We start from the raw sequence: 41910 nt of genomic DNA on the forward strand, positions 1-41910 counted from the left end.
GACGATGGCCCAGCGGATGCCGGTGAGCAGCATGGGCGAGACCTCGCCCACCGCAAGGCGCCCGGCAATCGCGTTGCCGCCCCACATGAGCGTAGTGAGGATCAGGAGCAGATAGGCCTGCCCCCATAATCCCTTCCAGAGCGATTGCAGGATTTTCATGGAAGGTGAGACCTCATGCTACTTGCCGCTACGCGCGGTTTCGATAAACCAGCGTCAACGAAGCGGGTGACGATGATGGGCTTACGGTTTCTGGTAGTCGAGGGCAATACGCGCAGCGCAAGGGAGGCCCACAGGGCAGCCTATGGACAAATGCTCTCCGAGTCGTATGCGGGGGTGATTCACGACATCGAGCGAGATGCCGTCTGCGACATCGCCTTCCCGACGGATGAGGGCGCGAACCTGCCTGATCGGGCCGGGCTCGAATCCTATGACGGCATCGTTCTCACCGGCTCGCATCTCAACATCTATGACCGTAGCCCCGAGATCACGCGCCAGATCGACCTGATGCGCGCGATCTATGCCTCGCGTACTCCGTCCTTCGGCTCCTGCTGGGGCCTGCAGGTGGCGGCGGTCGCGGCCGAGGGCGATGTGCAGAAGAACCCGCTCGGCCGCGAGGTGGGCTTTGCCCGCCGCCTGCGCCGCACGGAGGCGGGGAGAGGCCATCCCATGCTGGAGGGCCGCCCCGAGGTCTACGACGCGCCCGCGATCCATCTCGACATGGTGACAACGCTTCCCAAAGACGCGACGATCATCGCCACCAATCCGGTCTCGGAAGTTCAGGCCGCGGAAATCCGCCAGGATGGCGGCACTTTCTGGGGCGTGCAGTACCACCCGGAATTCTCGCTGGGCGAACTCGCCGTCATCATCCGCATGCGTACGGAGCTGATGATCCGCGAAGGCTTCTGCCGTACGGCGGAAGAGGTTCATTCTTACGCGGACGATCTCACGATTCTCGACAAGGAGCCCTCGCGCTTCGACCTCGCCTGGCGTCACGGCATCGATGCGGAAGTGCTCGATGTTAACTGCCGCACGCGGGAAATCCGCAACTTCATCGAGCATCGGGTGAAGGTGGAGAAGAGTGCGAGGGGGCGGGGGTAAGTCTCTTCCCGTCACGGTTCGGACACGCGTCATCCCGGGGCTGCGCAGCAGAGCCCGGGATCGCAAGACGAGAATGGAGCGGAACCATCCCCTCTCCCGGGTGGGAGAGGGGCAGGGGTGAGGGAATGCCATACCCTGAGAGGTCATGCCCTCACCCGGAGCTGCGCTCCGACCTCTCCCGCACGGGAGAGGTATTCCAGCGCCTCATCCGGCTCACGATCCCGGCTCGGCTCACGCCGTCCGGGATGACAGCCTGTGGGGTGTGTTCTTCTTTTGTTCTTGACAAAAGTCCTCTCCCATGGCTAAGGTTGCCCGGTCCGCTCCTCCCGAGGGACGCGCCCGAGGCGTCGGTCGTGGAGGCGGAGGCGGTTCTGATGCGCTGGCGGTCTCGCACCCGTCGGTCGTCAGGGTTCCGAGCGGGGAGGAAGAGGCGCTGAGCTTGATATCGGGCAGGCTGCGTCAACGCTCCCTCAGCCTCGCCAGCACTGGAGTCAACTCCAGGGCTGCGTGCCAAGCCACGCCGTGAAGCGTCTCTGAGGGTTCGTCCCTGATGGCGCCGGAGCGATGAGGCCGGGATCGAGAAAAGCCGCGCGCGGGAGGCTTTGCGCTTTCCGAGCCCGGGCGGGTTCTCCCGTCCCGACCCCCTTTCGCGCGCTCCGTCCGAGTTCGCGAAGCCAATCGCCTCCCGCGCTTCCCTCATGAAGGCGACGGACCAGGCCACCGCTAGCCGACAGCCACCTGCCGAACGGCGGGGCCGTAAAGACGCGTCCGCGAGAGCAATCACACTTGCCTTCATTCCGTCCCTTGAGCGCGCGAGATTGGGATGCATCCAGCAGCATTCGTCCGGAACACGATTTATGGGACAAGACGCATTCCTCCTTGACCTGAGGCGCGCGATCCACGAAGAGGGTTTGCAAGGTTTTTACCCAACCAAACCCTGGCCTTGCGCCGGGGTTTTTTCATGTGAGGCTTGAGCGATGGCGAACGTGGTTGTCGTGGGCGCCCAGTGGGGCGACGAAGGCAAGGGCAAGATCGTCGATTGGCTGTCCGAACAGGCGGACGTGGTCGTGCGGTTCCAGGGCGGGCACAATGCCGGCCATACCCTCGTGATCGGCGACAAGGTCTACAAGCTGTCGCTGCTGCCCTCCGGTGTCGTGCGTCCCAACAAGCTCTCGGTCATCGGCAACGGCGTGGTGCTCGACCCGCATGCGCTTGCGGCGGAAGTGGAGCGTCTCACGGAGCAGGGCGTCGCGATCTCCCGCGAGAACCTGCGCGTCGCCGAGAACGCAACTCTCATCCTCTCCATCCATCGCGAGCTTGATGCGCTGCGCGAAAGCGGCAGCGCCGGCACGAAGATCGGCACGACGAAGCGCGGCATCGGCCCCGCTTACGAGGACAAAGCCGGACGCCGCGCCATCCGCCTCATGGATCTCGCCGATCTCCCGTCGCTGCGCGACAAGATCGACCGTCTCCTCACGCACCACAACGCGCTGCGTCGCGGCTTCGGTCTCACCGAGTTCAAGCCCGAGGAAATCTACGAAGAGCTGTCCTCGGTCGCTCCGAAGGTGCTGCCTTACATGGATGCCGTGTGGCGTCTGCTCGACGAAGAACGCCGCGCCGGCAAGCGCATCCTGTTCGAAGGCGCGCAAGGCGCGCTGCTCGATGTGGATCACGGCACCTATCCCTTCGTCACCTCGTCCAACACGGTGGCGGGACAGGCTGCGACCGGTTCGGGCATGGGCCCGGGCGCCGTGGGCTACGTGCTCGGCATCGCCAAGGCCTATACCACCCGCGTGGGCGAGGGGCCGTTCCCGACCGAACTGTTCGACGAGACCGGCGAGCTGATCGGCCAGAAGGGCAAGGAATTCGGCGTGGTCACGGGCCGCAAGCGCCGTTGTGGATGGTTCGATGCGACCCTCGTGCGCCAGACCGTGCGCACCTCCGGCATCGATGGCATCGCGCTCACCAAGCTCGACATCCTCGACGGCTTCGAGACCATCAAGATCGGCGTCGGCTACAAGCTCGATGGCCAGACCATCGACTACTTCCCGGCAAGCCAGGGCGCTCAGGCGCGCGTCGAGCCGATCTACGAGGAGTTCGAGGGTTGGAGCGGATCGACCGCGGGCGCGCGCTCTTGGGCCGACCTGCCGGCTCAGGCCGTGAAGTATGTCCGCCGTATCGAGGAGTTGATCGGCGCGCCGGTCGCGGTGCTCTCCACCTCGCCGGAGCGTGACGACACAATCCTCATGAAGAACCCCTTTGAGGGTTGACGCCGGAGCTTCCACGGGTCATTCCCAAGGAAATGGCAGATTATTACCCTCTCATTGCACGGGCCGTTGAAGGCCTGACAGAGCAGAATCCCGTTGCGCGGCGCGCCGTTTACGAGCGCGCCCGGACGGCTCTGGTCGCTCAATTGCGCTCTCTCAATCCGCCGCTACCCGACGAGGCCATCCAGCAGGAATGCGCCTCCCTCGATCAGGCGATCACGCGGGTCGAGGCCGATTACGCGCCGCCTCCGGCGGGCTTCGATCCCAATGCCTTCGCCGAAATGCTGGCCGAGGATCAGCGTCACGAGACGCCTTATGAGACCCCCGCCGAGCGCCTGCGCAACGTGGTCTCCTCGGGCCAGGCCCTCAGAGCGCCCTCCCAGGACGAGCCTGAACCCGAGCCGGTGTCCCAGAGCTTCGAGGAGCCGGCTCGTCCGCGTGTCGACACCCGTCCGCATCCGGCCATGCAGGGCAACCGGCAGACACGCACGATTCTGCTTGGATCCATCATCGGCGTCGTGATCCTCGTCATCGCGGGACTGGCCTGGTGGCAGAGCCGCTCAGACGCTCCGATCCCCGAGACGCCCGTGGCCGAAACGCCCCAGGCTCCGGCAAGCCCCGACAATTCCAAGATCAACGAGCGCGTCGGCGCCCCGGCCCAGACGGCTCCCGCCAATCCGGGCGCTGGCCAGGCCATCGGCGTGGCCCATCGCGCCGTCTTCTACGAAGAGGACGCCACCAATCCGCAGGCGCCGAAAGCCTTCGTGGGTCGGGTGGTCTGGCGTCTTGAAGACGTGAATCCCGGCCAGGGGCAGGCGCTGGAAAAGGCCGTCACCGCCAATATCGAGATCCCGGAGGCGGGCGTGACCATGAAGATGATGTTGCGCCGCAATCTCGATACCACGCTGCCTGCCTCGCACACGGTCGAACTCACCTTCACCACCCGCAACGGGGATTCAGGCCGCGTGATTCGAGATGTGGGCCTGCTGCAGTTCAAGAACGAGGAAGCCGCCCGCGGCACGCCGGTCGCCGGCCTCCCTGTTCCCGTGCGCGAGAACCTGTTCCTCATCGGCCTGTCCAATCTGCAGGGCGATATCGAGCGCAACACGGAACTCTTCGTGCGCCGCAACTGGATCGACCTTCCGGTCCGCATGGCCTCGGGCCAGCGCGCGATCCTGAGCTTCGAGAAGGGCACCACCGGTGAGCAGGTGCTCAACAACGCCTTCAGTCAGTGGCAGTAGGCTAGGGGCGAACCGACAACAAAAAGCCGCGCACTGCGCGGCTTTTTTCATGGTTTGGCGCTCATCGATCAGGCCGAGGCTTCGACCGATGAGGTGCTCTCGATCTGGGTGAGATTTTTCTTCACCGCCTCCTGAATCTTCTCGAAGGCGCGCACTTCGATCTGGCGCACGCGCTCGCGGGAAACGCCAAACTCGGTGGAAAGCTCTTCCAGCGTGATCGGATCCTCCGCAAGGCGGCGAGCCTCGAAGATGCGCCGCTCACGCGGGTTCAGCACCGAAAGAGCGGTGCGGAGCGCGGTCAGCCTATTCTGGCCCTCCTCCTCTTCCACGAGGATCTGCTCCTGGCTCTCGCTCTTGTCGACCAGCCAGTCTTGCCACTCGCCGCCGCCTTCGCCTTCATCGCGCAAAGGCGCGTTCAGGGAAGCGTCGCCGCCGAGACGGCGGTTCATGTCCACCACGTCCTGCTCGGTCACGCCGAGCTGGGTGGCGATCTGCTTGACTTGATCGGGGCGCAGGTCGCCCTCGTCGAGCGCGGAGATGCGGCCCTTGGCCTTGCGCAGATTGAAGAACAGCTTCTTCTGGTTCGCCGTGGTACCCATCTTCACGAGGGACCAGGAACGCAGGATGTACTCTTGAATCGCTGCCTTGATCCACCACATGGCATATGTGGCAAGGCGGAAACCCTTGTCGGGCTCGAAGCGCTTGACGGCCTGCATGAGGCCGACATTGCCTTCTGAGACCACCTCGCCGATCGGCAGGCCATAGCCACGGTAACCCATGGCAATCTTGGCGACGAGACGCAGGTGGGATGTCACGAGCTTATGGGCGGCCTCGCGATCTCCATGCTCGCGCCAGCTCTTGGCGAGCATGTATTCCTCATGCGGCTCAAGCATGGGGAAGCGACGGATTTCGTCGAGATAGCGGGAAAGACCCCCTTCATTGGCAAGCACCGGAAGCGCTGCAGCCATATCTTATCCTCCTTTGGCTCCCTCTCCATGAGGCAAGCCTGCGGCGGCCCCCTCCATGGCTAGCCACCAACTCATCTATATAAGCGGTCCAACCTTGTCCGAATAGAGGCGTCAGGCTTCAAGACGTGGTGAACGCTCTCAAAGCACAAGGGTGCCAGCGTAGCCGAATTTTGCGACGCATTGACGCTCGGAGCCTACACCCGCAAAGCCTCGATGAGCCTTGCCAAATCCGCAGGGATGGGGCTCTCGAAACGCAGGAATTCGCCCGTTCTCGGATGCTCGAAGCCCAGCACTGCCGCATGGAGCGCCTGTCGGTTCAGGGCTCTCAAAGCATCCTGCTGAGGCTCGGAGAGGCGGTTAGCCTTGGTCTTGAACCCTGAGCCGTAGACCGCATCCCCCAGAAGCGGATGGCCGATATGGGCCATGTGCACGCGGATCTGGTGCGTACGTCCCGTCTCCAATTCGCATTGGACCAAGGCCGCCATGGGATTGGCGCGGGGAAGGGGCTCCAGCATCTCGTAATGGGTGATGGCATAGCGGCCACGCTCGTTCTCATCGGAGACGATGGCGATCTTCTCCCGATTGTGCTGGCTGCGGGCGAGCGCCGCCTCCACCGTGCCGCGCTTGCGATCCGGAACGCCCCAGACGAGAGCGAGATAGAGCCTCTCGAGGGGGCCGGTGCGGCCGTGATCGGCGAACTGCTCCGCCAGGCCCTGGTGCGCCAGATCGTTCTTGGCCACGACGAGAAGTCCGGACGTGTCCTTGTCGAGACGGTGAACGATGCCGGGGCGCTTCACGCCGCCGATGCCTGACAGGCTCTCCCCGCAATGGGCAATGAGCGCGTTGACCAGGGTGCCCGATTCATGCCCCGCCGCCGGATGGACCACGAGACCTGCCGGCTTGTCGATGACGATGAGGTCGTCATCCTCATAGACGATGACGAGATCCATGGCCTCGCCCACGGGCTCCGCCGGTACAGGCGGCGGGACCTGAAGGGCGATGCACGTGCCGGCACCCACCTTGCGCCCCGGATCGAGCGCGGGCGCGCCATCAACGGTCACCTGACCTTCCCGGATCAGTGCCTGCAGGCGGCTGCGGGAGAGACCGCTCGCGAGCCGCGCCAGCACCCGGTCCAGCCGCTCTGCCGCTGTTCCATCCTCAAGGGTCCATTCCTGCCGGTTCGTATCGTCCACCACGTCCTCATTTTCAGCATGGCCCTCTCTTTTTTGAGAGAAAAGGCTTGAAGGGCTTCCCGATGGTGGTTATACGAGCGGCCTCCACCTTGCTAGCTCCCTTCGTCTAGCGGTCTAGGACGTCGCCCTCTCACGGCGAAAACAGGGGTTCGAGTCCCCTAGGGAGCGCCACAAGATCAAGCACTTGGCTGGATCGTGGCTCAGGTCGTGAAATATCCCTCACAATTGAAGACAAGCAGACAGGCTCAGCCTAGTCGCGAACTTCAGGTATAATAGATCGAGCTCTTCCGGCCCTGGATGTCCTGGATCTCGACATCCATGTCATAAACCTCTCGGATCACTCCACTCGTCATGATCTCAGCCGGTGTGCCGTGGCGCATGATGGAGCCACCTCGCATGGCAACTATGTAATCCGAATAACATGATGCGAAGTTGATGTCGTGAAGCACGAGCACGATCGTCTTGTCTAATTCATCAGTCGCCTGCAGCAGCAGCTTCATCATGCCGACCGATTGCTTCATGTCGAGATTGTTCAGGGGCTCGTCGAAGAGCACATAATCCGGATCCTGGCATAGCACCATCGTCACATAGGCGCGTTGGCGTTGTCTCCCGGACAACTCGTCAAGAAAACGATCCGCGAATGCTGCTAGGCCGAGAAAGTCGAGAGCGCGATTGGCGTGTCGAGACCAAGGACTTGCTCGAGGACGAGCTGACCGACAACGATGCAGACAGTGGTAAGAAGCGCTGCAACCGGCAGCACGAAACGGTGCTTTTGCGTCCTAGCAATGAGATAAGAGAGATTGGCGACCAGTAAGCTGAAAAAGGTGATCGGGCCCACGAGGGCTGTGGAGGCCGATACGAAAACCGCTATCAGAATAAGGATGATCGTGACTACCTGATTGTGGTTGACACCAAGGTTGATGGAGGCCTCGCGACCAAGTGCGAGCACATCATAGACATGCATCAACCGCCATCCGATGATCGATACAATGAGGATGGCAACAGCTGACAGAGAAGATCGCTGTTGACGTTATTGAAGTTGGCGAACAGACGGTTCTGAAGAACGACGAACTCGCTCGGGCCGATCGTCCGCTGCATGAAGCTCGAGAGACTGCGGAACAGGTTTCCGAATACGATGCCCACGAGGGCAAGCAGGTGCAGGCTGCGGCCGGAAAAGAGCCAGCGGTAGAGCATACTGGAAAGCGCGATCAGCACGGCGACATTGAACAAACAGCACGCGTGGATCCAAAGCCGTGAGGTGAGGCGACCCGATAGTGAACAAATTGCTGATTGAAGTGACGCAGAGGAGAAGTTCGGCTCGGGAGCCGTTGAATAGATCTCTTGTTAAAACCTTGATGTTTCAAAGGCCTACATGAATGAATAGTTTTGCTGCCCTAAAGGTAAGCTGAGATATGTGGAGCAAAAGCTTCTCATAAGGCCTGAGCAATATTTCAATATGGTCACGATTTCGCCCTAATTGGTATAGAAAAGGCTTCTCACAGATTAGCGGGCATTGATCTCGACGATCTGAAATAATCCAGCCTATATAAATATATAGTATTCGTATCTTCTGTATTAGTTGCGTAACTTTTCGCCTTCCTGACTAATTTTTGTTTACATATCCAACAAACGTGTCTCGAAGCCTCGAAAAGATGCTCGGAAGACACTTGGGGCGCTAAATTATGACTTTGAATCCCAATGTCGCACCCAGCGGCAATTTCGACCTATCCAATTGGAAGATCACCCTCCCTGTCGATTCCTCTGGCACTATCTCCGGCACTGCTGTGGAAGTGCAGAACCTGAGCGGCTATCAGAACAGCAAGTATTTCTACACTGGCCCCGATGGTGCGATGGTGTTCTATGCTCCCGTCGATGGCGCAACCACCAGCGGCTCGTCCTACGCTCGGTCCGAGCTTCGTGAGATGAATGGCTCTTCGAAGGCAGCCTGGAATCTTTCGACTGGCGGCTTCATGAGCGCTACCCTCGAGGTCGATGCGGCCCCGATGCGCGATGGCCAGGGCAAGAAACTGGTCATCGGCCAGATCCACGGTCAGGACGACGAGCTTGTCCGCCTGTATTGGCAGGACAACAAGCTGTATTTCGCCAATGACCAGTCGGGCTCCGACAACAAGGAGCACAACTTCACCTTCAAGGCAGATGATGGCTCTGCGCCGGATGTGTCGCTGAACGAGAAGTTCTCGTACACCATCAACGCCAAGGGCAATGTGCTCGACGTTGATGTCTATGCTGACGGCAAGGTCTATCACTCTCACACGACCATCAACAGCGTGTGGCAGTCGGATACGTTCTACTTCAAGGCCGGCGCTTATCTCGGCGCCAACGAGACCAATGGATCGGGTTACGGTCAGACCTCGTTCTACGCATTGTCGTTCAACCACAATGGTACGACCACGACGCCGTCGACGCCGACCACGCCTACGACTCCGACGAACCCCACCCCGACGCCTGTTCCGGGCGGCACGACGGCGACCATCGGTTCCGGTTCGGACACGCTGGTGCTGAAGATCTCGCAGGACGCCTACCAGGGCGACTCGCAGTATGCGATCTTCGTCGACGGCAAGCAGATCGGCTCCACGCTCACCGCCAAGGCCCTGCACGGCTCGGGCGCGGTGGACACGATCACCGTCAAGGGCGACTTGCCGTTTCGGGTGCCAACCTTTACGTGAACTCGTCGGATGCGAAGAGCTTCAGCGTCACCGACAGCACCGCCGTGCCGTCGACCACGCCGACGCCTACGCCGATTCCGACGCCGATCCCGGACAGCTCCGGTCGCCCGGTGACGACGAAGACGATCGAAGGCTCCAACAGCAACAACTATGTCACGGGCACTTCCGGCAATGACCTGCTCAAGGGCAATGCGGGCCGTGACGTTCTGTGGGGCAAGACCGGCAGCGATCTGCTGACGGGCGGCACGCAGGAAGATGCCTTCGTGTTCGACACCGCCATCGGCAAGGACGTGGACTACATCACCGACTTCAATGTCGTCGATGACACGATCCGTCTGGAGAACAGCATCTTCACGAAGCTGACCAAGACGGGCGCCCTGTCCTCGAGCTTCTTCGTGACCGGCGAGAAGGCTCTCGATGCGAACGACTTCATCGTCTACAACAAGTCCACCGGCGTTCTGTCCTACGACGCTGATGGTTCGGGTTCGGGCGCTGCCGTGAAGTTCGCCGTGATCGAGAACAAGGTGGCTCTCACCGCTGCCGACTTCATCGTGATCTAAACCGCCTTCAGAGAGGCGGCTCGAAAGGCTGCCTCTCTTTCCTTTCTTCTTCCTTGCAGGCTTTTTCATCCGCTTGCGATTTCATTTTAAGTTCGTTTCATTTTTACCGAGTATGCGTCGTTCTTGAGGGATTGCCCTTAACCTTCCCATTTCGAAGACCGTGTTTTCAAAGTTGGCCCCGCCTTTGTGCGGGGCCATTTATATTGGAGTCTTTTGGCATTGCATTCACTCTGCCGGAGTCATGTGGGTCTGGATTTCGATCCCAGAGGAGGCGGGTCGAAAGACGAAATAGGCGAAGATCAGCATCGCTCCGAGAACCATGAAGGATGAAATGCCGGCGACCGGATCGGCTGCGGTATAGCCTAAGTGGATCGCAGCGACGGCAATCGTCAGAATAACTGTGCCGACTGACCACAGAAGAACCTGGATCATGGCCAGCCGGCTCGCGTTCAGCGCAGGGCGGCGCTCATAATAGATACCGAAAAGGAAAAGCGAGACCCACCCGAGCAGGTTTAAATGTGCATGGGCCGGCATGATTGAATGGTTTTGCGTAACCGCCATCCCGATGCCCATGGCCATGCCTGCAATGACACAGAGAACAGCGATCCTGAAGCTGAGAGACGATGCAGTCATGGGGCTCCTCCTGGATAAAACCGGTGCTTGGCATTGATCTTCTGGTTTCATCACAGTCGCCCCGGCGGCTCTGTGTGTAAAATCACAATCGATAGCTCAGAAGGATATCGTTTAGTGTAACGTTTCTCTTTTTGCTTGCTACGTTGTTCATGAAAACGGCCCACCTGAGCGGGCCGGTTGCTGAAAGAGAATGTTGGAATATATCAGGTGCTTTGCGTGACGTTGTCCTGAGGTGAGCCCGATGGCTTGTCCTTGAAGAGCTTCTGCTTCTTCCAAGAGCGTGTCATGCGAGCTTTGCCTGCCATCACCTGTCTCCCTTGTTGGCGGCTGCCAACTTCGAGTGAGCGGGGATGGCCTTTTCGATCCCTTCCCTCTGCTGGTTATCGGGCAGAACGCGATTGCTTGCAGAGCCTTGTTTCTGCTGTTCGCGTTCTGAGTGGCGGTGATCTGGATGGACGATACTGGTGTTCAGGCTCCTCTCGGCCAAGCCTTGAGTGCAATCTTCACCTTTCCCAACCATGACGCTACCCGTTACCCTGAACATCGCGACGATGCGCGCCGGCATTCATGCCCTGTTGATCTTGGAGCGCATGTTCACAACGCTCTACATGGCTCATCGCACGCTGCTGCATTTCCTGTGCGTTGTGGCAGGGATTGTCCACATCCTGATGGCAGAACTGGCACTTCATGACAGCCTCCTTGTTGACTGGTTTCAGCAGGCCAACGTCAGGATGCGAACCATGTTCCGCAGCTGAATGGTCCATGCCACGTAAACCTCGGATCAATCTCAGCTGTAGAGGTAGTTGGGAAGCCAAAGGCCAAGCTGCGGGAAGATGTAGAACATCGCCATTGCAATGATGACCAGGAAGAGAAACGGCATCACTCCGGCGAAGATTTCGTTGATCGTCACGTGAGGCGGCGCGATGCCCTTCAGGTAGAAGGGCGCCATCGCCACGGGTGGCGAGAGGAATGAGGTCTGGATGTTCAGCGCGATCAGGACGCCGAAGAAAATCGGATCGATTCCGAAATTGTCGAGGAGGGGCAGGAAGATCGGCACGAAGATTACGACGATCTCAGTCCATTCCAGGGGCCAGCCCAGCACGAAGATGATCGCTTGCGTCAGGATGAGGAACCAAAACGGTGAGAGGTCCAGATGCGTGACGAAGTTTTCGATAGGCTGATGGCCGCCAAGGAAAGCGAAGATCGACGAGAAGATGAAGGAGCCGACGAATAACCAGCAAACCATGGCCGACGTGCGCGCTGTAAGGATCACGGATTCCTTCAGCTTGGCGAAGGACAGGGAGCGATAGGCTGCTGCGAGAAGGAGGCTGCCGAGGGCTCCGACTGCTGCCGCTTCCGTTGGAGTAGCGATGCCGAAGAAAATCGCGCCGAGCACGGAGAGGATCAGGAGCGCAAGGGGAAAGAAGGAAGTGGCGAGAGACCAGACAACCTTCGCGAATGAAACCTTGCGCTGCTCCGGCGGCAGCTTTGGCGCAAGGCTCGGATTGAGCGCGCAGCGGATGATTACATAGAACATATAAAGCCCTGCCAGCATAAGGCCCGGGAAGAGGGCGCCTGCATAGAGCTTCGGCACTGACACGCCGGCCGTTGCGCCATAGAGGATGAGCATCACGCTTGGTGGAATGAGGATACCAAGGCAGCCGCCGGCGCAGACGACGCCTGAGGCAAGGCGCGTGTCATAGCCGGCGCGCAGCATGGCAGGGAAGGCCAGGAGACCCATCAGCGTCACGACCGCGCCGACGATGCCAGTAGCGGTGGCAAAGAGCGCGCAGGTGAGGAGGGTTGCGACCGCGAGCGATCCTGGAATGCCGCCAACGGCGATCTGGATCGAGTAAAAGAGCCTATCGAGAATATTCGCTCGCTCGATGATATAGCCCATGAAGACGAAAAGCGGGATGGCGACGAGCGTATCGTTCGTCATCACCGAATATGATCGCTGCACAACTAGTGCAAAGACGATATCGCCCATGGCCATGTAGCCGAAGCCGAAGCCCAGCGCCATCAGCGTGAATGCGATGGGGAAGCCCAACATGATGAACACGATGAACAGGCCGAGCATCAGCACGCCGAGTTCGGGATTTCCAAGCCCCCATGATGCCAGCATCAAACGGTTCCTTTCGTGAGGCCTTCTTGTTCGGCACGTTCGAGAATGAGTTTTTCAGTTTCTTCAACGTCATGCAGGCGCGGAGGCCATGTGCCGTTGCGCAGGCAGGAGATGCAGCGGATGACTTCGGCTACGCCCTGAAAAGCCATCAAGATGCCGACGATGGGAATGAGCGCCTTGAATGGATAGATCGGCGGTCCACTCGGCGAGTTCATGGAGTGCTCTCTCATAAGCCAAGACATTTCCGTGAATGGAATGCCCGCATAAACGAGCGCCAGGATGCCGGGAAAGAAGAAGAGAAAGTAGAGGAGCAGGTCCGTGGCGGCTTGCCTGCGCGGCGACCAGTTTCGGTAGATGAAGTCGCCGCGCACATGGTTGTTGCGCGCCAGCGTATAGGGGCCGGCCACCATGAAGAGCAATCCATAGAGCATGTAGCTCGCGTCAAAAGCCCATTCCGTCGGCGCGCGCAGCACATAGCGCGCGAAGACCTCGTAGCAGACGGCGAAGGTGAGGGCGACGATAGACCAGGCGACTGTCTTGCCGATGAATGTATTGATGCGGTCGACGAAATAGACGAAACCCATGCGGAAAGCCCCTTCCCGGTGAGCATGTGAGAGGCATGAGAAGGACGGCAGAGTGATGCCGTCCTTCATCTTTCGCGAATTCGTTGAGGCCTACGTCGTCTTGAAGAAGTGGTCGTAAGCCATGTCGCGCGAAGGCTCGTTCAGGCGCTCATAGGCGTATGTGCGCTGCACCCAGGCCTTCTGGCTGTCGATCACCTTCTTGAAGAAGGGGTCCTTCGAGAACTCCTCGATGACTTTGTTCCACGCGGCGAGCTGCGCCTGCAGCACGGAATCCGGTGTCTTCTTCACCGTGACGCCGCGTGCCCGGATCGCCTCGAGATCCTTCGAGTAACGGTCGAGCGCCTTCCACGACATGTCGGCGGATTCCGATTCCGCTGCATATTTCACGATGGCCTTCAGCTCAGCCGGAAGCGCATCGTACTTCGCCTTGTTGAAGAGCAGCTCGAAAGTCTCACCGGATTGGTGATAGCTCTGGAGCATGAGGTTCTTCGATACATCGGGGAAGCCGAGCACCAGATCGGAGGAAGGATTGTTGAACTCCGCGCCGTCGATCACTCCACGCTCAAGAGCGGGAACGATCTCACCGCCCGCTAGGATCGTGACGGCCGCGCCGAGCTGTCGGTTGAGATCGGCTGCAAGACCTACGGTGCGGTACTTCAATCCCTTGAAGGCGTCTGCCGCGGTAACCTCGCTCTTGAACCATCCGAGCGGCTGCGCCGGCATCGGGCCCGACAGGAAGCCGACAAGGTTGAGTTTGAGGATCTGCTGCTGCAACTCGTTGTAGAGATCGTAGCCGCCGCCATAGTTCATCCAGGCGAGGAACGAGTTCGCATTCCAGCCGAAGGACGGGCCTGTGCCGAACAAGGCGTAAGCCTTGTTCTTGCCGTACCAATAGGCCGCCACGCCATGGCCGCCGTCGAGGATGCCGGCATGCACAGCATCCTGCAACTGGAAGGCAGGCACCACTGCGCCCGAGGCGAGAACGTCGATCTTAAGGCGCCCGCCCGACATGTCGTTCACGCGCTTGGCGAAGTCGTTGCAGAATTCGTGGAAGATGTCTCGGTTGGGCCAGGTGGACTGGAACTTCCAGGTGGCTGTTTGAGCCCGAGAGATTTGTGGCGCGGCGATTGTTGCTGCAGTGCCGAGACCGGCCACTTGCAAGAAGCGCCGGCGAGAATGCTTGGACGATCCCGGAAGCTGAGCCTCCGGGGACTTGCCTTTCTTCATGGCTTCCTCCCTCACCCCCTGATTGTTGTGAAGGATCGCGCTTTCTTGTGCGGGGGCGCGTTACTCCCGAGTAGAAGGGTGTGTCACTTTGACCAGGACTTCAAGGGGCATCCAGGTATCTGGCAGAACACGTCTTGGTGTTTACTTGCTGATCTTCTCGGATGTTCTCGGCATTATCCTTGAACGAAGGCGGAACAGAGGGTTTGCCAGCGTTTATCAAGGGCTCTTGGAGCATTCTTCGGAACTACCCCATGCCTCGCGCCTTTGGATGAGACCAGTTCATCTCATTCGAAAGGAGGAGATGTCATGGACCGGCAGGATGCTCCCCATGACCAGGATTTTCCGATCTCATCCGGGATCTTCCTCGGCCTGGGCCTCGGCGGGTTCTTTGACGGCATCGTCCTGCACCAACTTCTGCAATGGCATCATTTGGTGACAAGCGCGGGCTATCCGCCCGATACGGTCGAGAATCTGAAGGTGAATACCTTCTGGGACGGCCTCTTTCACACCCTTAAATATGTGTTTGTCGTCACCGGGCTCGCGATCCTGTGGCGGAATGTAAGGCGAGGTCGCGTTCGCTGGCCGAGCAGGCTTCTCCTCGGCTCAATCCTAATGGGCTTTGGCCTCGTCAACCTCATCGAGGGTACGATCAGCCATTAGATTCTGGGCATCCACCACGTCAACGAAACCGTCGCGCGGGAGCATTGGATCTATTGGGACCTCGGCTTTCTGGCCTGGGGCGCTGCCATGCTGGTCGGTGGCTGGATGCTGCTCAAGTCCAGCCGTCAGAACCGGAGCACGCCGTCGTGACGGCGTGCGTCATGCGCGGTCGAGGGCGGTCACCAAGTCCGCCAGCAGATCCTCGCGATGCTCGAGACCGACGGAGAGACGCACGAGCCCATCCGAAATTCCCATCTCGGCGCGCAGCTCCGGGGCGAAACGTTGATGGGTTGTGGTGGACGGGTGCGTGACGAGGCTTTTCGCATCTCCGAGATTGTTGGAGATGCGGATGAGACGCAGCGCATTCATGAACCGGAACGCAGCTTCCTTTCCGCCTTTCACGTCGAGCGCGATCATCGTGGATGCGCCGCTCATCTGCCTGCGGATCAGATCAGCCTGTGGGTGGTCGGGGCGGCCTGGATAGGTAAGGTTCGCGAGCTTCGGGTGATTGTGCAGGGCGTCGGCGAGGAAGTGTGCGTTGGCGGTCTGCCTTTCGACGCGAAGGGAGAGTGTCTCGAGACCCTTCAGCAGAACCCAGGCGTTGAACGGCGAGATCGAGGGACCTGTCATGCGCAGGAATTGCTGCACCTTGTTCTCGATGAAATCGGTGGAGCCGAGGATCACGCCACCGAGACATCGGCCCTGGCCGTCAATGTGCTTGGTCGCGGAATAGACGACGCAATCGGCGCCGAGGGCGAGGGGCTTCTGATAAAGAGGCGTGGCAAAGACATTGTCGACGGTGAGCGTTGCGCCCGCTTCGTGGGCAATCTTGGCCACGGCGGCAATATCGATGATCTGCAGGCTCGGGTTGGAGGGTGTCTCCAGCAGGAAAGCCTTCGTCTCGGGGCGGACCGCTTTTCGCCATGCGTCGATGTCCATGCCGTCGACGAGGGTGCAGGCCACACCGAAGCGGGGCAGAAAATCCTCCACCACCCAGCGGCAGGAGCCGAAGAGGCCACGGGCCGCCACCACGTGGTCACCCGCCTGAACCTGGCTCACCATGGCCGCTGTGACCGCCGCCATGCCGCTAGCCGTGGCACGAGCCGTCTCCGCTCCTTCGAGACCGGCCATGCGCTGTTCGAACATGTCGATCGTCGGGTTGGAATAGCGGCTGTAACTGTAGCCCGGCTCCTCGTTCAGGAAACGCCGCTCGGCGCTCTCCGCGCTTTCATAGACGAAGCCTTGCGTGATGAAGAGCGCCTCGGAGGTCTCCCCAAAAGGCGTGCGCTGCAGCCCCTCTTGAACGAGGCGGGTTTCCAGGCGGTAGTCGGGGTCGTGGTTCGTGGTCATAGGGCGATACTAAGTTCGTTCTTTAAAAAGAACAATCGTCTGGATTGGAGAAAATGCTATCTTAGTCACGAGTTCAGGAAGCGTGGCCTCGCATTTCCGCGATCAGCCGGGCGACGCAGGTTTCCAGGGACGTCTGCCATCGCGGGAGGCTTAACCCATGGATCTCTTTAAGCCTCGTACCATCAAGTCTTGAGTTGGGGGGACGTTTGGCAGGGGTTGGATACTCCGCTGTCGTAATAGGACGCACCCGCGCGACAGGACCGCCATGACGGGCAGATATGGCAAAGATCTCGGAGGCGAATTCGGCCCAGCTGGCAAATCCTGCCCCAGCCATATGGAAGATGCCCCGGAGCACGCGATCCTGTGGTCTGTCCAAAAGGTTCTTGCCGACAGCCAGGATCCCATCGGCGAGATCCAGCGCGCTGCTCGGGGAACCGATCTGATCCGCGACGATTCCGATTTCGTCTCGGTCTCCGGCGAGGCGAAGCATCGTCTTCACGAAGTTCTTGCCAAAGGGGCTGTAAATCCAGGCAGTCCGCAGGATGACATAATCCTCGGCTTCCGTTGCCACAGCCTGTTCGCCGAGGAGCTTCGAACGGCCATAAACGCTCAAAGGATTGAATGCGTCACCTTCCCGGTAGGGCCGGTCGAGGCTGCCGTCGAACACGTAATCGGTAGAGAGATGAATAAGGGGCACACCTATCGCAGCCGCGACGCCCGCCACCACGCCGGCGCCGATGCCATTGATGGCTTCGGCAAGTTCGGGCTCGCTCTCAGCCTGATCGACGGCCGTGTAGGCAGCCGTGTTCACGATAATGTCGCCTTTAACCTCGCGGAGAACGTCTTCGATCCCGGACGGATCGGCGAGATCAATCTGAGGCCGTCCGAGCAGAATGGCCTCCGCCTTGTGGGCATGCGCACGCTCCGCCAATGAGCGGGCGACCTGACCCTCCTTGCCGATGACGATCACACGCATAGGGACAACTCTCCTGGCTGTGGCTGCATGACAGCAAGCCCGAACATTCGGCTCTTGCTGCGCTGCAATATCACACTCCTGTCATTCTTTTGCGCCATTGTCCGATTCGCAACGCGATGTGATGGTTAGGGATGTGATGGAGGAAGGGATGTACGCTTACAACTTGTTCCGTAGCACGCAGCAGGACGGTCTTGTCTGCGCGGTTCCGGAGGAGCGTTCAGTTCCGGCCTTCGTAACCGGCCCGCATTGGCAGTTTGGCGGCCGTCTCGATAAGGACGACGCTCCTCTCGGATTCGACAAGCAGGCGGCGATGACAGGCGTCCGCTTCAACGGCTTCTATCTCTTCGCCAGCTTCCCTAAGGAAGAGACGCATCAATAAGCTGGGCTGATCGATTCCATGAAACTTTTTGAAGAGGCTTCCGCGCAGGGCTGATCAGGCTTGATCTGGCAGGACGTCTGCTCTCTACTTCGAGGGCACGGCGTCCGCCGCTGCCTTTTTCTTGCGTCGATTGTGAACTCATCTCTTGCTCTTATTTGGACCGTAACCGCCGCAACCACCTTGTTGCAGGCAGGCAATGGTCTTCTTACCGCCTTGATGCCGCTGCGCATGCAGGCGGAAGGCTTGTCCGTCACGGCGATCGGCATTGTTGCCGCCACCTACGGCCTCGGGTTCTCGACGGGCTGTTTCATCGCTCCCGCCTTCATCCGCCATGTGGGCTATATCCGAGCCTTCGCCAGCCTTGCGGCCATGGTCGCGGTGATCGTGCTGGGGATGACCCAGGCCCACACCACTCTGGCGTGGCTCATACTACGGGGCCTCATGGGCGTGATGCTGGCCTGCATCTTCACGGTGACCGACGGGTGGATCAGCGCCCGCGCCACCTCAAGCCATCGTGGACGCATTCTTTCACTCTACATGATCTGCACGAAGGTCGCGCTGATGCTGTCGCCACTCGGCATCAGCTTCGGTGATATCCGGACCGATGGGCTCTTCATGGCCGTGAGCGCGATCCTTTCCCTTTCGCTGCTTCCGATTGCCGCCACGACGACCAAGGAGCCGCCCGCGCCACAGGGCGTGAAGATCGAGGTTCGCAATCTCTTCGCGGTAGCGCCGTCGGCCATCGTCGGCTCCTTCGTGGTCGGGCTCGTCAATGGACCGGTGATCGCCATCACGCCCGTCTTCGGCGTCAGCATCGGCTTGAGCCAGGAACAGGCGGCGGCTCTGCTTTTCGCCCTGCAGGCGGGAAGCCTCGTGATGCAATGGCCGCTCGGCTGGCTCTCCGACCGGGCTGATCGCCGCTACTTGATCGCAGGACTGGCGGGGGGCGCGAGCCTCATCTCGCTGCTTATCCTCATCGCCAGCGCGCAGGGCGCGCATCAGACGATCCTCTGGAGCTTCGCCGCCTGGGGCGGCCTGTCGCTCTGCATCTATTCAGTGTGCGTTGCCCATGCCTGCGACATCGTCGATCCGGGACGGATCGTGTCGACCATCGGAACGCTGCTTTTCGCATGGGCTGTCGGCGTGACCATCGGCCCGCTTTTCGGCGCGGCCGCGATGGAGATGCTCGGACCGCAGGGCCTCTTCATTTACGCGGCGCTGGCATCGTTCGGGCTTGCTCTCTTCATCATCCTGCGCATCGTGCAGGTTCAGCGCCCACCTTCGAAGACAGGGTTCGTCAATATCTCGCCCACCAGCTCTGCATCTCCCGCCGTAGCTGCCCTCGCCGAGGCGACAACCAGCACTGCCGAAGAGAGTGCAACGGATCAGAAAGCGGCATCCGCCGTCATACGCGAAGAGACACCCTCGTAGCGATCGAGGCGCTTGTCGATCATCGCGTCGATCTTGCCGTAGACTTCCGACACGGTGAGCTCGCGTGTCTTCTTGCCGCTCTTGGTGAAGAACAGCGACTTGTTCGAACGCGCCGCCGCCGGGAAGGCGCTGCCCGCGCTCTTCTTCGGCTTGTCGTCGACGAGCGCGATGAACCTGCTCGCACTGTCCACGCCGAAGAAGTGGGAGAGATAGAACTCCGACCGGCTGAGCTTGCGGCCAAGGCGCTTTTCGATCTTGTCCTTGTCCCGCTGCATCATTTCTGCGGCCATGAGCGCGGAGATGTAAGGATTGCGGCGCAGACCCAGGATATGCTCGTGCTTGGTCGCAGCCGGCACCGAAAGTTTGCCCGTCGGTCCTTCGATGGCCGCAGCCTCCATGAACAGGCCGTGCTTGGGCCCGAACGAGCGCACGGCTTCCAGCCAAGTGCTGGAGATGAACTGGAACAGACCGACCGCCGAGGAGGTCGATGCCTTGTTACCCGGCAGGAAGCTCGATTCCTTGTCCGCCAGCGCCATCATGTAAACAGGGTCGGCGCCCGTCACCTTGGATGCCTGCATGATCGTCTCCACGATCCAGACCGGCACTCGCATCTCCTCGAACTCCACGTATTCGTCCGGCGTCACATCAACGTCGTCTTCCGCGTCGCCTTCCGCAGCAGGCGGGTTGGTGAGCGGGATGGAAGTAATGAACAGCTCCTGCAGCTGCGAATAGGTGAGCTGTTGCACCGGCTCCGCAATCGCGACGTTCTCCATAGGATCCGTGGAGGGGAGGGGTATCGTCCATTCGGACGTCTCTACGACGCCATGCGAAGAGTTCATCTGGAACGGCGAAGCGGCAAGGGCCGATGGCATTCCCGCACCTGTCGTCATGCAGATGCCAAGGCCTGCACACGCAAAAAGATTGGCGGCCGCCTTGCGTTTGCAGATGAGCGAAAGCTTTCGCAGAGTCTCGCGCGGTCGAAGCTCAAGTCGAGCAATATCTCTGTGGCTAAAAACCGATGACTGGCATGCGCTGAAAAGCGCTGTCAGAACAATCTGCATTCGAATAGGCCCCCGGAAACGACTGCTTCTCCGTTTGCACGGTCTTCGCAGTCCTTCTTCATTTAACGAGGGCAAGTATGTGCTAGGTCGATATGACCAGAATAGGTCAGCTTGACCTTGGACTAGGCAAATACTCCATCCTGCGACGAACCGTCACCCGTATGAATGGAGGGGAAACCCTTTGTTTGAAGGGGATTCTGAACCTTGGCGTCTGGTAAATGCTGTCGATTAATGATCGTGCCGCAAGGGAATGTGCGGCGTCAAATATCAGCATTAAAAGCGTGGCGCTGCGCTGACTGCACCAAAATGACATAATTCGGAAGCGCAAAATGAAAGAGGTTCAGACACCATGAGATGCCTGAACCTCGGCTTTAGGTACGCTCGTTGCAGCTCTTACCAGGTCGCGCGCAGGCCCGCATAGAAGGAGCGACCGGCGGTGCCGTAATCGTACACTTCCTGATAATCCGCATCGGTCAGGTTCTCCGCGCGGGCATAGATGCTGAACGTGTCGTTGAGCTTGTAATCCGCATAGACATCGAAGCGCGCATAGGGAGCAAGCTCATAGACCTCGCCCGGCGAGGAGAAGCGGCTTCCCACGAGCACGATGGACGGCTCGATCGACAGGCCCTGGATCGGCGTGAACTCGAAGCCGAGACGGCCCTGATGTTCCGGACGGCGCGCCAGGCGCAGATCCGTCTCCTCGTCGAAGGCTTCGAGATAGGTGTAGGTCGCCTTCATCCGGAACCATGAAGGAACGACATCAACGTCCGCAGAGAGTTCGATGCCGCTGGTGCGTGCGCGATTGACGTTGATGAAGCAGCCGAATGTCTGCTCGGGACGGCAGGTATCGGCGATGCCGTAGGCGATCAGGTTGCGGAAGCGGTTGGCGAAGAAGGTGGCGGAGAGCAGAACGCGGTCATCAGCGAGGCTCTGGTCGATACCGACGTCAAAGCCGATTGAGCGCTCGGATTCAAGCCCCGCCGTTCCGGAGAACGGGTCGAACTTCTGGTACAGCGTGGGAGCCTTCGCGCCTGTGCCGACGCTTGTGCGCAGCTTCGTGCCAGAGTTCGGAATTTCGTAAGCTGCCGTTGCACGCCAAGTTCCGAAGGAATCGCCGTCCTCGATGTCGTCGATACGGCCGCCGAGCGAGAGATGCAGATTCTCGATGGGGCTGAATTGATGCAGCGCATAGACGGAGCGTGTGTTCTGGGAGGCGTCGACATTCTCGATTTCGTTGGTCGGGAACGGCAGCACGCTGCGCGATGTGCTGAGCAAGGTTTCCTGCTCGGTCTTCGCGCCGAAGGTGAGAAGGCCGAAGGAGCCGAGCTTGAGATCGCCCTGATATTCAGCCGAGAGGCGACCGCCCTCATAGCCGTATTCATCCCAATAGAGACTCGGGAGGAAGTAGGAACCGATGAGCTTGTAGTCGCGATCCGTGCGGCTTCCCGAAACGAGGAAGGTGTTCTTGAGAATACCTTCGAAGGTGCTGGCCGTGAGGCGCGCATGGCCTTCGTACAATTGCTGCCGGGTTTTTGAAGGACCATCGGGCAGGAATTCGAAAGAGGATACGCTATTGTCGATCGCGGCATTGTTGCGGCTCATATAACCGCCAACCTCGAACTCGACATCGGGTGAGATGGCAACGGAGACGCGGCCTGCCGCACCGACACGCTGCGCACCATCTTTCTCAAGAGGAGAGGACAAGGTGTCCTCGATGCGGCCGATGCGATAGCCGTAGCGCGAGAAGCCGCTGGTGTCGAAGCCTGTCGTCGAGAAAGCATAGGACACAGGACCGGTGCTGCCGGAGACGGCGGCGCGTCCGGCAGCCGTGCCGTAGCTGCCGCCCTCGACGCCGACGCTGAAGCGCGGTGCACCCTTGCCCTTGCGGGTGATGATGTTGATCACGCCACCGATGGCATCGGAGCCGTAGATGGCGGATTGCGGACCACGCAGAACCTCGATGCGCTCGATATCGACGGCCGCGAGGTTGGAGAAGTCGAACTCGCCGGAATCCGTCGAGGGATCGTTCACGCGAATGCCGTCGATGAGAACGAGGGTATGGCCGGATTCAGCGCCGCGGAGGCGGACCGTGGTGGTGGCGCCGGCGCCGCCCGTTTCGGTCACCGTGACGCCGGGCACGCGGCGCAGCACTTCCGCCGGGCTCTTCAGGGATTCCTTTTCGATGTCCTCGGCCGTGATCACCGAGATCGCGCTGCCTGCTTCGGAAATCGCAAGCGGCGAGCGCGTGGCGGTGACGACGAAGTCGGGGAGGGGAATCGGATCGGTGACGGTTTGGGCGTGAACTGCGCCGAGAGAAAGCGCGCAAAAAGACACGGATGCCGCGAGCATGCGGCACGAAGGCACGAACATTGAGACCTCCAGCCCGCCCCACCGGCGAGCAATACGGGTTTGCGTTTTCAACGCCGGCCGGTCTCCTGGCTTGCGGGTCGTTGCGAGCAATCCGCCTTCCCAAATCCTCTTGAGCTTGTCTCGCCCAAAGATTCAGTGGCATGAAGGATTGCCGCTCGCCGCTTACAGTTGCGGGGGCAGCCACGGAATAGGACAAGGTCCGCACCGTGTTCCCGTTTCACCTCGTTGCTACGAGGCACCAACGTTGGACCCTCTCTTTACGGGCTCGTCATTCATGCCGCAACTATGCTTCGGTCGGTTTTCCAGATGGATGTGGCCAATCTGCATCGCCCTTCTTCTGGGGAGTGGTGCAGGCGAGGCGCAGGCGAAGCCGAGGCGGGTGGTATCCCTCAACCTGTGCACCGATGAAATGTTGCTGGCTCTGGGGGACCGCGAGCAGATCGCCTCCTTGAGCTTCCTGATCAATGACCCGTCGATCTCGATCATGGTTGACGAAGCGAAAGGGCTGCCCGTGAACGACGGTCGAGCCGAGTCGATCCTGTTCGAGTGTGCCGATCTCGTGCTGACAGGCACCTTCGGCCAGCATCATCAGGCTGCCCTTTTGAAGGCGCAGGGGCTCGAGGTCATGACACTTGGGCCTTGGACCAGCCTTGCGGACGGGCGTGAGCAGATCCGCAGCCTAGCGCGCGCTCTCGGCCACCCGGAACGCGGCGAGGCGCTGCTTGGCGAAATCGATGCTACACTCCGGCGCACGAAGGATATCGTTTCGAAACAGCCCTCCATTCTGGTCTATGACCGGGGCGGCTGGGTCTCGGCGGCCAATTCGCCTATGAACGAACTCTTGGCCCATATGGGTTTCAAACCGCATCACGAAGCTCTGGGCCTTCCTTATGGAGGCGTGGCGCGCCTTGAATCCATCGTCACTGCGCCACCCGATTACCTGCTCGTCGACGAGGATGCCCGGACTACTGTTGATAATGGAACGGCACTCTTCTCCCACCCCGCGCTCCTGAACGCCGTGCCCCTTGCGCGCCGCCTCGTCGTGCCCGGCAGGCTCACGATCTGCGGAGGCCCCTCGACGCCTGCGGCGATCGATGCGCTCGCGGCGGAGGTGAGGGCAAAGGTCCGTTGAAACACGAAGAGCTCAACCGAGATCGAGTGTCAAGGCAGGTGCGGGCTTGAGAAGAAGGGGACATCCCGCCGCAACGAACACGACCGCATCGCAAGCATCGGCGATGCGCTGGTTTAGACGGCCTTGCTCGTCTCGGAAGGAACGGCCGAGGGCTGTTGCAGGCACGATACCTTGACCCACTTCGTTGGAAACGAGCACCGCAGGTCCCTTGATTGCATTCAAGGACTCGATGACGGCGTTCCTTTCACGTACGACATCGCGCCCGGCGAGCATCACATTCGACAGCCAGAGCGTCAGACAGTCGATGACGACTACTCGTCCGAAACCTGCCTGCGCGCGAATGGCATCGGCGAGATCGAGCGGCGCTTCGTGCGTCTGCCACGATGAATCACGTTCCGCACGATGATGCGCGATGCGCGCGCGCATCTCGTCGTCGAAGCCCTGCGCTGTTGCGATGAGAATGCGTGTAGCCTGTGAGGCCTCCGCTAATTGCTGTGCAATGCGACTTTTGCCTGAGCGTGCTCCGCCCAGAACGAGGACGCGGCGATGAATGGTCATTTTATTGGTCCGAGGCGGAGAGCGGGTGCCGTTATGTTGCCAGACGGTCGAGAGGCAAGGTCATGTGCACCTGCAAGCCTTCGCGGGGCCATTCTCGCTCAAGTGTACCACCGAGCTGGCCCGTGACGCTTCGTTGAGAGAGTTGCGTGCCGAAGCCTTCGAATTGCGGCGGGGATTCCACGATAGGACCGCCCATCTCCTTCCACAGGAGATCGACCATGCCGTCATGGATGTTCCAGCGAATGGAGATTTCACCTTCGGCCTGCGAGAGGGAGCCGTATTTAGCCGCATTCGTCGCAAGCTCGTGGAGAACGAGGGCAAGGCTTGTCGTCGTATTCGATCCGATACGTACGCTCGGTCCTTCGATCACGACCTTGTTCGAACTCCCCTGTGCGTAGGGTTCGAGAACTGACTCACACAACCGGGCAAGCTCGACTTCGGAGCCACCATGCCCCAGCCCGTTGACCGGCTGCACGAGTTCATGAGCACGCGAGAGAGCGCTCAAGCGCCCACGCAATGCACTCGCCATTTCCTTGGTGTCTTTTGCCGTACGTGCCGTCATCGACACCATGCCGTTCGCGATCGCGAACAGATTCTTGACGCGGTGGTTCAGCTCGCGAGTGAGCAGGTTTTGCGACTCTTCGAAAGTATGCTGAGCGGTGACATCGCTGACGACGCCGGACAGGCTCAGGATTTGATGCGCGTCATTGTCGGAAGCGAAGGACACCTGCCCCACGGAACGAAACCAACGCAGCGCTCCGTCCGGGGTGATCACGCGGTATTCGGATTCGTAGTGGCCGTCTGACTGAGGGTCACAGGCAGCCGCTATGAGTTTGCTGACACGCTCACGATCCTCGGGGTGAATCAGGCTCACAGCTTGTTCGAACGAAATCCTGTACGGGACCTCAGGCGAGACCTGATGCAAGGCGCGGGTTTCTTCGTCCCAAACGACCTCGCTGCGCTCGAAATCGACCTGCCAAGTGCCGAGGCTCGCTGCTTCAAGGGCAAGCCGGTAGCGGGTCTCGAGATTGCGCACCTCTTCTTCAGCCCGCTTCTGAGCGTCGATATTGGTGCTGGTGCCAAACCATCTCACTCTTTCGCCAGAGAGATCCTGGATCGGCATAGCCCGGCTGAGGACCCATTCGTATTGGCCTGCAGCGTTTCTCACCCTGAACTCCGCCTCATAAGGCGCGCCATGGGCGAGCGCGATGCGCCATTGCTCATGAACGTGGGGCAAATCCTTGGGATGCACGGCATTCTGCCAGCCTTGGCCTAAGGATTGCTCTGGCGTCAGGCCCGTAAAATCATGCCAGCGGCGGTTGAAATAGTCGTGCGACCCATCGGCCCGTGCCGACCAGACGAGCTGGGGCAGAGATTCCGCCAGGACAGCAAACTGGTTTTCCGTTGCGTTGAAATCCACCCGGATCTCCCTGGGGCCGCGACTTGCTGCCTGTTCTCCTGCCATAGGGAACTTCATTCTTGTAAGCCTTTATCGAAGCTGACAACCGAAATCATGCGCAATTTGTGATTTTATGACCGAAAGAGTAGCCCACGAGACAGGAAGCCGTTAAGAAAGCGCCTCACATCTGGCGCTTCGCGACCGGAGCGCATAGATGCAGGCAGCCCTTAAACCCTTGAAGACGGCGTTTCCGCGCTGAGGCTGGTTGAATCCTTTCATGAACGATATGAGCCCCCATCCGGTTGCTCCGCCGGACATCGCTTCTGCGGAAGCCCTGCATCCCAAGGAACGCCGCTCGCGGCGTTTTGCCTGGATCGGCATGGCAGCCAGCGTGATATTGTTCGTCGCCTCCCTCGTCGTTCTCTGGAACATCGTTTCCGAAATCGATGTCAACGAACTCAAATCGGCCTTCACAGCGGCGAGCATGCGCCAGATCGGCCTCGCGGTGCTCTTCACCACCATCAGCTACAGCCTGCTGACCTGCTACGACGCCATTGCCCTGAAGCAGCTCAATCTCAAAGTTCCCTATCGCACGACTGCGATGGCCTCCTTCACCAGCTATGCGGTCAGCTTTACCCTCGGCTTCCCTCTGCTGACGGCAGGCACGGTCCGCTACTGGATCTACTCCACCAAGGGTGTCAGTGCCGGGCGGGTGGCGAGCCTCACCGTCATCACAGGTGTCACCTTCTGGCTCGGCATGGCGCTCGTTTTGGCTTGGAGCCTGATCCGCAAGGCCGACGAGCTTGCAAGCCTCGTCTCCACCCATATCTGGATTAATCAGCTGATCGGTCTGGGCGTGGCCGCTTTCGTCGCCGGTTACCTGATCTGGGTCTCGCTCAAGCGCCGAAGCGTGCGTATTCAGGGCTGGAAGCTGGAGCTGCCGGGCTTGCGGCTTTCCCTTGGGCAAATCCTCATCGGCGCGGCGGATGTGTGCGCGGGTGCCGGTGTTCTTTTCGTTCTGCTCCCCGGTGGGCACGGTCTAACCTTCGAGACCTTCCTGGCGGTCTACATCTTCGCGGTCATGCTGGGCGTGGCGAGCCATGCACCTGGGGGGCTCGGCGTTTTTGAGGCTACCATCCTCGTGGCGCTTTCAAGCTATCCCCGTGAACCTGTTCTCGGGGCGCTGCTGCTCTACCGTCTTTGCTACTATCTCCTTCCCTTCGTCCTGGCGCTTGCCATGCTGGGGGCATACGAGGTCCGCAACCGCCTTCGGTCATCGAGGGGGGCGTTCAAGCCGGATGACGAGCCTGCGGAGGAAAGCCTGACCGGGTGATGACTCTTGAGAGCGTGCGTCTTAAAGACTGACGCGATGCTCATCGGGGACCCTGCAGGACCATGATCAATCCCAGCGAGACCGGGCCGGATGACGGCTCCTCAGCGGCCGGTTCCTTGCGGTTTGCGGCGTTTCGCGGTGCTTTCCTGGCGAGCTTGCTGTTGAGCCTTGTCGCTCTCTGGCGCGGATATGGCGATCTATGGTTCGTCATCGGAGTGGCAGCGGTCCTCGCCCTTAGCCCCATCTTGGGTCTCCGGCAGCGCCAACGTCAGGGCCAGGCTCTGCATCTTCGCCCCAAGCCCACTGCGCGAAGCGACATGGCGGAAGCGGTGCTGGCCCATATTCCCGATCCGGTGCTCCTGGTCGACCGGCGTTCGGTGGTTCTCGAGGCCAACAGGGCGGCCCATCTGCTCCTGCCCGGGCTGAAGATCGGCCAGCCTTTCTCCTTTGCCTTGCGCAGCCCGGACGTGCTCGATGCCATCGAGGAGGCACTTGAAGCCGGAGCGCCCCTCAAGATTGAATATTCAGAACGAGTACCGACTGAGCGCGCCTTCGAGGTGCATATCGGGCCCCTGCAGACGGAGGTCTTCGAGGCGGATGTGCAATCCGGCGTCGTGCTGTTCTTCCGTGATCTCACCTCGGCTCGCCGCTTGGAGGCAATGCGGGCGGATTTCGTCGCCAATGCCAGCCATGAATTGCGCACGCCTCTGGCTTCTCTGCTCGGTTTCATCGAGACACTCCAAGGGCCGGCCAAGGATGATTTAAAGGCCCGCGAGCGCTTTCTCGAGATCATGCGCGTGCAGGCCCAGCGCATGAAGCGCCTGATCGATGATCTCTTGTCCCTCTCTCGCATCGAGATGCGGGCGCATGTCCCGCCCACGCAGGTGGTCGATCTCGGCTCATTGGCGGCGCACATGATCGAGACACTTTCGCCGATGGCCAAGGAGAGGGGAGTTGCGATCCGAGCAGCGTTGCCATCAAGCCCGGTCTTTGTCCGGGGGGATCGGGACGAGCTTCTGCGGGTTCTTGAAAACTTGATTGAGAACGCGGTGAAATATGGAGAGAGCGGCGGCGCTGTCGATGTGACAGTCGAGAATGCAGCTGAAATCTCCGGACGGGTTGTGCTGTCGGTGCAGGACTACGGCCCCGGCATCGCGCCCGAGCACCTGCCGCGCTTGACGGAGCGGTTCTACCGCGTCGATGTGGCCGACAGCAGGGATAAGGGTGGCACGGGCCTGGGCCTCGCCATCGTCAAGCACATCATCAACCGACATCGCGGCCAGCTCGATATTGCCAGCGAGCCAGGGCAGGGCGCGCGTTTTTCTGTGACGCTTCCTGAGGCTCCCCCGGTCTGAATCCTTGCGTTTCAAGGCTTGGCCTTGGGATCCATTCCCGCTGTCATTTAATTGTCATCCAACTGTCGTAGAGGCGACATGCGCCGGGCCTAGCTGTCCCATCGCGCGGTCTGGAAGAGGCCATGGAGCCACCTGCTGCGCTTGTATGAACAGGGAGACTTACCGTGAAGATCATGTCCTTCGCCGTTGCGGCCGGCCTTGCCGTCGCGAGCCTTTCGACCACGGCGTCCGCCGCCGACATCACTGGCGCAGGCGCGACTTTCCCCTTCCCGGTCTATTCGAAGTGGGCTGAAGCCTACAAGAAGGAGACGGGCAACGGCATGAACTACCAGTCCATCGGTTCCGGCGGTGGCATCAAGCAGATCCAGGCCAAGACGGTCGATTTCGGCGCCACCGACGCCCCGATGAAGGGTGAGGATCTCGAGAAGAACGGCCTCGTTCAGTTCCCGACCGTGATGGGCGCCGTTGTTCCCGTCGTGAACATCCAGGGCGTCCAGCCCGGCCAGATCAAGCTGACGGGTCAGCTTCTCGCCGACATCTTCCAGGGCAAGATCCTCAAGTGGAACGATGCCAAGATCGCTGAGCTGAATCCCGGCGTGAATCTTCCCGCCGCCAACATCACCCCGATCTATCGCTCTGACTCTTCCGGCACGACGAGCGTGTTCACCACCTATCTCTCGCAGGTTTCCGATGCATGGAAGGCTGAACTCGGCGTCGGCACCACTGTCAACTGGCCGATCGGTCAGGGCGGCAAGGGCAACGAGGGTGTTGCAGCAACCGTGAAGCAGGTTCCGAACTCGATCGGCTATGTCGAGTACGCTTTCGCCAAGCAAAACAACATTCCCCACACCCTGATCCAGAACAAGGCCGGCAAGTATCCGCAGCCGGAGATCAAGTCGTTCCAGGCTGCTGCCGCCAGCGCCAATTGGAATTCGGCTCCTGGCTTCGGCATCTCGCTGACAAACCAGGCCGGCGACGACGCTTGGCCGATCACGAACCCCACCTTCATCCTGGTTCACAAGAACGCGGAGAAGCCGGAGCAGACCACCGAAGTGCTGAAGTTCTTCGACTGGGCCTACAAGAACGGCGACAAGCTCGCCTCCGATCTTGACTATGTGCCGCTGCCGGACAACGTGGTCGAGCAGATCCGCGCCACCTGGGCCAAGGACATCAAGAACAGCTCCGGCCAGGCGCTCTTCAAAATGTAAGGCTGACGGCACCTTTTGGGTTGCCGATAAGGAGTGAGGCGGATGGCTGTTGTGTCTGATAAGGTTTCAATGTCGAACATGCAGATCATCCGCCGTCGCACTTCTCCCGTCTTCGATCAGGGCTTTCGCTGGGCTTCCTACGGCTCTGCCCTGATCGTTCTCGCCGTTCTCGCCGGCATTATCGGCACCATGGTTCATGGTGGGTGGCCCGCCTTCAAGGAGTTCGGTTTCGGCTTCGTTACGTCCAGCATCTGGAATGTCGGAGCGGATCAATATGGCGCATGGGTTGCAATTGCCGGCACCCTGACCTCTGCTCTCATAGCACTTGTGATCGGCGTCCCGATTTCCATCGGCATCGCCATTTTCCTCACGCAGTTGTGCCCATCTTGGCTGCGTCGCCCCGTTTCGACGGTGATCGAGCTTCTGGCCGCGGTGCCCAGCATCATCTACGGCATGTGGGGTCTCTTCGTTTTCGCGCCGCTTTTTGCCAAATACGTTCAGGTTCCGCTGTCAAATATCGTCGAGGGAATGCCGATTATCGGAACTGTTCTCTATGCCCGCGTGCCATCCGGTGTCGGCATGATGACGGCAGGGATCATCCTCGCGATCATGATCATTCCCTTCATCGCCTCGATCACCCGCGATATGCTCGACCAGATTCCGACCGTGCTGCGCGAGAGCGCCTACGGAATCGGCTGCACGACCTGGGAAGTGGTACGCCATGTGCTGCTCCCGCAGGCCGGCGTCAGCATCATCGGCGCAATCATGCTGGGCCTCGGCCGCGCGCTCGGCGAGACGATGGCCGTCACCTTCGTGATCGGCAATGCGAACCGCCTGTCGCTCTCGCTCTTCGACCCGAGTTCGACCATCGCGTCTCGCATCGCCAACGAGTTCAACGAGGCCGCCGGCCTGCAGATGAACGCATTGCTTGCCCTCGGCTGCATTCTCTTCGTGGTTACATTCATTGTTCTGGCCCTCGCGCGTCTTCTGATTTCCCGCGTGAAGACGCACTAAAGAGATTGATGATGGATACCGTCCTTTACAATCCAGCAGCAACAGTGACCGCTCCGGCCCCTTGGGGGCGTGTACGCCGCAGCCGTTACGTGGCCGACCGCGCGCTCAAGGTCATCTGCACGCTGTTTACGCTTCTCGGTGCCTTCGTGCTCGGTTGGATCCTGCTGATGCTCGTCGTCGAAGGCATCGGCGGCCTCTCGCCTGCGGTGTTCACGGAAACGACGCCAGGCCCCGGCACAGCAGGCGGCGGCATCGCCAATGCCATCGTCGGCAGCCTGATCCTCACTGTTCTGGGTATCGTTGCCGCCACGCCTATCGGCGTGCTGGCAGGAACCTATCTTGCCGAATACGGCAAGACCTCGATGCTCGCGACGATCATCCGCTTCGTGAACGACATCCTGCTCGCAGCACCCAGCATTCTTATCGGCCTCTTCGTTTACATGCTGATGGTGCAGCCCATGGGCGGCTATTCCGGCTGGGCCGGCGGCGTGGCGCTTGCCATCATCGCGGTGCCAGTCATCGTGCGCTCGACCGAGGATATGCTGCGTTTGGTGCCTAGTTCCTTACGCGAAGCAGGGGCGGCGCTTGGCGCGCCCATGTCGACGGTCATCATGAAGATCAGTTGGAAAGCGGCTCGCGCCGGCATGGTCACCGGCGTCATCCTCGCCACGGCCCGTATCGCGGGTGAAACCGCACCACTGCTATTCACCGCGCTCAACAATAATTTCTGGTTCAGCCCGACGCTTATGGGCGGCGTGTCGAACCTGCCTGTCACGATCTACCAATTCGCGCTGGCGCCTTACGAGAACTGGCGTGAACTCGCCTGGGCTGGCGCCCTCATCATCACCCTGTCGATCCTGGCGCTGTCCGTTGTGGCGCGCCTGCTCTTGAAGAAGGATAAAGTCCGATGAGCAGCACGATTGCCGTCAACACGAGCAGCGCCATCGGGAATGCGGCGGCAGCCGACACGACTGTGCCGGTCCGTATCGCTGTGAAGAACCTCAATTTCTATTATGGTGATTTCCGCAGCCTGAAGGACATCTCCATCGACTTCTACGACCGACAGGTGACGGCGCTCATCGGCCCGTCCGGCTGCGGAAAATCGACGCTGCTGCGCACCTTCAATCGCATCTACAGTCTCTATCCGGAGCAGCGCGCCGATGGGCAGATCCTGCTCGATGGGCAGAACGTTCTGTCGCCTTCCGTGGACGTGAATGAGCTGCGCGCGCGTGTCGGTATGGTGTTTCAGAAGCCGACGCCCTTCCCGATGTCGATCTACGACAACATCGCTTTCGGCATTCGCCTCTATGAGAAGCTCCCTAAGAGCGAGCTTGATGGGCGTGTGGAGGAAGCCCTGCGCAAGGCGGCTTTGTGGGATGAGGTTAAGGACAAGCTGCGCCAGTCCGGCATGGGTCTCTCCGGTGGCCAGCAGCAGCGCCTGTGCATTGCGCGTACCATCGCGCAGCGTCCCGAGGTGATCCTGCTCGATGAGCCAACCTCGGCGCTCGATCCGATCTCTACCGGCAAGATCGAGGAGTTGATCGAGCAATTGCGCTCCGAGTTCACCATCGTCATCGTCACCCACAATATGCAGCAGGCGGCACGTATCTCGCAGTTCACCGCTTTCATGTATCTGGGCGAGCTCATCGAGTTCGGACCGACGACGAAGATGTTCATGAATCCGTCCAAGAAACAAACCCAAGACTACATCACGGGCCGCTTCGGCTAACAAAGTTCCCAGGGGAGACCTCCGATGGCGGAGCACATCGTCACTTCCTACGACAACGACCTGCAGGCGCTGCGCCGCCGCATCTCCGAGATGGGCGGTATTGCCGAGAAGATGCTGGTCGATGCGATCCAGGCGCTCGTACGTCATGATACGGCACTGGCGCAGAGCGTCATCGCATCCGACAAGCGCCTTGATGTGCTGCAGCGTGAGGTGGAGGAGAACGCCATTCTTACCATCGCCCGCCGTCAGCCCCTGGCGGTGGACCTGCGCGAAACGATTTCCGCCATCCGCGTCTCCGGCGACGTAGAGCGCATCGGCGATCTCGCCAAGAATATCGCCAAGCGCGCGCTTGCCATCGGCACCGATTTCCAGCCGCAGAAGATCGTTCTTGGACTCCAGCACATGAGCGATCTGGTGCTCGGCCAGCTCAAGGACGTGCTCGATGCTTACGCTCAACAGGACACTGTCCGCGCTCTCGACGTGTGGAAGCGTGACGGTGCCATCGACGCGCTCTACACCTCGCTCTTCCGAGAGCTTCTTACCTACATGATGGAAGATCCGCGTAATATCTCGTTCTGCACACATCTCCTCTTCTGCGCCAAGAATATCGAGCGTATCGGCGACCACACCACCAACATCGCCGAGACGGTGCATTATCTCGTGACCGGCGAGACGCTGGCCATTGACCGGCCCAAGAACGATCAGTCCATTGACATGAGCGTCGAGGCGGGAGCCTGAGAATGGGACCTCGCGTTCTGATCGTGGAGGATGAAGAGCCGTTGACGCTGCTCCTGCGCTACAACCTCGAAGCCGAGGGCTATGAGGTCGATAGCGTTTCGCGCGGCGACGAAGCCGAGATCCGCCTACGTGAGCAGGTGCCGGATATCGTGTTGCTCGATTGGATGCTGCCTGGTCTCTCCGGCATCGAGCTCTGTCGCCGCATTCGCGTACGCCCGGAAACCGAGCGTCTGCCTGTCATCATGCTGACCGCGCGTGGCGAGGAAGGGGATCGCATCCGCGGCCTCTCCACGGGCGCGGACGATTACATCGTCAAACCCTTCTCCGTGCCGGAACTGCTCGCCCGCGTGCGCGCACTTCTACGCCGCACCAAGCCGGCGCATATTGCAACGTTGCTGCGGGCCGGCGACATGGAACTCGACCGCGAGACCCATCGCGTGCGCCGCTCCGGTAAGGATCTTCATTTGGGACCCACGGAGTTCCGCCTGCTCGAATTTCTGATGCAGAGCCCCGGCCGCGTCTTCTCACGCGAACATCTGCTCAATGCGGTCTGGGGCCACGACGTCTATATCGACGAGCGCACGGTGGACGTGCATGTGGGCCGCCTGCGCAAGGCGATCAATATCCCGAAGATGCCCGACCCGATCCGGACCGTGCGAGGGGCAGGCTACTCTTTCGACGAGACCTTCGCTCGCTCCGATCAGGCTTTAAGCGCCGAGGGTTGATCACTCTTCCGGAAACGAGAAAGGCCCGCTGAGTTCAGCGGGCCTTTTCTATTTGGAAATCTGAGTTGCGCTTCAGGCGCGGGCCAGCTTGCGCTCACGCTTGCGGTCGGCCACCGGCTGGTAGGCGATGCGGGCGTGGTGGGTGCAATAGGGCAGGCCGGTGATGGAGCGGGCGCCGCAGAAGCGGAACTCCGGCTTCGTCGGATCCCCCATGGGCCAGCGGCACATGGACTCGCGCAGATCCATAATGGTCACGCGCTCGGACATCGGAATGGCCATATCCTCCTCAGAGGAAACTTCAACCACTTCCGCCACCGGCTGGAGCGGGATGGGCGCCAGGACGACATTGTTATGGGCCTGCGGGGCGATCGGCGTCGGGGCGCTGGGCGCGCGGGTCGCCTTGCGGGCGCGAGGAGCCGCGGGAACAGGCTTTGCGTCCTTGGCGCGGCCTGACAGGCCAAGGCGGTGAACCTTGCCGATCACCGCGTTGCGGGTCACGTTGCCGAGCTCGGCGGCGATCTGGCTTGCGCTCAAGCCATCGGTCCAAAGCTTCTTGAGAAGCTCGACCCGCTCATCGGTCCAAGTTGCGCCCGCATCTGTCATTTTTAAACCTTGCCTCCAACGTGGCCGCTCTCGTGAACCCAGAATCCCCTACACCTCGCGGACAGAGTATTGATGTCCGACCGCGTTGGGAGGGGTCACTCCTTGGGTGAAAGCCGCCGCACGAATGCCGTACTCGACTGCCCTGAAGTTACAGGATGGGTGGACTCGGGCGCAAGAGTCCCCGGCACCCCCCTGTCGTTTTCCCCAGGGAACTCTCCCAAGGGAAAATCTCCCTGTGATGGATCAGTTCATTTCTCTTGAATTGACAGGGTTCCGCACCTCGTTAGAATCCCCAGCGTGCCGCCCCGCTTGGGCGGCGCTTTCTTTTTCTGGGCTTCGGGCCAGCCTTAAGCTGCGACCTTGGGTCTCGATATGAGGCGGAGATAACCGTGACATCGCCATTGCTGCCTGTTTTTGCGCGTGCCGAACTATCCTTTGAGAAGGGGGAGGGCCCCTGGCTCTACGGCCGAGATGGACAGCGATATCTCGATTTCGGGGCCGGCATCGCCGTGAATGCCTTGGGTCACGCCCATCCTCATCTCGTGAAGGCGTTGACGGAGCAGGCCTCCAAGCTCTGGCACAGCTCGAACCTGTTCCAGATCCCGGAAGGCGAGCGCCTGGCCCAGCGGCTGGTGGAGAACACCTTCGCCGATGTGGTGTTCTTCTCCAATTCCGGCGCCGAGGCCAATGAGGCTGCCATCAAGATGGCCCGCAAGTATCATCATGCGGGCGGAAACCCTGAGCGCTTCCGCATTATCACTTTCGAGGGCGCCTTCCATGGCCGGACGCTTGCCACCATCGCGGCCGGCGGCCAGGCGAAGTATATTGAAGGCTTCGGCCCGAAGGTGGAGGGCTTCGATCAGGTGCCCCTCAACGATCTTGAAGCCCTGAAGGCCGCGATCACGCCGGAAACGGCGGCTTTGATGATCGAGCCGCTCCAGGGCGAGGGCGGCGTCCGCACGGTGGATAACGCCTTCCTGCGTGAGTTGCGCGCGCTCTGCGACAGCCAGGGCATCCTGCTGATCTTCGACGAGATCCAGACTGGCGTTGGTCGCACCGGCAAGCTCTTCGCCTATGAGTGGACGGGCGTGACGCCCGACATCATGTCGGTCGCCAAGGGTATCGGCGGCGGCTTCCCGCTTGGCGCCTGCCTTGCGACACGCGAGGCCGCTAGGGGTATGACTGCCGGAACCCACGGCACCACCTTCGGCGGCAACCCGTTGGCCATGGCCGTGGGCAATGCGGTGCTCGATGTGGTTCTTGCTCCCGGCTTCCTGAAAGAAGTCGAGCAGAAGGGCTTGCTGCTCAAGCAGCGCCTGGCCGAGCTGAAGGACCGCCACCCATCCGTCATCGCCGAGGTGCGCGGCTTCGGCCTCATGATGGGCCTGCGCACCGTGGTGCCCAATACCGATTTCGTCGCTGCGGCGCGCGCTCAGAAGATCATCGTGATCGGCGCCGGCGACAACGTGGTCCGGCTTCTGCCCCCGCTCATCATCTCCGATGCGGATATTTCGGAAGCCTTCAATCGTCTCGATGCCGCCTGCGCGGCCATGGAAGCTGAGAAGACAAAAGCTCAGCCGGGAGCAGCTTAAAATGAATACCCGTCACTTTCTTGATCTCAGCGATTTCTCAGGCTCGCAGATCCGCCACATCCTGAAGGTCGGCTCCGACATCAAGGCGAAGCGCCGCCGGGGTGAGCGCTCCAAGGAGCGCCCGCTCGAGGGCAAGACGCTGGCTATGGTGTTCGACAAGCCGTCTACCCGCACCCGCGTCTCCTTCGACGTCGGCATGCGCGAGCTCGGCGGCGAGACGCTGATGCTGACGGGCAAGGAGATGCAGCTTGGCCGTGGCGAGAGCATTGCCGACACGGCGCGGGTTCTCTCGCGCTATGTGGATGCCATCATGATCCGCACCCTTGACCATGCCATGGTGACGGAGCTGGCGCAGTATGCCTCGATCCCGGTGATCAATGGTCTGACCAAGACAACGCATCCGTGCCAGATCATGGCTGACATCATGACTTTCGAGGAGCATAACGGCTCCATCGAGGGCCGCACTGTTGCCTGGGTGGGCGACGCCAACAATGTGCTTGCCTCTTGGATTCATGCTTCGGCACGCCTAAATTTCGCTTTGAAGATCGCTTCTCCGCCGGAACTTGCCGTGCGACCCGAGCTTTTGTCCTGGGCAAAGAAAGAAGGAGCGGAGATCAGCGTGACGACCGATGCCTTCGAGGCAGCCGAGGGGGCGGATGCCATCGTCACCGATTGCTGGGTTTCGATGGGCGATGACGACGAATTCCGTCGCCATAACCTGCTGAAGCCCTATCAGGTCAACAGCAAATTGATGAGCGTGGCCGCCAAGGACGCCGTCTTCATGCACTGCCTGCCTGCCCATCGCGGCGAGGAAGTGACTGACGACGTGATGGACGGTCCGCAATCCGTTGTTTTCGATGAGGCCGAGAACCGGCTTCATGCACAAAAGGGCATCCTTGCGTGGTGCCTTGGAGCAGCAAACGCATGAGTTCAACTTCGTTCGAGGGCCATGACGATGTCGTTCTGCCGTTTTCGGTGGAGCCGCTCGACGTGCGCGGACGCGTAGTGCGTCTGGGTCCCTCCATCGATACCATCCTTGCCCGTCACGGCTATCCCAATCTGGTGGCTCGCGTCATCGGCGAGGCTGCCGCGCTGACAGTGATGCTCGGCGCATCGCTGAAGCTCGAAGGCCGCTTCCAGCTTCAGACGAAGACCGACGGCATCATCGACATGGTGGTCGTGGACTTCAACGCGCCGGACAGCCTGCGCGCCACGGCTCGCTTCGACCAGGAAAAGCTCGATGCTCTGGGATCGGGAGCGGCGAGCACGGGTGAGCTGATCGGCAGCGGTTATCTTGCCATGACCATCGATCAGGGCACGGAGCGCAGCCGCTATCAGGGTGTCGTAGCACTTGAAGGCCAGGGTTTCGAGGAAGCCGCGCATCAATATTTCCGCCAGTCGGAGCAGATCCCGACGCAGGTGCGTCTTGCCGTGGCCGAACAGTTCGAAGAAGGCCGTCATACCTATCGTGCCGGCGGATTGATGATCCAGTTCCTGCCGTCCTCGCCTGAGCGCATGCGCCAGGCGGATCTTCATCCCGGCGATATACCGGAAGGCCATGCTTCGAACGATCTTGGCATTCCATCGGAAGACGATGCCTGGGTCGAGGCGAAGTCGCTTCTGGCAACGGTGGAGGATCACGAGCTCATTGATCCCGCCGTGTCGAGCGAGCGGTTGCTCTATCGTCTGTTCCACGAGCGCGGTGTGCGTGTCTTCGAGGGACAGCACGTGGATGAGAAATGCACCTGCTCGCATGAGCGCATCATGGGCATGATGCGTCGTTTTTCGCCCGAGGATCGCCGCGACATGGTGGGCGACAACGGGCGCATCGGCATTACGTGCGAGTTCTGCTCGCGCTTCTACGATCTCGATCCTGCCGATGTGGAAGCCGAGATCGCGAAGACGGAAGCCTAAGCAAATCTTATTCCACGAAACGAAAATGCCCGGTCACAAGCCGGGCATTTTTTATTGCGGAGAATAATGATTTCAGGAATTGGCGCAGGTCGCCGCCAAACGACGCATGAAAGCGGCGCCCGCCTCAAACTGTTCCAGCGTGATGTATTCATCAGCCTGATGAGCCTGATTGATCGAGCCTGGACCGCAGACGACGGTGGGAATGCCGGCAGCCTGAAAATGTCCAGCCTCCGTTCCGTATGGAACCGTCTGCGTGCGGTTCTTGCCCACAAGGCGCAGTGCAAGTGTTTCTGCGAACGATCCCGTTTCCGGCGCAAGGCCGGGCACATGTGCATGAAGCTTCGTTTCGATGCGGCCAAATTTACCGAAACGATTGAGGCGCTTCAATGCGACGTCCTGCGCGAACTTCTCGAGCCTCTCCGGAATTTCGTTCGGGTCATGGCTTGGAAGAACACGGGTCTCCCAGTCGAAAGTGCACATCTTGGAGATGATGTTGCGAGCCGTGCCGCCCGAAACTGCGCCGACATGCACTGTTGTGTACGGAGGATCGAAGGGGCCATCCGGTTCCCTACGCTCCATCATCTCGTCACCGATGCGATTGAGTTCAGCAATCATGTCGGCCGCCGTCATCACGGCGCTGGCACCGAGATAGGGCTTCGAGGAATGCGCCTCCGAGCCATGCACCGTCGTGGTAAAGGTCAGCACGCTCTTGTGAGCATCCACCACTTCCAACATCGTGGGCTCGCCGACGATCACCGCTTTGGGAAGCGGCAGCTCGTGTCCGAACTTGCGAATGGTGTCGACGACGCCGAGGCATGTGGTCTCCTCGTCGTAGGAGAGCATGATGTGGATCGGCGTCTTGAGATCGGCGGCGATAAATTCCGGCACCAAGGCGAGAGCAAGCGCATCGAAGGCCTTCATATCGACCGCGCCGCGTCCATAGGCACGTCCGTTCTCCACGCGTAGCGCAAACGGATCCGAGGTCCAGTTCTGGCCAGCCACGGGCACCACATCTGTGTGGCCGGATAGCACGACGCCCCCCTTGTCCTGCGGGCCGATGGTGGCATAGAGCGCAGCCTTATCACCGCTTTCGTTCGGCACGCGGACATAAGGCACGTTCCAGCTCTGCAGATAGCTTTCCACGAACTCGATGAGGGCAAGATTGGATTTCGCGCTCTCGGTATCGAATGAGACCAGCTTCGCCAGCATTTCGAGCGGCGTCAGCCGCTGACCATTGAAAGACATGCAAACCTCAATGCAGCACGCGCTTGTTGCGCGGCATGTCGAGTGAAAAGGCGGGGATCTCGGCGTCGAAGGTTTCTCCGCTCGCCGTTTCCATCACATAGCTTCCCTGCATCGTCCCGCTCGGTGTCGTGAGCGGGCAACCGCTGGTGTAGCTGTAGCTCTCGCCTGGACCGAGTACAGGCTCTTCGCCCACGACACCCATGCCACGCACTTCCTGCACACGTCCCTGCTCGTCGGTGATGCGCCAATAACGGGCGCGCAACTGCACGCGCTCCAGGCCCAAGTTGATGATCTCTACCGTGTAGGCGAAGAAGTAGCGGCCTTGGTCGGGGGAAGATTCTTCCGGCAGATAGCGAGGCGTCACGGTCACGCTGATGCCGCGGGTAACGGCCTTATACATGAGTGGTCCCTTGAAGCCGGCAGTGAATTGCTCAGCCTTCGTGGTAAGACGGCCTTCGCGCGTCGTCAATCGAGGCGCGGCTAAAGAGATTGCAGGGTGGGGCTGAGCGAATGGAGGCTGTGTTCCTAGGCTCCTGCCTTGGCCGGTTAACCTTCACGAGCGCCTTCGGCTGCGCCGGATTGGCTTGGAATAGCTTTCGCGGCAAGAATAATGGGATGGATTGAGAATTCCGTTTCACGCCTTCAGCGGCTAGGCTAAGAACGCGCGTGAAACAGCAGGGCCCAGGAAAAGATCATGGTTGCGTTGAAGGATGGGATCCAATCGGCTGATGCCATCATGCGGCTGACAGAGGCGGGCGTGATCAAGCCACAGACGCCGTTCGCCTCCGATCAGGTTCAGCCTGCAAGCCTGGATTTGAGGCTCGGCCGCCGGGCCTATCGCGTCCGCGCCAGCTTCCTGCCGGGCCGCAACCATACGGTGAAGGACCGCCTGGACCAGCTCAGCTTCCACGAGATCGACCTGTCGGCGGGCGCCATTCTGGAAACGGGTAGCGTCTATATCGCCGAGTTGCAGGAAGGCCTTGCCCTGCCGGACGATCTTTCGGCCGCCGCCAATCCCAAGAGCTCCACAGGCCGTATCGACGTGTTCACCCGCGTCATTACCGATCGGAGCCAGGAATTCGATACAATCGGCGCAGGCTATTCTGGGGCTCTCTATGCGGAGATCTCGCCTCGCACCTTCCCAGTTCTGGTGCGCACGGGCACCCGCCTGTCGCAGTTACGCCTGCGCAAGGGGGCGGTGCGCTTGAGCGATGCCGAACTCCATGCTCTCCATCAGCGGGAGCGCGTTGTCACCTCAGCAGAGCCCTCGATCCAAGACGGGGTGGCCGTGAGTGTGGATCTGGCGGGTTTCGGCTCAGACAATCTCATCGGCTACCGCGCCAAGCGCCATACCGGGCTTGTGGACGTGGACAAGCCGGGGTCCTGCCGGATCGCAGATTTCTGGGAGCCTCTCTACGCGGATGCCAGCCGCACCCTGATCCTGGATCCCGGCCAATTCTACATTCTGGCCTCGAAGGAGGCCGTCCATGTTCCGCCGGATTATGCGGCTGAAATGGTGCCCTTCGATCCGCTCGTGGGCGAGTTCCGCGTTCACTATGCCGGCTTCTTCGATCCCGGCTTTGGCCATGCCGGCGCAGGAGGGGAGGGGGCTCGTGCGGTGCTCGAGGTCCGCTCCCGCGATGTGCCCTTCATCCTGGAGGATGGACAGATCGTCGGCCGCCTTGTCTATGAGCGCATGGCCGAGCGTCCCAATGTGCTCTACGGGGCAGGGGCAGGGTCCAACTATCAGGCTCAGGGCCTGAAACTATCGAAGCACTTCCGCTGACCCCTTGCGGAAGCGCAGCCAGGATCGATATGCTCTCAAGGAGCGCGGGCGTAGTTCAGAGGTAGAACGTCAGCTTCCCAAGCTGAATGTCGTGGGTTCGATTCCCATCGCCCGCTCCAATCCTTCCTTTTGATGCGGATCAAGGCGGTCTCTATCTCTCAGAGTAGGGTCGTTTAGCGGTTGTTAAGCATGCCTCTCCGGACAGGGAGGAAAAAGTGCGGAGCCGGCTTCAAAGGGTGTTGACAAAGCGTCGGCTAATCGACATATCCGCAGCCCCGCCGGATTTCAGATCCAGGCAGGCTTCATGTCAAAGACACCGCATCGGCGGTTTCCCTCGGGAGATCTAACGAATGCAGGGTCTGATCAGGGTCGTTGAAGATCTTGATCGACGGCACGAGCCGCTACTGCCAGCAAGTGGTAAGTCTAAGCGGCTCCTCTGACGGACAATCCAAGTCTTCGGGCGTCTAAAAGCGCTTGAGACTAAATAAGCGCAGAGATGCTCTCATCTCTGCGAACGATGAAGCCTCGCCCGAATACTGAAGGCTGGTAGGAACGAGATCTGACCTGACAAAAAACTTCAAAATTGTTGTTGACGTCGGAAACGGATTTCGCTAAACATCTCTTCATCGACGGCGTCTTGGGAACGGGGTGCCGGCATGAAGGGCTTCGGGCTCCTGGCGCTTCAGCGTGACGGGGTGATCGAGGTTCTTTGTCTTGTCTCTTCGAGGCGAGATTTGCTCTTTGACAAGTGAAGAAAGAAAGAGAAGCG

The 41910-nt window shown here is 60.4% G+C and carries 39 protein-coding genes, 2 tRNA genes, 2 pseudogenes and 1 riboswitch (1 of these 44 running past the window's edge); of the genes and pseudogenes, 24 read left to right on the forward strand and 19 right to left on the reverse strand.

What is annotated here, in order from left to right; translation table 11 throughout:
• Positions 1 to 159: the beginning of a DMT family transporter gene (locus MJ639_RS15840; RefSeq protein WP_243374849.1), read on the reverse strand. Its footprint begins 744 nt before the window's first position; the window shows 159 of its 903 coding nt (coding positions 1–159); it begins with the start codon at positions 157 to 159; its stop codon lies beyond the left edge, outside the window.
• Between the two features lie 15 nt (positions 160 to 174).
• On the opposite strand from MJ639_RS15840, the gene MJ639_RS15845 reads away from it, so the two are divergent.
• The 3 genes from MJ639_RS15845 to MJ639_RS15855 all read left to right on the forward strand — a co-directional run bounded on the left by MJ639_RS15845 (position 175) and on the right by MJ639_RS15855 (position 4606).
• Positions 175 to 1098, forward strand: coding sequence for a type 1 glutamine amidotransferase (locus MJ639_RS15845; protein ID WP_341482674.1), 924 nt, complete (start codon positions 175 to 177; stop codon positions 1096 to 1098).
• A gap of 977 nt (positions 1099 to 2075) precedes the next feature.
• Complete coding sequence (locus MJ639_RS15850) at positions 2076 to 3368, forward strand: adenylosuccinate synthase (protein WP_243374850.1); 1293 nt, start codon at positions 2076 to 2078, stop codon at positions 3366 to 3368.
• A gap of 32 nt (positions 3369 to 3400) precedes the next feature.
• Positions 3401 to 4606: a histidine kinase gene (locus MJ639_RS15855; protein WP_243374851.1), complete on the forward strand. Its 1206-nt coding sequence runs from the start codon at positions 3401 to 3403 to the stop codon at positions 4604 to 4606.
• 68 nt (positions 4607 to 4674) lie between these two features.
• On the opposite strand, the gene rpoH is transcribed toward MJ639_RS15855, so the two are convergent.
• Together rpoH and MJ639_RS15865 are read right to left on the reverse strand one after the other, a co-directional pair.
• Positions 4675 to 5574, reverse strand: a complete 900-nt coding sequence (gene rpoH, locus MJ639_RS15860; RefSeq protein ID WP_243374852.1) for an RNA polymerase sigma factor RpoH — start codon at positions 5572 to 5574, stop codon at positions 4675 to 4677.
• A 194-nt stretch (positions 5575 to 5768) separates the two neighbouring features.
• Positions 5769 to 6767, reverse strand: a complete 999-nt coding sequence (locus MJ639_RS15865; RefSeq protein WP_243374853.1) for an RluA family pseudouridine synthase — start codon at positions 6765 to 6767, stop codon at positions 5769 to 5771.
• 95 nt (positions 6768 to 6862) lie between these two features.
• Between MJ639_RS15865 and MJ639_RS15870 the strand changes: the two genes are divergently transcribed.
• Positions 6863 to 6938, forward strand: a tRNA-Glu gene (locus tag MJ639_RS15870).
• A gap of 92 nt (positions 6939 to 7030) precedes the next feature.
• Here MJ639_RS15870 and MJ639_RS15875 read toward each other — a convergent pair.
• The 3 genes and pseudogenes from MJ639_RS15875 to MJ639_RS15885 form a co-directional block, all read right to left on the reverse strand.
• Positions 7031 to 7402 (reverse strand): annotated as a pseudogene (locus MJ639_RS15875) (ATP-binding cassette domain-containing protein); the annotation flags it as partial.
• Between the two features lie 11 nt (positions 7403 to 7413).
• Positions 7414 to 7731 (reverse strand): iron chelate uptake ABC transporter family permease subunit, encoded by a 318-nt coding sequence (locus MJ639_RS15880; protein WP_243374854.1) that lies wholly within the window; start codon positions 7729 to 7731, stop codon positions 7414 to 7416.
• Positions 7731 to 7982: a hypothetical protein gene (locus MJ639_RS15885; protein ID WP_341482675.1), complete on the reverse strand. Its 252-nt coding sequence runs from the start codon at positions 7980 to 7982 to the stop codon at positions 7731 to 7733. The genes MJ639_RS15880 and MJ639_RS15885 overlap by 1 nt, the downstream gene beginning before the upstream one ends.
• Positions 7983 to 8449: 467 nt before the next feature.
• Here MJ639_RS15885 and MJ639_RS15890 point away from each other — a divergent pair, with 467 nt between their 5' ends.
• Positions 8450 to 9454 (forward strand): polysaccharide lyase family 7 protein, encoded by a 1005-nt coding sequence (locus MJ639_RS15890; RefSeq protein WP_243374855.1) that lies wholly within the window; start codon positions 8450 to 8452, stop codon positions 9452 to 9454.
• The gene (locus tag MJ639_RS15895; protein ID WP_243374856.1) at positions 9451 to 10014 is read left to right on the forward strand and encodes a calcium-binding protein; all 564 of its coding nucleotides are present in this window, start codon (positions 9451 to 9453) and stop codon (positions 10012 to 10014) included. The genes MJ639_RS15890 and MJ639_RS15895 overlap by 4 nt, the downstream gene beginning before the upstream one ends.
• A 225-nt stretch (positions 10015 to 10239) precedes the next feature.
• On the opposite strand, the gene MJ639_RS15900 is transcribed toward MJ639_RS15895, so the two are convergent.
• Positions 10240 to 10647, reverse strand: coding sequence for a hypothetical protein (locus tag MJ639_RS15900; RefSeq protein WP_243374857.1), 408 nt, complete (start codon positions 10645 to 10647; stop codon positions 10240 to 10242).
• A gap of 518 nt (positions 10648 to 11165) precedes the next feature.
• On the opposite strand from MJ639_RS15900, the gene MJ639_RS15905 reads away from it, so the two are divergent.
• Positions 11166 to 11402 (forward strand): hypothetical protein, encoded by a 237-nt coding sequence (locus tag MJ639_RS15905; protein ID WP_243374858.1) that lies wholly within the window; start codon positions 11166 to 11168, stop codon positions 11400 to 11402.
• Between the two features lie 32 nt (positions 11403 to 11434).
• On the opposite strand, the gene MJ639_RS15910 is transcribed toward MJ639_RS15905, so the two are convergent.
• The 3 genes from MJ639_RS15910 to MJ639_RS15920 all read right to left on the reverse strand — a co-directional run bounded on the left by MJ639_RS15910 (position 11435) and on the right by MJ639_RS15920 (position 14583).
• Positions 11435 to 12772: a TRAP transporter large permease gene (locus MJ639_RS15910; RefSeq protein WP_243374860.1), complete on the reverse strand. Its 1338-nt coding sequence runs from the start codon at positions 12770 to 12772 to the stop codon at positions 11435 to 11437.
• Positions 12772 to 13356 (reverse strand): TRAP transporter small permease subunit, encoded by a 585-nt coding sequence (locus tag MJ639_RS15915; RefSeq protein WP_243374862.1) that lies wholly within the window; start codon positions 13354 to 13356, stop codon positions 12772 to 12774. The genes MJ639_RS15910 and MJ639_RS15915 overlap by 1 nt, the downstream gene beginning before the upstream one ends.
• 90 nt (positions 13357 to 13446) lie before the next feature.
• Positions 13447 to 14583, reverse strand: a complete 1137-nt coding sequence (locus MJ639_RS15920) for a TRAP transporter substrate-binding protein (RefSeq protein WP_243374864.1) — start codon at positions 14581 to 14583, stop codon at positions 13447 to 13449.
• Positions 14584 to 14889: 306 nt separating this feature from the next.
• On the opposite strand from MJ639_RS15920, the pseudogene MJ639_RS15925 reads away from it, so the two are divergent.
• Positions 14890 to 15393, forward strand: a pseudogene (locus tag MJ639_RS15925) (DUF2243 domain-containing protein).
• 9 nt (positions 15394 to 15402) lie between these two features.
• Here MJ639_RS15925 and MJ639_RS15930 read toward each other — a convergent pair.
• Both MJ639_RS15930 and rfbD read right to left on the reverse strand, forming a co-directional pair.
• A complete protein-coding gene (locus MJ639_RS15930) occupies positions 15403 to 16593 on the reverse strand; it encodes an O-succinylhomoserine sulfhydrylase (RefSeq protein ID WP_243374866.1) in 1191 nt (396 codons plus the stop codon).
• Positions 16594 to 16666: 73 nt separating this feature from the next.
• The gene (gene rfbD / locus MJ639_RS15935; RefSeq protein ID WP_243374868.1) at positions 16667 to 17569 is read right to left on the reverse strand and encodes a dTDP-4-dehydrorhamnose reductase; all 903 of its coding nucleotides are present in this window, start codon (positions 17567 to 17569) and stop codon (positions 16667 to 16669) included.
• A 148-nt stretch (positions 17570 to 17717) separates the two neighbouring features.
• Here rfbD and MJ639_RS15940 point away from each other — a divergent pair, with 148 nt between their 5' ends.
• Together MJ639_RS15940 and MJ639_RS15945 are read left to right on the forward strand one after the other, a co-directional pair.
• Positions 17718 to 17948, forward strand: a complete 231-nt coding sequence (locus MJ639_RS15940) for a hypothetical protein (protein WP_243374870.1) — start codon at positions 17718 to 17720, stop codon at positions 17946 to 17948.
• Between the two features lie 132 nt (positions 17949 to 18080).
• Complete coding sequence (locus tag MJ639_RS15945) at positions 18081 to 19379, forward strand: MFS transporter (protein WP_243374873.1); 1299 nt, start codon at positions 18081 to 18083, stop codon at positions 19377 to 19379.
• Here the strand turns inward: MJ639_RS15945 and MJ639_RS15950 are convergent.
• Both MJ639_RS15950 and MJ639_RS15955 read right to left on the reverse strand, forming a co-directional pair.
• Positions 19334 to 20269, reverse strand: coding sequence for a transglycosylase SLT domain-containing protein (locus MJ639_RS15950; protein ID WP_243374875.1), 936 nt, complete (start codon positions 20267 to 20269; stop codon positions 19334 to 19336). The genes MJ639_RS15945 and MJ639_RS15950 overlap by 46 nt on opposite strands.
• Positions 20270 to 20833: 564 nt before the next feature.
• A complete protein-coding gene (locus MJ639_RS15955; protein ID WP_243374877.1) occupies positions 20834 to 22810 on the reverse strand; it encodes a TonB-dependent receptor plug domain-containing protein in 1977 nt (658 codons plus the stop codon).
• 38 nt (positions 22811 to 22848) lie between these two features.
• Positions 22849 to 23068, reverse strand: a riboswitch (cobalamin riboswitch).
• A 52-nt stretch (positions 23069 to 23120) separates the two neighbouring features.
• Between MJ639_RS15955 and MJ639_RS15960 the strand changes: the two genes are divergently transcribed.
• On the forward strand, positions 23121 to 23942 hold the full coding sequence (locus tag MJ639_RS15960; RefSeq protein ID WP_243374879.1) for an ABC transporter substrate-binding protein: 822 nt from the start codon (positions 23121 to 23123) through the stop codon (positions 23940 to 23942).
• Positions 23943 to 23954: 12 nt separating this feature from the next.
• On the opposite strand, the gene cobU is transcribed toward MJ639_RS15960, so the two are convergent.
• On the reverse strand, positions 23955 to 24500 hold the full coding sequence (cobU, locus tag MJ639_RS15965) for a bifunctional adenosylcobinamide kinase/adenosylcobinamide-phosphate guanylyltransferase (protein WP_243374881.1): 546 nt from the start codon (positions 24498 to 24500) through the stop codon (positions 23955 to 23957).
• A gap of 31 nt (positions 24501 to 24531) precedes the next feature.
• Positions 24532 to 25920, reverse strand: a complete 1389-nt coding sequence (locus MJ639_RS15970; protein ID WP_243374882.1) for a sensor histidine kinase — start codon at positions 25918 to 25920, stop codon at positions 24532 to 24534.
• Between the two features lie 256 nt (positions 25921 to 26176).
• Between MJ639_RS15970 and MJ639_RS15975 the strand changes: the two genes are divergently transcribed.
• The 8 genes from MJ639_RS15975 (at position 26177) to phoB (ending at position 34001) form a co-directional block, all read left to right on the forward strand.
• Complete coding sequence (locus MJ639_RS15975; RefSeq protein ID WP_243374891.1) at positions 26177 to 27232, forward strand: lysylphosphatidylglycerol synthase domain-containing protein; 1056 nt, start codon at positions 26177 to 26179, stop codon at positions 27230 to 27232.
• 62 nt (positions 27233 to 27294) lie between these two features.
• Positions 27295 to 28587, forward strand: coding sequence for an ATP-binding protein (locus tag MJ639_RS15980; RefSeq protein WP_243374894.1), 1293 nt, complete (start codon positions 27295 to 27297; stop codon positions 28585 to 28587).
• 164 nt (positions 28588 to 28751) lie between these two features.
• Complete coding sequence (gene pstS, locus MJ639_RS15985; RefSeq protein ID WP_243374897.1) at positions 28752 to 29795, forward strand: phosphate ABC transporter substrate-binding protein PstS; 1044 nt, start codon at positions 28752 to 28754, stop codon at positions 29793 to 29795.
• Positions 29796 to 29873: 78 nt separating this feature from the next.
• Positions 29874 to 30809, forward strand: coding sequence for a phosphate ABC transporter permease subunit PstC (pstC, locus tag MJ639_RS15990; protein ID WP_423790809.1), 936 nt, complete (start codon positions 29874 to 29876; stop codon positions 30807 to 30809).
• A gap of 11 nt (positions 30810 to 30820) precedes the next feature.
• Positions 30821 to 31720 (forward strand): phosphate ABC transporter permease PstA, encoded by a 900-nt coding sequence (gene pstA / locus MJ639_RS15995; protein ID WP_243374942.1) that lies wholly within the window; start codon positions 30821 to 30823, stop codon positions 31718 to 31720.
• Positions 31717 to 32538: a phosphate ABC transporter ATP-binding protein PstB gene (gene pstB / locus MJ639_RS16000; protein WP_243374901.1), complete on the forward strand. Its 822-nt coding sequence runs from the start codon at positions 31717 to 31719 to the stop codon at positions 32536 to 32538. Before pstA ends, pstB begins: the two co-directional genes overlap by 4 nt.
• A gap of 24 nt (positions 32539 to 32562) precedes the next feature.
• The gene (gene phoU / locus MJ639_RS16005) at positions 32563 to 33276 is read left to right on the forward strand and encodes a phosphate signaling complex protein PhoU (RefSeq protein WP_243374903.1); all 714 of its coding nucleotides are present in this window, start codon (positions 32563 to 32565) and stop codon (positions 33274 to 33276) included.
• A 2-nt stretch (positions 33277 to 33278) separates the two neighbouring features.
• Positions 33279 to 34001, forward strand: coding sequence for a phosphate regulon transcriptional regulator PhoB (gene phoB, locus MJ639_RS16010; protein WP_243374905.1), 723 nt, complete (start codon positions 33279 to 33281; stop codon positions 33999 to 34001).
• Between the two features lie 72 nt (positions 34002 to 34073).
• On the opposite strand, the gene MJ639_RS16015 is transcribed toward phoB, so the two are convergent.
• Positions 34074 to 34604 carry a GcrA family cell cycle regulator gene (locus MJ639_RS16015; RefSeq protein WP_243374907.1) on the reverse strand — a complete coding sequence of 177 codons (531 nt, stop codon included), beginning with the start codon at positions 34602 to 34604 and terminating at the stop codon, positions 34074 to 34076.
• A 389-nt stretch (positions 34605 to 34993) separates the two neighbouring features.
• On the opposite strand from MJ639_RS16015, the gene MJ639_RS16020 reads away from it, so the two are divergent.
• Genes MJ639_RS16020 through MJ639_RS16030 form a run of 3 tightly spaced genes read left to right on the forward strand, consistent with a single transcriptional unit; the run spans position 34994 to position 38110 of the window.
• Entirely contained in the window at positions 34994 to 36196 is a 1203-nt protein-coding gene (locus MJ639_RS16020; protein WP_243374910.1) for an aspartate aminotransferase family protein, read from the forward strand.
• Between the two features lies 1 nt (position 36197).
• Positions 36198 to 37124, forward strand: a complete 927-nt coding sequence (argF, locus tag MJ639_RS16025) for an ornithine carbamoyltransferase (RefSeq protein ID WP_243374912.1) — start codon at positions 36198 to 36200, stop codon at positions 37122 to 37124.
• A complete protein-coding gene (locus MJ639_RS16030; protein WP_243374914.1) occupies positions 37121 to 38110 on the forward strand; it encodes an Hsp33 family molecular chaperone in 990 nt (329 codons plus the stop codon). The genes argF and MJ639_RS16030 overlap by 4 nt, the downstream gene beginning before the upstream one ends.
• Before the next feature lie 72 nt (positions 38111 to 38182).
• Here the strand turns inward: MJ639_RS16030 and argE are convergent, their stop codons facing one another.
• Both argE and apaG read right to left on the reverse strand, forming a co-directional pair.
• Positions 38183 to 39355, reverse strand: a complete 1173-nt coding sequence (argE, locus tag MJ639_RS16035) for an acetylornithine deacetylase (protein ID WP_243374916.1) — start codon at positions 39353 to 39355, stop codon at positions 38183 to 38185.
• 7 nt (positions 39356 to 39362) lie between these two features.
• Positions 39363 to 39755 (reverse strand): Co2+/Mg2+ efflux protein ApaG, encoded by a 393-nt coding sequence (gene apaG / locus MJ639_RS16040; RefSeq protein WP_243374918.1) that lies wholly within the window; start codon positions 39753 to 39755, stop codon positions 39363 to 39365.
• A 294-nt stretch (positions 39756 to 40049) separates the two neighbouring features.
• On the opposite strand from apaG, the gene MJ639_RS16045 reads away from it, so the two are divergent.
• A complete protein-coding gene (locus tag MJ639_RS16045) occupies positions 40050 to 41141 on the forward strand; it encodes a 2'-deoxycytidine 5'-triphosphate deaminase (protein ID WP_243374920.1) in 1092 nt (363 codons plus the stop codon).
• Between the two features lie 44 nt (positions 41142 to 41185).
• Positions 41186 to 41260, forward strand: a tRNA-Gly gene (locus MJ639_RS16050).
• Positions 41261 to 41910 lie beyond the last annotated feature (650 nt).

This window comes from Microvirga solisilvae, assembly GCF_022808595.1.
Lineage (GTDB): Bacteria > Pseudomonadota > Alphaproteobacteria > Rhizobiales > Beijerinckiaceae > Microvirga > Microvirga solisilvae.

Bases quoted from the DNA above. Each gene is read 5' to 3' on its own strand.
- MJ639_RS15845 (WP_341482674.1), top strand. From the start codon at position 175: ATGCTACTTGCCGCTACGCGCGGTTTCGATAAACCAGCGTCAACGAAG.
- MJ639_RS15850 (WP_243374850.1), top strand. From the start codon at position 2,076: ATGGCGAACGTGGTTGTCGTGGGCGCCCAGTGGGGCGACGAAGGCAAG.
- MJ639_RS15855 (WP_243374851.1), top strand. From the start codon at position 3,401: ATGGCAGATTATTACCCTCTCATTGCACGGGCCGTTGAAGGCCTGACA.
- rpoH (WP_243374852.1), bottom strand. From the start codon at position 5,574: ATGGCTGCAGCGCTTCCGGTGCTTGCCAATGAAGGGGGTCTTTCCCGC.
- MJ639_RS15880 (WP_243374854.1), bottom strand. From the start codon at position 7,731: ATGCATGTCTATGATGTGCTCGCACTTGGTCGCGAGGCCTCCATCAAC.
- MJ639_RS15890 (WP_243374855.1), top strand. From the start codon at position 8,450: ATGACTTTGAATCCCAATGTCGCACCCAGCGGCAATTTCGACCTATCC.
- MJ639_RS15900 (WP_243374857.1), bottom strand. From the start codon at position 10,647: ATGACTGCATCGTCTCTCAGCTTCAGGATCGCTGTTCTCTGTGTCATT.
- MJ639_RS15905 (WP_243374858.1), top strand. From the start codon at position 11,166: ATGACGCTACCCGTTACCCTGAACATCGCGACGATGCGCGCCGGCATT.
- MJ639_RS15910 (WP_243374860.1), bottom strand. From the start codon at position 12,772: ATGCTGGCATCATGGGGGCTTGGAAATCCCGAACTCGGCGTGCTGATG.
- MJ639_RS15915 (WP_243374862.1), bottom strand. From the start codon at position 13,356: ATGGGTTTCGTCTATTTCGTCGACCGCATCAATACATTCATCGGCAAG.
- MJ639_RS15920 (WP_243374864.1), bottom strand. From the start codon at position 14,583: ATGAAGAAAGGCAAGTCCCCGGAGGCTCAGCTTCCGGGATCGTCCAAG.
- MJ639_RS15930 (WP_243374866.1), bottom strand. From the start codon at position 16,593: ATGACCACGAACCACGACCCCGACTACCGCCTGGAAACCCGCCTCGTT.
- rfbD (WP_243374868.1), bottom strand. From the start codon at position 17,569: ATGCGTGTGATCGTCATCGGCAAGGAGGGTCAGGTCGCCCGCTCATTG.
- MJ639_RS15940 (WP_243374870.1), top strand. From the start codon at position 17,718: ATGTACGCTTACAACTTGTTCCGTAGCACGCAGCAGGACGGTCTTGTC.
- MJ639_RS15950 (WP_243374875.1), bottom strand. From the start codon at position 20,269: ATGACGACAGGTGCGGGAATGCCATCGGCCCTTGCCGCTTCGCCGTTC.
- MJ639_RS15955 (WP_243374877.1), bottom strand. From the start codon at position 22,810: ATGTTCGTGCCTTCGTGCCGCATGCTCGCGGCATCCGTGTCTTTTTGC.
- MJ639_RS15960 (WP_243374879.1), top strand. From the start codon at position 23,121: ATGTGGCCAATCTGCATCGCCCTTCTTCTGGGGAGTGGTGCAGGCGAG.
- cobU (WP_243374881.1), bottom strand. From the start codon at position 24,500: ATGACCATTCATCGCCGCGTCCTCGTTCTGGGCGGAGCACGCTCAGGC.
- MJ639_RS15975 (WP_243374891.1), top strand. From the start codon at position 26,177: ATGAACGATATGAGCCCCCATCCGGTTGCTCCGCCGGACATCGCTTCT.
- MJ639_RS15980 (WP_243374894.1), top strand. From the start codon at position 27,295: ATGATCAATCCCAGCGAGACCGGGCCGGATGACGGCTCCTCAGCGGCC.
- pstC (WP_423790809.1), top strand. From the start codon at position 29,874: ATGCAGATCATCCGCCGTCGCACTTCTCCCGTCTTCGATCAGGGCTTT.
- pstA (WP_243374942.1), top strand. From the start codon at position 30,821: ATGGATACCGTCCTTTACAATCCAGCAGCAACAGTGACCGCTCCGGCC.
- pstB (WP_243374901.1), top strand. From the start codon at position 31,717: ATGAGCAGCACGATTGCCGTCAACACGAGCAGCGCCATCGGGAATGCG.
- phoU (WP_243374903.1), top strand. From the start codon at position 32,563: ATGGCGGAGCACATCGTCACTTCCTACGACAACGACCTGCAGGCGCTG.
- phoB (WP_243374905.1), top strand. From the start codon at position 33,279: ATGGGACCTCGCGTTCTGATCGTGGAGGATGAAGAGCCGTTGACGCTG.
- MJ639_RS16015 (WP_243374907.1), bottom strand. From the start codon at position 34,604: ATGACAGATGCGGGCGCAACTTGGACCGATGAGCGGGTCGAGCTTCTC.
- argF (WP_243374912.1), top strand. From the start codon at position 36,198: ATGAATACCCGTCACTTTCTTGATCTCAGCGATTTCTCAGGCTCGCAG.
- MJ639_RS16030 (WP_243374914.1), top strand. From the start codon at position 37,121: ATGAGTTCAACTTCGTTCGAGGGCCATGACGATGTCGTTCTGCCGTTT.
- argE (WP_243374916.1), bottom strand. From the start codon at position 39,355: ATGTCTTTCAATGGTCAGCGGCTGACGCCGCTCGAAATGCTGGCGAAG.
- apaG (WP_243374918.1), bottom strand. From the start codon at position 39,755: ATGTATAAGGCCGTTACCCGCGGCATCAGCGTGACCGTGACGCCTCGC.
- MJ639_RS16045 (WP_243374920.1), top strand. From the start codon at position 40,050: ATGGTTGCGTTGAAGGATGGGATCCAATCGGCTGATGCCATCATGCGG.